This window comes from Pseudomonas sp. 21615526 (assembly GCF_013386245.1).
GTDB lineage: Bacteria > Pseudomonadota > Gammaproteobacteria > Pseudomonadales > Pseudomonadaceae > Aquipseudomonas.
In genome coordinates, this window is record NZ_JACAOM010000136.1 from 1 (window position 1) to 53,811 (window position 53,811).

At 62.0% G+C, this 53,811-nt stretch carries 45 protein-coding genes and 1 pseudogene; 25 read left to right on the forward strand and 21 right to left on the reverse strand.

All coding sequences use genetic code 11. The annotated features are described in order from the left end of the window. Positions 1 to 355: 355 nt before the first annotated feature. On the reverse strand, positions 356 to 1,216 hold the full coding sequence (locus tag HX786_RS28075) for a Dyp-type peroxidase (RefSeq protein ID WP_102369500.1): 861 nt from the start codon (positions 1,214 to 1,216) through the stop codon (positions 356 to 358). Positions 1,217 to 1,375: 159 nt separating this feature from the next. On the opposite strand from HX786_RS28075, the gene HX786_RS28080 reads away from it, so the two are divergent. Together HX786_RS28080 and HX786_RS28085 are read left to right on the forward strand one after the other, a co-directional pair. After that, a complete protein-coding gene (locus tag HX786_RS28080; protein WP_102369501.1) occupies positions 1,376 to 3,001 on the forward strand; it encodes an NADP-dependent glyceraldehyde-3-phosphate dehydrogenase in 1,626 nt (541 codons plus the stop codon). A gap of 154 nt (positions 3,002 to 3,155) precedes the next feature. Then, the gene (locus HX786_RS28085) at positions 3,156 to 4,217 is read left to right on the forward strand and encodes an FUSC family protein (RefSeq protein ID WP_003211716.1); all 1,062 of its coding nucleotides are present in this window, start codon (positions 3,156 to 3,158) and stop codon (positions 4,215 to 4,217) included. Here HX786_RS28085 and HX786_RS28090 read toward each other — a convergent pair whose 3' ends face one another. Both HX786_RS28090 and HX786_RS28095 read right to left on the reverse strand, forming a co-directional pair. After that, complete coding sequence (locus HX786_RS28090; RefSeq protein ID WP_256579503.1) at positions 4,218 to 4,817, reverse strand: LysR family transcriptional regulator substrate-binding protein; 600 nt, start codon at positions 4,815 to 4,817, stop codon at positions 4,218 to 4,220. A gap of 397 nt (positions 4,818 to 5,214) precedes the next feature. After that, positions 5,215 to 5,967 carry a TetR/AcrR family transcriptional regulator gene (locus HX786_RS28095; protein ID WP_003211721.1) on the reverse strand — a complete coding sequence of 251 codons (753 nt, stop codon included), beginning with the start codon at positions 5,965 to 5,967 and terminating at the stop codon, positions 5,215 to 5,217. 363 nt (positions 5,968 to 6,330) lie between these two features. Between HX786_RS28095 and HX786_RS28100 the strand changes: the two genes are divergently transcribed. The 4 genes from HX786_RS28100 to HX786_RS28115 are packed head-to-tail and all read left to right on the forward strand — an operon-like array spanning position 6,331 to position 10,963. Beyond that, positions 6,331 to 7,038, forward strand: a complete 708-nt coding sequence (locus HX786_RS28100) for an ABC transporter ATP-binding protein (protein ID WP_178912895.1) — start codon at positions 6,331 to 6,333, stop codon at positions 7,036 to 7,038. Beyond that, a complete protein-coding gene (locus tag HX786_RS28105; protein WP_178912896.1) occupies positions 7,035 to 8,234 on the forward strand; it encodes an ABC transporter permease in 1,200 nt (399 codons plus the stop codon). Before HX786_RS28100 ends, HX786_RS28105 begins: the two co-directional genes overlap by 4 nt. Beyond that, on the forward strand, positions 8,227 to 9,708 hold the full coding sequence (locus HX786_RS28110; RefSeq protein WP_178912897.1) for a TolC family protein: 1,482 nt from the start codon (positions 8,227 to 8,229) through the stop codon (positions 9,706 to 9,708). Before HX786_RS28105 ends, HX786_RS28110 begins: the two co-directional genes overlap by 8 nt. Next, positions 9,698 to 10,963 carry an efflux RND transporter periplasmic adaptor subunit gene (locus HX786_RS28115; RefSeq protein ID WP_178912898.1) on the forward strand — a complete coding sequence of 422 codons (1,266 nt, stop codon included), beginning with the start codon at positions 9,698 to 9,700 and terminating at the stop codon, positions 10,961 to 10,963. Before HX786_RS28110 ends, HX786_RS28115 begins: the two co-directional genes overlap by 11 nt. 103 nt (positions 10,964 to 11,066) lie before the next feature. Here HX786_RS28115 and HX786_RS28120 read toward each other — a convergent pair whose 3' ends face one another. The 6 genes and pseudogenes from HX786_RS28120 to HX786_RS28145 all read right to left on the reverse strand — a co-directional run bounded on the left by HX786_RS28120 (position 11,067) and on the right by HX786_RS28145 (position 16,967). After that, positions 11,067 to 12,485: an FAD/NAD(P)-binding protein gene (locus HX786_RS28120; RefSeq protein ID WP_102605522.1), complete on the reverse strand. Its 1,419-nt coding sequence runs from the start codon at positions 12,483 to 12,485 to the stop codon at positions 11,067 to 11,069. A 92-nt stretch (positions 12,486 to 12,577) separates the two neighbouring features. Beyond that, a pseudogene (locus tag HX786_RS28125) lies at positions 12,578 to 13,159 on the reverse strand (hypothetical protein); the annotation flags it as partial. A gap of 124 nt (positions 13,160 to 13,283) precedes the next feature. Further along, positions 13,284 to 14,699, reverse strand: a complete 1,416-nt coding sequence (locus HX786_RS28130) for an LLM class flavin-dependent oxidoreductase (RefSeq protein ID WP_003211735.1) — start codon at positions 14,697 to 14,699, stop codon at positions 13,284 to 13,286. Beyond that, a complete protein-coding gene (locus HX786_RS28135) occupies positions 14,699 to 15,040 on the reverse strand; it encodes a hypothetical protein (RefSeq protein ID WP_003211737.1) in 342 nt (113 codons plus the stop codon). The genes HX786_RS28130 and HX786_RS28135 overlap by 1 nt, the downstream gene beginning before the upstream one ends. A gap of 12 nt (positions 15,041 to 15,052) precedes the next feature. Continuing rightward, positions 15,053 to 16,249: an SfnB family sulfur acquisition oxidoreductase gene (locus HX786_RS28140; RefSeq protein ID WP_177045376.1), complete on the reverse strand. Its 1,197-nt coding sequence runs from the start codon at positions 16,247 to 16,249 to the stop codon at positions 15,053 to 15,055. Positions 16,250 to 16,403: 154 nt separating this feature from the next. Further along, complete coding sequence (locus tag HX786_RS28145) at positions 16,404 to 16,967, reverse strand: helix-turn-helix domain-containing protein (RefSeq protein ID WP_003211741.1); 564 nt, start codon at positions 16,965 to 16,967, stop codon at positions 16,404 to 16,406. Between the two features lie 92 nt (positions 16,968 to 17,059). Here HX786_RS28145 and HX786_RS28150 point away from each other — a divergent pair, with 92 nt between their 5' ends. Beyond that, a complete protein-coding gene (locus HX786_RS28150) occupies positions 17,060 to 17,980 on the forward strand; it encodes a DMT family transporter (protein ID WP_008432448.1) in 921 nt (306 codons plus the stop codon). Positions 17,981 to 17,986: 6 nt separating this feature from the next. On the opposite strand, the gene HX786_RS28155 is transcribed toward HX786_RS28150, so the two are convergent. Next, the gene (locus HX786_RS28155; RefSeq protein ID WP_178903322.1) at positions 17,987 to 19,564 is read right to left on the reverse strand and encodes an ABC-F family ATP-binding cassette domain-containing protein; all 1,578 of its coding nucleotides are present in this window, start codon (positions 19,562 to 19,564) and stop codon (positions 17,987 to 17,989) included. Between the two features lie 186 nt (positions 19,565 to 19,750). Between HX786_RS28155 and HX786_RS28160 the strand changes: the two genes are divergently transcribed. The 10 genes from HX786_RS28160 to HX786_RS28205 all read left to right on the forward strand — a co-directional run bounded on the left by HX786_RS28160 (position 19,751) and on the right by HX786_RS28205 (position 29,413). Further along, on the forward strand, positions 19,751 to 22,672 hold the full coding sequence (locus HX786_RS28160) for a monovalent cation/H+ antiporter subunit A (RefSeq protein WP_178912900.1): 2,922 nt from the start codon (positions 19,751 to 19,753) through the stop codon (positions 22,670 to 22,672). Then, the gene (locus tag HX786_RS28165) at positions 22,672 to 23,016 is read left to right on the forward strand and encodes a Na+/H+ antiporter subunit C (protein ID WP_003192163.1); all 345 of its coding nucleotides are present in this window, start codon (positions 22,672 to 22,674) and stop codon (positions 23,014 to 23,016) included. The genes HX786_RS28160 and HX786_RS28165 overlap by 1 nt, the downstream gene beginning before the upstream one ends. After that, positions 23,013 to 24,695, forward strand: a complete 1,683-nt coding sequence (locus HX786_RS28170) for a monovalent cation/H+ antiporter subunit D (protein ID WP_003211748.1) — start codon at positions 23,013 to 23,015, stop codon at positions 24,693 to 24,695. The genes HX786_RS28165 and HX786_RS28170 overlap by 4 nt, the downstream gene beginning before the upstream one ends. Next, positions 24,692 to 25,180: a Na+/H+ antiporter subunit E gene (locus HX786_RS28175; RefSeq protein WP_178912901.1), complete on the forward strand. Its 489-nt coding sequence runs from the start codon at positions 24,692 to 24,694 to the stop codon at positions 25,178 to 25,180. The genes HX786_RS28170 and HX786_RS28175 overlap by 4 nt, the downstream gene beginning before the upstream one ends. Next, a complete protein-coding gene (locus tag HX786_RS28180; protein ID WP_003211751.1) occupies positions 25,177 to 25,455 on the forward strand; it encodes a K+/H+ antiporter subunit F in 279 nt (92 codons plus the stop codon). The genes HX786_RS28175 and HX786_RS28180 overlap by 4 nt, the downstream gene beginning before the upstream one ends. Next, positions 25,452 to 25,820 (forward strand): Na+/H+ antiporter subunit G, encoded by a 369-nt coding sequence (locus HX786_RS28185; protein WP_003211753.1) that lies wholly within the window; start codon positions 25,452 to 25,454, stop codon positions 25,818 to 25,820. Before HX786_RS28180 ends, HX786_RS28185 begins: the two co-directional genes overlap by 4 nt. A gap of 106 nt (positions 25,821 to 25,926) precedes the next feature. Continuing rightward, positions 25,927 to 26,862: an alpha/beta hydrolase gene (locus tag HX786_RS28190; protein ID WP_134326985.1), complete on the forward strand. Its 936-nt coding sequence runs from the start codon at positions 25,927 to 25,929 to the stop codon at positions 26,860 to 26,862. A 115-nt stretch (positions 26,863 to 26,977) separates the two neighbouring features. After that, positions 26,978 to 27,907, forward strand: a complete 930-nt coding sequence (locus HX786_RS28195; protein WP_008432438.1) for a hypothetical protein — start codon at positions 26,978 to 26,980, stop codon at positions 27,905 to 27,907. 134 nt (positions 27,908 to 28,041) lie between these two features. Continuing rightward, entirely contained in the window at positions 28,042 to 28,794 is a 753-nt protein-coding gene (locus HX786_RS28200) for a 3-oxoacyl-ACP reductase family protein (RefSeq protein ID WP_003211759.1), read from the forward strand. A gap of 31 nt (positions 28,795 to 28,825) precedes the next feature. After that, positions 28,826 to 29,413 (forward strand): TetR/AcrR family transcriptional regulator, encoded by a 588-nt coding sequence (locus HX786_RS28205; protein WP_023658972.1) that lies wholly within the window; start codon positions 28,826 to 28,828, stop codon positions 29,411 to 29,413. A gap of 8 nt (positions 29,414 to 29,421) precedes the next feature. Here HX786_RS28205 and lepB read toward each other — a convergent pair whose 3' ends face one another. Further along, a complete protein-coding gene (lepB, locus tag HX786_RS28210) occupies positions 29,422 to 30,090 on the reverse strand; it encodes a signal peptidase I (RefSeq protein ID WP_177037194.1) in 669 nt (222 codons plus the stop codon). A 160-nt stretch (positions 30,091 to 30,250) separates the two neighbouring features. On the opposite strand from lepB, the gene HX786_RS28215 reads away from it, so the two are divergent. Beyond that, positions 30,251 to 30,802, forward strand: coding sequence for a dihydrofolate reductase family protein (locus tag HX786_RS28215; RefSeq protein WP_178912902.1), 552 nt, complete (start codon positions 30,251 to 30,253; stop codon positions 30,800 to 30,802). A gap of 256 nt (positions 30,803 to 31,058) precedes the next feature. On the opposite strand, the gene cysS is transcribed toward HX786_RS28215, so the two are convergent. Together cysS and HX786_RS28225 are read right to left on the reverse strand one after the other, a co-directional pair. Beyond that, a complete protein-coding gene (cysS, locus tag HX786_RS28220; protein WP_008432427.1) occupies positions 31,059 to 32,447 on the reverse strand; it encodes a cysteine--tRNA ligase in 1,389 nt (462 codons plus the stop codon). A gap of 20 nt (positions 32,448 to 32,467) precedes the next feature. Further along, complete coding sequence (locus HX786_RS28225; RefSeq protein ID WP_008432425.1) at positions 32,468 to 34,168, reverse strand: glutamine--tRNA ligase/YqeY domain fusion protein; 1,701 nt, start codon at positions 34,166 to 34,168, stop codon at positions 32,468 to 32,470. Positions 34,169 to 34,414: 246 nt separating this feature from the next. Here HX786_RS28225 and HX786_RS28230 point away from each other — a divergent pair, with 246 nt between their 5' ends. Further along, on the forward strand, positions 34,415 to 34,918 hold the full coding sequence (locus tag HX786_RS28230) for a peptidylprolyl isomerase (RefSeq protein WP_003211783.1): 504 nt from the start codon (positions 34,415 to 34,417) through the stop codon (positions 34,916 to 34,918). Next, entirely contained in the window at positions 34,915 to 35,664 is a 750-nt protein-coding gene (lpxH, locus tag HX786_RS28235; RefSeq protein ID WP_003211785.1) for a UDP-2,3-diacylglucosamine diphosphatase, read from the forward strand. Before HX786_RS28230 ends, lpxH begins: the two co-directional genes overlap by 4 nt. 133 nt (positions 35,665 to 35,797) lie before the next feature. Here lpxH and HX786_RS28240 read toward each other — a convergent pair whose 3' ends face one another. The 7 genes from HX786_RS28240 to HX786_RS28270 all read right to left on the reverse strand — a co-directional run bounded on the left by HX786_RS28240 (position 35,798) and on the right by HX786_RS28270 (position 46,832). After that, a complete protein-coding gene (locus HX786_RS28240; protein ID WP_003211786.1) occupies positions 35,798 to 37,330 on the reverse strand; it encodes a DHA2 family efflux MFS transporter permease subunit in 1,533 nt (510 codons plus the stop codon). Between the two features lie 64 nt (positions 37,331 to 37,394). After that, on the reverse strand, positions 37,395 to 38,612 hold the full coding sequence (locus HX786_RS28245) for an efflux RND transporter periplasmic adaptor subunit (RefSeq protein ID WP_178912903.1): 1,218 nt from the start codon (positions 38,610 to 38,612) through the stop codon (positions 37,395 to 37,397). 15 nt (positions 38,613 to 38,627) lie between these two features. Then, the gene (locus HX786_RS28250; RefSeq protein ID WP_102605511.1) at positions 38,628 to 40,091 is read right to left on the reverse strand and encodes an efflux transporter outer membrane subunit; all 1,464 of its coding nucleotides are present in this window, start codon (positions 40,089 to 40,091) and stop codon (positions 38,628 to 38,630) included. Further along, positions 40,088 to 40,561 (reverse strand): MarR family winged helix-turn-helix transcriptional regulator, encoded by a 474-nt coding sequence (locus tag HX786_RS28255; protein ID WP_003211792.1) that lies wholly within the window; start codon positions 40,559 to 40,561, stop codon positions 40,088 to 40,090. The genes HX786_RS28250 and HX786_RS28255 overlap by 4 nt, the downstream gene beginning before the upstream one ends. A gap of 145 nt (positions 40,562 to 40,706) precedes the next feature. Then, positions 40,707 to 44,390 (reverse strand): translocation/assembly module TamB domain-containing protein, encoded by a 3,684-nt coding sequence (locus tag HX786_RS28260; RefSeq protein WP_178912904.1) that lies wholly within the window; start codon positions 44,388 to 44,390, stop codon positions 40,707 to 40,709. Then, on the reverse strand, positions 44,390 to 46,117 hold the full coding sequence (locus HX786_RS28265) for an autotransporter assembly complex family protein (RefSeq protein ID WP_023658973.1): 1,728 nt from the start codon (positions 46,115 to 46,117) through the stop codon (positions 44,390 to 44,392). The genes HX786_RS28260 and HX786_RS28265 overlap by 1 nt, the downstream gene beginning before the upstream one ends. Positions 46,118 to 46,181: 64 nt before the next feature. Then, a complete protein-coding gene (locus HX786_RS28270) occupies positions 46,182 to 46,832 on the reverse strand; it encodes an N-acetyltransferase (RefSeq protein ID WP_003211798.1) in 651 nt (216 codons plus the stop codon). Positions 46,833 to 47,035: 203 nt separating this feature from the next. Here HX786_RS28270 and xthA point away from each other — a divergent pair, with 203 nt between their 5' ends. Both xthA and HX786_RS28280 read left to right on the forward strand, forming a co-directional pair. Then, positions 47,036 to 47,848, forward strand: a complete 813-nt coding sequence (xthA, locus tag HX786_RS28275) for an exodeoxyribonuclease III (RefSeq protein WP_003211800.1) — start codon at positions 47,036 to 47,038, stop codon at positions 47,846 to 47,848. A gap of 200 nt (positions 47,849 to 48,048) precedes the next feature. After that, on the forward strand, positions 48,049 to 49,389 hold the full coding sequence (locus tag HX786_RS28280) for a substrate-binding domain-containing protein (protein ID WP_003211801.1): 1,341 nt from the start codon (positions 48,049 to 48,051) through the stop codon (positions 49,387 to 49,389). A gap of 139 nt (positions 49,390 to 49,528) precedes the next feature. Here HX786_RS28280 and HX786_RS28285 read toward each other — a convergent pair whose 3' ends face one another. Beyond that, complete coding sequence (locus HX786_RS28285) at positions 49,529 to 50,758, reverse strand: acyl-CoA dehydrogenase (protein WP_178912905.1); 1,230 nt, start codon at positions 50,756 to 50,758, stop codon at positions 49,529 to 49,531. Between the two features lie 150 nt (positions 50,759 to 50,908). Between HX786_RS28285 and HX786_RS28290 the strand changes: the two genes are divergently transcribed. The 3 genes from HX786_RS28290 (at position 50,909) to HX786_RS28300 (ending at position 53,216) form a co-directional block, all read left to right on the forward strand. After that, entirely contained in the window at positions 50,909 to 51,838 is a 930-nt protein-coding gene (locus HX786_RS28290; RefSeq protein WP_003211805.1) for a LysR family transcriptional regulator, read from the forward strand. 67 nt (positions 51,839 to 51,905) lie between these two features. Continuing rightward, complete coding sequence (locus HX786_RS28295; protein WP_102369517.1) at positions 51,906 to 52,304, forward strand: MerR family DNA-binding transcriptional regulator; 399 nt, start codon at positions 51,906 to 51,908, stop codon at positions 52,302 to 52,304. Positions 52,305 to 52,316: 12 nt separating this feature from the next. Next, a complete protein-coding gene (locus HX786_RS28300; RefSeq protein ID WP_177009129.1) occupies positions 52,317 to 53,216 on the forward strand; it encodes a hydroxymethylglutaryl-CoA lyase in 900 nt (299 codons plus the stop codon). The last annotated feature ends 595 nt before the right edge of the window (positions 53,217 to 53,811 follow it).

Below are 53,811 nucleotides of genomic sequence, written 5' to 3' on the forward strand. Positions count from 1 at the left end.
GGTGGACGCGACAACTACCTTGAAAAACGCCGCCGCCGTGCTTTTGCTTTTGATTTTGATCTGCGGGCCCCGTCAACCACGATGGCCGCAAGTAGGCACGGTGGAGCGGGTAAACCGGCAAGGATGCCGGTTTAGCCGCGCCGGGCCATGGATGGCCCGTCGCGGCGGCCCGCGGAACCGGGCCGGAGTGCGGGCATGCCGAGCCTAAGCGAGGCACCGAGTGGTGGGGCAGAGACCTTTTGGTTACTTTTGGCTGGGCCGGCATTCCGGGCGTTTGCCAAAAGTGACTCGCTGTAAGAGCGAAACCATAGGCGGCCGTTACCTAAATAATGGATATGTACCCCGAACAAAAACCTCAGCGCACCAAGCTCAAATCCACCCGCCCATCACGCACCGGCGGACACCAGTAATACCCCCCAGTCAACGGCTTGCTAATGCGATACAACCCATCAACAATCCCATCCTCAAGCCCACTCATCCGCCGCAGTTGGGCTTCAAACGCATCAAACGAATGCCCAAACGCCAGGAACATCAACCCCGCCTGACCATTCTCGGCCCATGGCATCGACCGCCGCACCACAAACGCCTCCGGGGTAAAACTCTCCTGAGCCGTACGCTTGGTGTGCGCCGACTCCGGCGCATCCTCCAGCTCCTCGTTATCACCATGGCGCCGACCAATAATGTGGTCCCGCTCCAGAGCCGGCAACGCCGCAAACCCATCCAGATCATGCTGCCACTGCTGGATCGCCGCAAAACTCGCACCACCCTGCGCCACCGCAGCCTCCACCGCCGCATCATCATGCGGATTCTCAGTGCCGTCCTCATAGTCGGTCAGGTCAAACCCGGTCTTGTAGCGAAACCCCTCGGTCATCTGCACCAGACCAAACCCCGGCGCCAGGGCCTTCTCGAACGCCCGGCTGCGCAACAGCAACTCACCGCGATCCACACCGTGCAACCAGACCCACAGCGCCTGCTGGGTCGACGGATTCTCCGCCCCCGGCCCGCTCACATGAGGGAACGCCCGCAACCCGTCAATCCGGGCGCCAAGGGCATTGACCAGCGGCTCACCAAAACCGACCACCGCACTGGCGTCCACCAACTGCACCAGCGCATCCAGTGCGGCAGGCACGGCATCCAGCGACTCAATGGCAAAAAACAGATGGCGTGCCTGCAACGGCACCGGTGCGGCAAGAATGCCCGGCTGGTACTGACTCATGTGAACTCCTTCAAGAAAGCCGCGCAGTTTACCCGGCGAGCTCACGGTTGTGCTCAAGGTTTTCCAAGGTTCGCGGGTTAATGCGTCTAGCCCTTGCCACACGGGCCGTTGATGGGTGAATCTCTAGTCACGTTTTGCAACCATTCCAGGGGTAGCGACATGACCACCGACAACCTGCTCGCCCAGCTGTTTCCCACTGCCGCCGAGATTCCCGAGCAATTCCGGCTCGCGGCGCCCATCGAACAACGTGATTACCTGGTCGGCGGCCAGTTGCATGTGTGGAACGGCCCTTTGGCCGAAGTGCGCAGCCCGGTGCAGTTGCGCGGCACCGACGGTGACACGCCGGTGATCATCGGCAGCACCCCGCTGCTAGACGCCGACACCGCCTTGACCGCCCTCGACGCTGCCGTGGCCGCCTACGACCGTGGCCAGGGCGCGTGGCCGACCATGCGCGTGGTGGATCGCATCCAGCATGTCGAAGCGTTTTTGCGGCGTATGCGCGAACAGCGTGACGCAGTGGTCAAGCTGCTGATGTGGGAGATTGGCAAGAACCTCAAGGACTCGCAGAAAGAGTTCGACCGCACTTGCGACTACATCACCGACACCATCAACGCCCTCAAGGAACTCGACCGCCGCTCCAGCCGCTTCGAGCTGGAACAGGACACCCTGGGGCAGATCCGCCGGGTGCCGCTGGGCGTGGCGCTGTGCATGGGCCCCTACAACTACCCGCTGAACGAGACCTTCACCACGCTGATCCCGGCGCTGATCATGGGCAACACCGTGGTGTTCAAGCCCGCCAAGCTCGGCGTGCTGCTGATTCGCCCGTTGCTGGAGGCGTTCCGCGACAGCTTCCCGGCCGGCGTGATCAACGTGATCTACGGCAGCGGTCGCGAGACGGTCAGCGCGCTGATGGCCAGCGGCAAGATCGATATTTTTGCGTTTATCGGCACCAACAAGGCCGCCAGTGATTTGAAGAAACTGCACCCGAAACCGCACCGCCTACGCGCGGCGTTGGGCCTGGATGCAAAGAATCCCGGGATCGTGCTGCCGCAGGTCGACCTGGACAATGCGGTCAACGAAGCCGTCACCGGTTCGCTCTCGTTCAACGGCCAGCGTTGCACCGCGTTGAAGATCCTGTTTGTGCATGAGGATGTGGTCGACAGCTTTATCGAGAAATTCAACCGCAAGCTGGCGACCCTCAAGCCTGGCATGCCGTGGGAAGACGGTGTGTCGCTGACGCCACTGCCCGAGCAGGGCAAGGTGGATTACCTCGGCGGCCTGGTGACCGACGCACTGGCCCATGGCGCCAAGGTGGTGAACGAGAATGGCGGCGCCAGCCGTGGCTCGTTTTTCTACCCGGCGGTGCTGTACCCGGTGAACCCGCAGATGCGCGTGTACCACGAGGAGCAGTTCGGCCCGGTGGTGCCGATCGTGCCTTACCGCGACCTGGAGACGGTGATCGACTACGTGCTGGAGTCGGACTTCGGCCAGCAACTGAGTATCTTCGGCACCAGCCCGAGGGAAGTCGGGCGCCTGGTGGACGCGTTCGCCAACCAGGTGGGCCGGATCAACATCAATGCCCAGTGCCAGCGCGGGCCGGACAGTTTCCCGTTCAACGGGCGCAAGAACTCGGCCGAGGGCACGCTGTCGGTACATGATGCGTTGCGGGTGTTTTCGATCCGTACCCTGGTGGCGACCAAGTTCCAGGCGAGCAACAAGGAACTGGTCAGTGACATCCTGCAGGAACGCACGTCGAGCTTTCTGACCACTGACTATATTTTCTGAGCCCGACACCGATCTAAAAATGTGGGAGCGGGCTTGCTCGCGAAAGCGGTGGTTCAGTCACCGGATGTATTGACTGACACGCCGCCTTCGCGAGCAAGCCCGCTCCCACATTGGAACTGAGTGAAGCCTGAACAACGAGGTTACCCTGATACCAATGAATCTCCCTCTCTTCGCCCGCCGCTTGCTGCGTCCGTTGCTGGACCCGTATCGGCGCTACCGTCACGCCAAGTTGATCCACGCGGTGCGGGTTTCCATTGGGTTGCTCGCAACGATCCTGCTCACCACCGGCATCAACCTGCCCCATGGTGAGTGGGCCTCGGTGACGATGCTGATCGTGATCGGCGGTTTGCAGCACCACGGCAATATCGGCAAGAAAGCCGTCGAGCGCGCCTACGGCACGTTGATCGGCGCCAGCGTCGGTTTGCTGCTGGTGCTGCAACAGGCGTATCTGGGGCAACCGCTGTTGACGTATTTGCTGATGTCGGTGGTGTGCGGGTTCTTTTCCTATCACGCCATCGGCAAGGGCGGATACATCGCGTTGCTGTCGGCCATCACCGTATTTATCGTTGCGGGCCATGGCGATAATCCGATATCGGACGGGTTGTGGCGCACGGTCGACATCCTGATCGGCATCGTCCTGGCCCTGGCGTTTTCCTTCGCCCTGCCGCTGTATGCGGTGTATTCCTGGCGCTACAACCTGGCCAGTGCCTTGCGCGATTGCGCGGCGATTTATAGCCGGATCATCAGCGGCCAATCGGTCACCGATGATGAACACCTCAAGCTGCTGAATCGCCTGAACGCCGCGATGCTGCAACTACGCTCGCTGATGCCATCGGTGTCCAAGGAAGTGCGGATTTCCATGACCGAGCTGGACACCCTGCAGCGGCATTTGCGGATGTGCATCAGCACCCTGGAGATCCTCGGCAACACCCGCCCCGACCCACGGGACAAGGAAGCCCTGGCGCGCATGCAGGTGGCGTTGAAAGCCGAGCACCGGCAGATTCGGGTGCAGTTGATCGGGATGGCGCGGGCGTTGCAATCCGGGGCCACCGACCGGCTGGAACGTCCGAGCACCACGCCGACCCACGAACAGACCTTTGAAGTGCCGGTGGTCAACGCGTTGGACGGTTACCGGTTATTGACCCTGCAACTGGCAGCCAATATTGACGCCATGCGCCAGCGCCTGGCCAAGAGCGCCAGCCACTGGAAAATCTGATCAGCCCCGGTGCAGCGCCTGTATCAACAGCTGCTGCAACGCCTGTAACCGGGGCGCGGGGCTGTCCTCGGCAAAGCGCAACACGTTCGCCACTTCGGGCAGCGGCATCCGCTGGTCGAAGGGGCGATACACTTCCACGCGCTTGTCGAGATGGTCACTGCTGAGCAGGCCGATGCCCAACCCGGCGGCGATGGCCGATACCACACCCTCCACCGACCCACATTCCACCACCACCTGCCAGCGAATGCCCAAGGCGCTCAGGCGTTCCTGGGCCAGTTGCCGGTAAAAACAGCCGGGGCCGAAGGTGATCAGCCGCACGCATTCGTCAGGCGCAGGCTGCCAGCCGGGCCGGGCGCACCAGTGCACCTGTTCGGTCCACAGCAATTGGTCCCGCGCTTCGATACGCGGGATAAAATCCTGATGCAGCGCCAGGTCCAGCTCACGGTCCACCAGGGCCTGGCGAAGCACGTGGCTCTGCTCCACCACAATTCGCACATCCAGTTGGCGGTGTTGCCGGGAAAACTGGCCGAGCAAGTTCGACAACTCGGCCATCGGCACCTGTTCGGTGGCGCCCAGGCGGATGGAACCTTGTAACTGCACCGGATTGAAATGCGTCAGCGCCGCGTCGTGGGCGCCTGCGCAACGACATCCGTGGGGCCGTGCTGCAGGTGGTGCAAAACGCCGGGCACTTTCTGATGGAGGATGCGCCGGAACGGGTGAGTGAGTACCTTGTAGACTTTATCGGCCAGGTTCACAGTAAACGCTGACTGCCATTTGTCGGGATTACACAAGCCAATAGACTTCACACTTTCTCTTACATATTTTTCACGTTTTATTCACATCCAGAGACGTAGGGTAAAGCCTCATCCGTTACAAACGTTGTAGTTAAAAACCCGCCGCCCCAGCGGGTTTTTTTTGCCCGGGATTTGAGTGGCCACACGGTTTCTGGAGAGAGGAGTCGAAGCAAACCGGCTCATTGCGAGCCGGTCTTGATGGGTCAACGAGCCACCTTGTTGACAGGCGACGCCGCTTGCTCACGTATCGCGCGCTGGGTATCGAGCACCCGCGCCAGGGCCGTTTCGGCTTCAGGACTTTGCTGCGGCACACGAATCGCCGCCGACACCAGGGTAATTAGCTTGGCCATGACCTCGGCATCCGTGGCCGGGCGTCCCAGGCTCATGGAGTTCATCAGCAAACGCAGCTCGGTACCGGCCATCACCCCGGAGATCGCCTTGAGGGCAAATTGCAGGCGTACCCCCAGCTCGTTGCGCGGCAAGTCCGGAAGCGCCAGTGCGAAGGCTTCGAAGAAGCGCTGGAACACCGGCTGGTAATGCACCTTGAGGTATTCCTGGATAAACGGCGACGTGTCGCTGTACACCCGCCCCAGGAACCGGATGAATGAACGCCCTTCCCCGCTGGCCGGGTCGCTGCGTTCCAGGCCCATGGCCGGGGCGAACAGCACCCCGAGCAAGGTGTCGCAATCCAGCGGGCCGTCGGATTCGGCTTCGCACCGGGCGAGCAACTCCAGGCGCTGCTCGTTGAGCGGCTCCAGGCGCTGCATCAGCAGGGTTTTCATCAGGGAGTCCTTGTCCCCGAAATGGTAATTCACCGCAGCGAGATTGACCTGGGCCCTCTCGGTTATCTGCCGCAACAAAACAGCGTCATAGCCGTATTTGATGAAAAGAGCCTCTGTCGCATCCAGCAATCGGGTCTTGGTAACGTTTGGAGCGCTGAGTTTCTTCGCGACCATAGGGATTGGGGTTCCACTGCGGAAATATTGTTTTAAAAATTAATTTGATTTTTTATACCGGGGCCGCTGCCTGAAAGCAAGTAGTGACACAGCGCCATACTATTCAAAGCCAACAGCAACGGGCTCATTGAGGGTAGCTGATGGATTTTTGCAGCGCCGGAAACGTCCCTTTGAAGAATCGTTTCAAAGGGTAAAACCGCTCTATATCCATGGCTGGCGGAACGGCTGGATCGCGGTTAGTATTCAAACAATATTTTAAAAACAAGAAATAAAACCAGTCCGTGACGTGTACCAGGCAGCTCCTGAACTTGTTACAAGGATTTTCAGGGGAAGCACGGTACTGTCGAGACTGCAGGCGTAGTCATGATGACAGATACCCCCGCGCACCCAGGCTTTATCTACCTGCAAGGCATCGGCAAAAGCTATCAGCTGGCCGGTCAACACCTGTCGATTCTCAATGACGTATGCCTGTCCATCGACACCGGTGACAGCTGCGGCATCCTCGGCGCCTCCGGCTCCGGTAAAAGTACCCTGCTCAATATTCTCGGCCTGCTGGATTTGCCCGACTGCGGCCGGTACCGCTTTGCCGGCCATGACATTTTCAGCGCCAGCCCCGATCAATTGGCGGCGATCCGCAATCAGCAGATCGGTTTCGTCTTCCAGAGTTTCAACCTGCTGCCACGCCTCAGTGCCCTGGACAACGTCGCCCTGCCCCTGAGCTACCGCGGCGTGTCACGCCACGACTCGGTGGAACAGGCCCTGCGCATGCTCGACCAGGTGGGCCTGGCCGAGCGCGCCCACCATCGCCCGGCCGACCTTTCCGGCGGCCAGCGCCAACGGGTCGCCATCGCCCGGGCATTGGTCGGCAACCCGTCGGTGATCCTCGCCGACGAACCCACCGGCAACCTCGACAGCACCACCGCCCAGGAGATCATGGACCTGTTGCTGGCGCTCAACCGCGAGCAGCAGGTGACGCTGATCATCGTCACCCATGACCCGTACATTGCCGAACGCCTGAATCGCAAGATCCTGGTGCGCAATGGCGTGGTGCAAGAGGCCGGGCGCCTATGAGCCTGCGGGTCGAACAAAGCCTGAGCCAGTTGTTGCACGAGGCGTTTGTCAGCCTGCGCACCCTGGGCAAGCGCTCGATCCTGGCCTTGCTGGGCATCGTCATCGGCAGTTCCTCGGTGGTGGCACTGATCAATATCGGGCACAACGCCGCCGAAGACGCGGCGATGATTTTCAAGGACATGGGCACCGACACCCTGGTGGCGCAATTCCCGCCCAGGGGTGCCAGCACTGCGCAAATGCCCGCCAGCCTGGACCTGGAAGCCGTACGGCGCAGCGTTCCCGGCATTGCCCATATCGGTGCGGTCTCGCTGTTCAGCGGGCCGGTGGTGTTCAATGGCCGTACCTGGAACGCAAGCCTCGTCGGCAGTACGCCGGACCTCAAGGATGCCATGCGCCTGTCGGTGCGCGACGGGCGCTTCCTGTCGAGTTTCGATGCTGGGGAAACCTATGCGGTCGTCGGTGACCAGGTCGTCCAGGCCTTGAGCGTGCCCGGCGACCCGCTGCAACTGGGCGACCGGGTACGTATCAACGATTACCTGTTCCTGATCGTGGGCATTCTGCACAGCCAGCCCCGGGCAATGCTGATTCCCGTACAGGCCAACGAATCGCTGTTCGTCCCCGCCCCGGGCATCCGCCGGATCCACGCCAGCCCGCAAATCGGCAACGTGATCATCCGTGCCATCCCCGGCCAGGATATGGAACGCCTCGCCCAGGACTCAGCCGTGGCACTGCGAGCCCAGCTCACCGACCACGATGTCGACATTCAGGTGCCCCAGCAAATGATCGATGGCATGACCCGGCAAAGCCGGACCTTCGCCTACCTGCTGCTGGCCCTGGGCGCAATCTCCCTGGTGGGCGGCGGCGTCGGCGTGATGAACGTGATGCTGATGAACGTCTCGGAGCGGCGCCGGGAAATCGGGATTCGCATGGCCCTCGGCGCGCGCCAGCGCGACATTCGCAACCTGTTCCTGCTGGAAGCCGTGACCCTGACCGCCGTGGGTGCGGTATGCGGCGCGGTACTGGGCATGACCGCCGCGTACCTGTATGCCAGGCTGTCCGGCTGGCAGTTTTCCCTGGCGGTGGCCGCGCTGCCGCTCGGGGTCGGCAGCACGTTGCTGGTGGGGCTGTTTTTCGGGATCTATCCGGCCGTGTCGGCCTCACGGCTGCAGCCGGTGGAGGCCCTGCGCGATGAATAGACGGCTGTTGCTATTGATCGCCCTGGCGAGCCTGCACAGTGTGGCTGCCGACGTGGTGATTCGTCCCTCGGCGCCCAGCACCACCCGCAGTGGCTATGAACGCAGCGTGTCGCTGAATGCCCAGTCCACCACCCTGACCCTGGGGGATGCGGTGTACCTGGGCCTGCGCAACAACCCGGCGATTCGCAGCGCGTACCTGCAACGGGTGGCGCAGAAATTCGACCTGCGGGTGGCTGAAGACACGTTCAACCCCAAGTTGACCCTGAACAGCTACTACCGCGCCACCAAGGGCACCGACGACAGCGCCCGCAACGCCAACCTGGCGCCCAATGCCACCTTGCTCAGTGAGTACGGCACGCGCCTGAGCATGAACTGGACCCAGCAACTGAACAACGCCGATCGCGCCGGGCGCTACCGCAGCGACGGCCTCGACCTGTCAGTGATCCAGCCACTGATGCGCGGTGCCGGCTGGGACGCCACCACCGCCCCGCTGCGCCTGTCACGCCTGTCGGAACAGGCCAACCGCCTGAACCTCAAGGCCAACGTGGCGCAGACCATCAGCAACATCATCGCCACCTACCGCGAGTTGCTGCGGGCCCAGGAACAACTGAGCATCGTGCAGGACGCCCTCAAGCGCTCCGGCACCTTGCTTGAAGTGAACAAGGCGCTGATCAGCGCCGGGCGCATGGCCGAGTTCGAGATTGTGCAGACCGAAGCCGATATCGCCACCCAGCAACTGGGGGTGGAAGAAGCCCAGAACCAACTGGACACCAGCCGCCTGGCCCTGCTGCGCCTGCTGGCGCTCGACCTGTCGACACCGATACGCGCCACCGAGGCCCTTGAAGCCAAGCCCATGGACATCGACAAACGCCAGGCTTTCGTGCTGGCGCAGAACCAGCAGCCGGAATACCTCGCCACCCTGCTCGGCAGCCAGCAGGCCGACCTCAACCTGGTGATCGCCAAGGACTCCGGCCGCTGGCAAGTGGACCTGGTGGCCGGTGCCAACCAGATTCGGGCCGCCACCAATGACGATAACGGCTACAACAGCAATCGGCGCTGGGACAGCTACGCCGGCGTGCAGGTGCAGATTCCCATCGGCGACATCAGTACTCGCCAGGCCGAGGTGCACGCGCGGGTCGATGTGGAAAACCAGGAGATCATCATCGCCGACGCCCGCCAGCAACTGGAGCGCGACGTCAACGATGTGGTGCGCGACCTCGGTACCCGCTGGCGCCAGTATGAAATTTCCCAGCGGGCGGTGGAGTTGTCCAAGCGCAAGATCGAAATCGAACGGGAAAAACTCAGCGCCGGGCGCTCCACGAACTTCCAGGTATTGAGTTTCGAAACCGACCTGCGTAACGCCGAGAACTCACGGCTCAATGCGCTGATTGCCTATTTGAACGCCCAGACTCAGCTCGACCTGACCCTGGGCATGACGCTGGAAAGTTGGGAAATCGCCCTCAATGACTACTAATAAGAAGCGCCTGTTGGGCGCCGTGTTGATTGTGCTGGTGGCCGGCGTCGGCATCACGCTGCTCAGCCGTCAAAGCCCGGCCGCCAACCAGCCCGGCAACGCCGAGCAGTGGCTGGCGGTGAAGGTCGACCCGCTGGTGCATCAGATCGGCCTGGTGGGCAAGATCGAGCCTGACACCACCATCACCCTCACCGCGCCGTTCGACGGTAATGTGCAGGCCAACCTGGTGGAACAGGGCCAGCGGGTCGAGGCCGGCCAGGTGCTGCTGCGCATGGACCCGGCCACCCTCGAAGTGCAACTGCGCGACGCCCTCTCCGCCCAGCTCAAGGCCCGGCGCACGGTGCAGGAAATGCAGGACTGGGACAGTGGCCAGCAAGTCGGGCGCGCCCGCCGCACCCTGCGCACTGCCGAAATGACCGCCAGCAACACCCAGCGCAAACTGACCGAAAGCGAGAACCTGTTCAAGCGCGGCATCATCCCGCGCAACGAACTCGACGACCTGAAACAGCAGGCCACCCAGCAACAACTCGACCTGACGGCCGCCCGCGCTGAGCTGCAACAGGCAGTTGAACAAGGCCAGGGCGAATACCGGCAGATCGCCGATATGGAGCTGACCAATGCCACCGTGAAATATGACGCCCTGCATACCCTGCTCGACGGCAAGGAAGTCAAGGCCCCGTTCTCCGGCATTGTGGTGCCGGCGCCGGGCAGTAACTCATCGACCCAGGGCAGCGGGAGCACTAACGCGCCGGTGCAGGCCGGGAGCAAGGTCAACCAGGGCCAGGTGCTGTTTGGACTGGCGAACATCGAGAAACTGAAAATCGTCGCCAAGGTCTCGGAACTGGACATCAACCAGTTGCACCAGGGGCAGGCGGTGGAGGTGATGGGCGACGGGTTTGATGGGGAACGGCTGACGGGGTCGGTCAGCGTGGTCAGTGGCCTGGCGATTGCCAGCGACAGCCAGGGTAGCGCGCAGTTTCCGGTGACCCTGTCGATTCCCAAGCTGACCCCGCGACAGTTGCAGCGGGTAAGGTTGGGGATGAGTGCGCGGTTGACCATTGTGACCTACAACAATGACCAGGCGATTGTCGTACCGGCCCAGGCGATCAGTCGCGGGGACGGTGCGATGACGGTGGAATATCGGGCCGCGATGGATAAGCCGGTGGAGCGGGTGACGGTGACCACCGGGCAGTCGACGGCCCAGGGGGTTGAAGTGTTTGGGTTGAAGCCTGGGTTTGTGAAGGTCGGTCCATGAACCCGACCTGTAGGAGCTGGCTTGCCTGCGATAGCAATCTCTCAGTTGATAAAGATGCAGCTGACCCACCGCTATCGCAGTCAAGCCAGCTCCCACATTAGATTCAGAGGTGTGCCAACCTCGCGGCCAGCGCCTTGGCCTGAATCGCGACATCCGTCACTGCGGTACTTTCCCACCACATCCCGCGCAACGGCGGGCCCATGGCAAACAGCCGCCGGCTGACATTCCCGTGGGCATCCAGCACCGCCCCCGACACATCCGCCGCAATCCCCAACGCCAACGGCCCGGGCTGAATCAGCCCGCGCTTGAGCAACTGCCTGGGCAACGGCCGGGCCACGCGCCGCCAGTCATATTCAATCCCGCTGGAGTTGATCAGCGCTGCCCCCGACACCTGCACCACATCCTGCTCTCCACGATGACGCAGGCGGATCGTCACCTCACCTTGCGAAGGTACCAGCCCCTTGTACGAAGCCGCCCGGATCCGCAGCCGCCCTTCCCCATGCAACCGCGCCACCAACTCGGCACTCAACGGCGGCGAACGGTGGTGGTGGCTTTCCCACCAGGGCCGCACATGCCGCACGAACTGACGTTTCTCGCCCTCGCTGGCCTGGCTCCACAACCGCCCGATGTTGGCACGCACGGTGTCCAGCGGCGCTTGCCAGTCAATCCCCTGCTCCAGCGCGAGCCGGCATTGGCGCCGCACCTCCCGCAGCAATTGCCGGGGGCTGCGCAGGCTGTGGTCTTCTCCCAGGAAGTCGACCCAGGCCGGCGGCTGCCGACGGACATGGGGCAACAGGCCGTGGCGCGAAAAAATCTCGATGGGCCCGCGATGGCCGGCCTGTTCCAGGGACACCACGGCGTCCACCATGGTCAGCCCGGAACCGATGATCAGTACGGTGGATTGCGGGTCCAGTTGGGTCATGGCCGATACATCCCACGGGTCGACGGCAGCGGCATTCAAGCCGCTGGATTCGGTCTGTGGCGTGCGTGCCGCCGGGAACATGCCGGTGGCCAATACCGCACAGGCACCGCGCAGTTGCTGGCCGTCGCTCAAGGTCAGCCGTGTGGCGTGTTCATCCACCTCAAGGTCTGTCACCTCGGCGCGAATGTGCTCGACGGTCGACGCGGAAATCGCCTTGGCCTCGGCCAGCCGCTGCTGCGCGTACAGGCCAAAAATCCCGCGGGGCGGAAACAGTTCGCTGATGGGCACGTGCTGCTGGTCCGACTCGGGCCAGCCGCCGCCGGCGATGTAGGCGGTCAGCCACTGGGTCAGGTCATCGGCGTTGTCCGGGTCGACGCTCATGCGCGCGGCGTTGCCGTTCAAGGTGTGCCCAAGCTCTACCGCACTGTAGGCCTCGCCGCGCCCCAGTTCCTGGCGCGGCTCGATCACCAGGATCTGCCGCGTGCCCGGCAGGCGCAGCAACTGCACCGCCAGCATCGTCCCGCTCAGGCCGCCGCCGACAATCAGCACATCGGCGTTGCGAATGGCGCTCGTCGCCTGTCCGCGTTCGGTTTCACTCATGAAATTGCGCCCTTACTGTCTGCCTGAATGGTTGTGGTAAAAATCGCCCCGTGCAGTATCCAGCACATCGACCCGGGACGCCTAGTTCAGCCCGACTGCGGGAAGCCCAGGCTCTGGCCGCTAATCAGCCATTGCTCCAGCACCGTCGCCAGGCCGCCTTGCCAATGGGTGCTTTCCCCGCTCCACAATTCGGTCTTGCCCGAAGGCTGCCACCAGCGACAGAGCCGTTGTGAGGTGTCCACAGGGTCGATCCGTCGCACCATCGCCAACGTCTGGAGCCCAGGGGCATACGCGTGGGTAGGCCGGATGCGCCACACTTGTTGCTGCAGGGCAGCGGGCTCGAGGTCATCCGCCAGGGTCAGGATCTGGCCACCGATCACCTGGGCGGCCAGGGCCAGCAGCAATAGGCCGGGTTCGAAGGCACCGCTGAGGGCCAGCCGCGACTGCTCGGTAAAGCCCTGCTGACGCAAGCCATCAGCCAGGCGCTCGACATCCCGCAACGCATCGATCCAGCGCCAGGCATACCACTGGCCGTCACGCTTGTGGCGCAGGGCGCTGTGCAACGGGGTCACCTGTGCCCAATGGCGCAACTGCGCCAACGCCTCGGGCAACACCGTAACCCGTTCGGCGGGCCATTCCACATCCAGCGCAAGTTCAAGTTCATGCACGCTCATAGGGTGATGCTCCTATTGGTGAAACAAGCATGCGGTGGTCCGCTGGCCGGATTTATGTGGGCGGCGGTGGGACGGCTCGACTCGCTCGCGAAAACGGTGCGTCAGGCAACATCAATGCTGAATGTCAGTCCGCATTCGCGAGCAAGCCCGCTCCCACATTTGTTTTATGTACACCCGACAAATCACGATAGCTGGCCCCCGGATGGTTGTCCGCCAACCGCGCGCCGTCCCCAAACAATTTCTCCCGCAGGGTGCCCTGGGCATATTCGGTCTTGTACACGCCGCGCTTCTGCAACTCGGGCACCAGCAACTCGACCGCGTCGATAAAGGTCTCGTGGGTCAGTGCATAGGCCAGGTTGAAGCCGTCCACATCGGTCTCTTCAACCCATTCCTGCAACAGATCGGCCACGGTTTCAGGGCCGCCGACGAACAACGGGCCGAAGCCGCCGATGCCCACCCAGTCTGCCAGTTCATTCGGGGTCCAGACCTTGTTCGGGTCGGCAGTGGAGAAGGCTTCCACCGCCGATTGAATGGCGTTGGTATGCACATGCTTGAGGGGTTCATCGGGCTTGAACTGGCTGAAGTCGATGCCGGTCCAGCCGGAGATCAGGGCCATCGCGCCTTCGTAGCTGACATAGGATTTGTATTCGTCGAATTTGGCCTTGGCCTTGGCATCGGTCTCGCCAACGATCACCGTCTGCAAGTTGAAGATCAGGATTTTCTTCGGGTCACGCCCCGCCTCGGCCGCACGGCGGCGGATATCGGCAACGGTTTTCTTCAGCAGCACTTTCGACGGCGCGGCGACGAACACGCATTCGGCCTGCTCGGCGGCGAACTGTTTGCCCCGGCTGGAAGCGCCGGCCTGGTAAAGCACCGGCGTGCGTTGTGGCGAAGGCTCGCACAGGTGAATGCCGGGCACCTGGAAGTGTTTGCCGACGTGGCGGATCTCGTGGATCTTGCTCGGGTCGCTGAAGATCCGCCGTTCGCGGTCGCGTAACACCGCGCCCTCTTCCCAGCTGCCTTCCCAGAGCTTGTAGCAAACCTCCAGGTATTCCTCGGCGTAGTCGTAGCGCGCATCGTGTTCGGTCTGGGCTTTCTGGCCGAGGTTCTTCGCGCCGCTTTCCAGGTACGAGGTGACGATGTTCCAGCCGACGCGGCCCTTGGTCAGGTGGTCGAGGGTGGAAAGGCGCCGGGCGAACGGGTACGGGTGTTCGAAGGACAGTGAAGCGGTGAGGCCAAAACCCAGGTGTTCGGTGACCAGCGCCATGGGTGCGATCAGCGACAGCGGGTCGTTGACCGGCACCTGGGTCGCCTGGCGAATCGCTGCGTCACCGTTGCCGTTATAGACGTCGTAGATGCCCAGCACGTCGGCGATGAACAGGCCGTCGAACTTGCCGCGCTCGAGAATTTTTGCCAGGTCGGTCCAATATTCCAGGTCCTTGTACTGCCATGAGCGGTCACGCGGGTGGGCCCACAGGCCCGGCGACTGGTGGCCGACACAGTTCATGTCGAAGGCATTCAAACGGATTTCACGAGGCATTAAACGTTACTCCGGGGGGCGACACCGTTGAGGTGGTAGTTGCCGACAATCTGGTATTTCCAGCGCAGGGGATCATCAAGGGTCGGCGGCAGCGCAGTACGCTGGCCGGTGAGTTCGAATTCGGCGTTGCTGACAGCGATGAGGGCCTCGGCAGCCGCTATCTGGGCTTCTGTGAGGGCCACCGGGCCTGGGTGGGTTTCGGCACGCTCAAACAAAGCAGCCGCTACCTCCACGCGAATCTGCAAATCGCCAAAGCGGCTGATCACGTAGGGGTCATCACTTTTCTCGACAAAGCGCCGGGTGCTTTCCAGCAGTTGGCGCGCCTGATTCAGTGCGGTCATGGATGCAGCTCCTCAGTTCCAGGCATGGCGTGCGGGCTTGACGCCGTTGAGCACGAAGTTGCCGATCAGGTGGTATTTCCAGCGGGCCGGGTCGTGCAGGGTGTGGGTACGTGCGTTGCGCCAGAAGCGGTCGAGGTTGTGCTTGCCGGACACCGAGCGGGTGCCGGCCAGCTCGAAGAGTTTGCTGCTGGCGAGCAAGGCGGTTTCCGCCGACAGCACTTTGGCCTGGGCGACGACCAACGAGGCATTGGCCACGGTGTCTTCGTTGGGGTTGGCCAGGGCCTGGTCGACGGCAATGCCGGCCTTGGCGAGGATCGCTTCGGTGCCGTGGACCCGCCATTCCAGGTCGCCGATGGCGGCGATGGTGAACGGGTCTTGCCAGCCGTGATCCTGCTGGCTGTCGATCCAGGGCCGGGCCTGGCGTGCATGAATCTTGGCTTGTTCCAGGGCCCCGAGGGCGATGCCGGTGTCGACGGCCGCCTGGATGATCTGCGAAATCGGGCCGTTGGCGGTGGGTTGGTCGAAGGCCTGGTGCGCGGGGATCACCGCACTCAGCGGCACCTTCACACCGTCGAGGGTCACGCCGCCGCTGGCGGTGGTGCGCTGGCCGAAGCCGTCCCAGCTGTCGATCACTTGCAGGCCCGGCGCGTCCCGTTCGACAAAGGCGATGAACGCCTGGTCCTTTTCGTTGACGCCCACCGTCGGCACGATATGGGCGAACAGTGCGCCGGTGCAGTAGAACTTCTCGCCGTTGATGTACGCACTGTCGCCGTCAAAGCGCACTTGTGTGTCAAACGTGCCGGCGTTCTTGCTCTTGGCTTCGGAGAAGGCATTGCCAAACCGATAGCCCTGCAGGACCTTGGCGAAGTAGTGCTGCTTTTGCTCCTCGCTGGCGGTTTGCAGGAGGATGTCGACGACGCCCAGGTGGTTCTGCGGAATCTGCCCCAGGGACGGGTCGGCAGCGGAGATCAGCTTGATCACCTCGGCCACCGTCACATAGGACACTCCCGCGCCGCCGTAGGCCTTGGGAATGGTGATGCCCCACAGGCCACTGGCAGAGAATTCGTCCAGCTCGGCCACCGGCAGGCGTCGCTCGCGGTCGCGCACGCCGGCGTCCACGGCAAAACGCTTGGCCAACTCGGTGGCAACCGCAATGGCCTCGGCGTCCGAACGGATGATGTGGGCAGGTTGTAGGGGTTGGGCTGACATGGGCCGACTCCAGGCTCCAGAGAGATACTGGAGTGATTGCAGGAGTCGTGCCCGAATGCAATGTGCAATGAAATCAGCGGGTTGCCGGTATATCAGGGAAGTCGTTGGCGGTTCAAAACAGCAAAGTGTCCAACCACTGTTGCGCTGCCAACAGTTAAATCACCACGTTGCGCACAAACCGCACCGCCACGTCGCCGTCATTGCGATAGGCGTGAAGGTAGCGGCTGGCGAACATCAGGAACTCACCGGTGGCGACGTTTTTTTCCTCATCCCCCAGCACCAGCGTCAGGGTGCCTTCGAACACAAACAACTGCACGCTCCAACCCTCGGGGTCCGGTTCAGGCATGTAGCGATCGCCGGGCTCCAGGCGCATCTCCCATAGTTCCACCTCGCGACGCGCGGTGGCCTTGGCCAGCAGCACGGCTTTGCTGCCGGGGATGTCACCGGCCCAGGCCAGTTCGTTGATACGGCTGTGATCAGCGGCATCCGGGGCCTGGATCAAGTCGCTGAAGGCCACGTCCAGGGCTTCGGCCACCCGGTCGAGCGTCGACAGGCTGACGTTTTTCTCCCCCGCCTCGATTGCCACCAGCATGCGCCGGCTGACGCCGGATTTTTCGGACAGCGCCGTCTGGCTCAACTCAGCCGCATGGCGCAGGCGCCGAACGTTCTGGCTGACGTGTTGCAGGACCGAGGCCCGTTGCGGATTTTCTTTGTGCACTATATTGCTCACAGGGTGGGGTTGCGCAGTATACTGCCCAGCTTGCGGCGCATTGTGCGGTCCGCGCCCTTCCTGTGCAAGACCGAGCCGCCATGACCACCTCCCCGTTGTTTTCCCGTTTCAGCAAAGCCGAATGTGTATTGGTGGTGATCACCATGTTTTGGGGCGGCACCTTTTTGCTGGTGCAGCACGCCATGGCGGTCAGCGGCCCGATGTTTTTCGTCGGCCTGCGTTTTGCTGCGGCGGCGCTCATCGTCGGGGCGTTCTCATTCCGCAGCCTGCGGAACCTGACGCTGTTTGAATTGAAGGCTGGCTGCTTTATCGGTGTGGCGATCATGTTCGGCTACGGTTTGCAGACCATTGGCTTGCAGACGATCCTGAGCAGCCAGTCGGCATTTATTACTGCGCTGTATGTGCCATTCGTGCCGCTGCTGCAATGGCTGGTACTGGGACGGCGGCCGGGGTTGATGCCGAGCATCGGCATCATGCTCGCGTTTACCGGGCTGATGCTGCTGACCGGCCCGGCCGGGGCATCATTGAATTTCAGCCCCGGTGAAATCGCCACGTTGATCGGTGCGGTAGCAATTGCCGCCGAGATCATCCTGATCAGCGCCTTTGCCGGGCAGGTGGATGTACGCCGGGTAACGGTGGTGCAACTGGCCACGGCGTCGGTGCTGTCGTTCCTGATGGTGGTGCCGATGGGCGAGGCACTGCCGGGGTTTTCCTGGTTGCTGCTGTTCAGCGCGGTGGGCCTGGGGCTGACCAGCGCGGTGATTCAGGTGGCGATGAACTGGGCGCAGAAAAGCGTCTCGCCGACTCGCGCCACGCTGATTTATGCCGGGGAGCCGGTGTGGGCCGGCGTAGTCGGGCGGATTGCCGGGGAGCGCTTCCCGCCGATTGCCATGGTGGGCGCGGCGTTGATCGTGGCGGCGGTGATTGTCAGTGAGATGAAAACCCGCCGGCAGCGGCTCGCCGAGCCCCAGGCCGAACTGGAACATGAAAACCAGGGTTAAGCGGCCTCAGAGGCGCAACTCACCGTCCAGGTTGATGGCCTGCAGGAACGCCTCGTCATGGGACACCACGATCAGCGCGCCCTGGTACTGATTGAGCATTTGCTCCAGGGCAATCCGGCTGGGCAAGTCCAGATGGTTGTCGGGTTCGTCCAGCAACAACAATTGCGGCGGATGCTCGGCGTAGAGCTGTGCGGCCAGGGCAATTTTCAGACGCTCGCCGCCGCTCAGTTGGCGCGTATCGAGGACCGCCCGGTCGGCATCGATGCCCATTTGCGCCAGCCGGGTACGCGCTTCGCTTTCCGCCAGTAGCGGATTACTTTCGTAAAGCCATTGCACCGCCGTGCGCTCGGGGTGCTCCAGCCCGGCGTGTTGGTCCAGCCAGCCGATATGGCAACTGCGCGCCAACTCACCGGCAGCCACCGGCAACTGGCCGGCAATCACCCGCAGCAGGGTCGACTTGCCACTGCCATTGGCTCCCAGGATCGCCATGCGCGTCGGGCCGGTCAGGGTGAGATTGATCGGCGCCGGGCTGCCAAACGGCAACACCACGTCGTTCAACTGCAGCACCAGCTTGCCCTGGGGCACCACGCTTTCCGGCGACAGCATCATGCGCTGGATCTCGGGCGCACACCGCGCACGCGCCTCGGCGATCCGTTGCTGTTGCTGCTCACGCGCCAGCTGCTGGTTGAGGCGCAACTTGCCCTGGCTGTTTTCACTGCGCTCTTTCTGGGCGTTGGTGATCAGTTTGGTCTGGTTGCCATCCCGGGCCTGGCGGTCGCCCCGGGCATTGCGGCGTTGCTGACGCTCCATTTGGATGACCGCTTCACGTTGTTCACGTTTGGCGTGCGCGCGCTCCCCCTGCAACGCCGACTGGAACGCCTGCTGCTCCTGCTCCCGTGTCGCCGCATAGTGGCTGTAATTACCGCCGTACACCGCCAAGCCCTTGGGCGACAGTTCGACAATCTCGTCCATGTGCTCCAGCAACCCGCGATCATGGCTGATCAGCACCAGGCCGCCGGGCCACCGATCAATCTGCTGGGCAAGCTTGTGCTGCTGATCGATGTCCAGGTGGTTGCTGGGCTCATCGAGGATCAACCAGTCTGCCCTCGACAACCAGGCGCCCAGCAAAGCGACGCGCTGGCGTTCGCCGCCACTGAGGGCCGCGGTTGGCGAGTCGGCAGTCAAGTGCCCCAGGCCGATTTGCTCCAGGGCCGCCGCCAGTCGAGGCGCGCAATCCCATTGATCAACGGCCAGTGCATGGTCCTGTTCGTCCACGCTGCCCTCGGCGATGCGCGCCAACGCCGCCAGCACTTGGTCGACACCTGCCAGCGCCGCCACGCTGGAATAGCGTTCGGGCTCCAATAGTTGCGTCACCGCGTACACACTGCCCTCGCGGCGCACATGCCCGCGGGTGGGCTGCAGGGTGCCCGCGAGCATTGCGCCCAGCAAGGACTTGCCCGTCCCGTTGGCCCCCACGAGGCCGGTCGCCCGGGCGCTGAAGGCATGGTTCAGATTGTCGAACAGGCTGCGTCCATCCGGCAGGCTGCAGGCGACATGGTCAAGGTGGAGCAATCGCTGGGTCATCACACGTCCTTATGCAACAGGCTGAAAAAAACCTCTGAACAGCATACCTGCCCTGGATACGGGCATTGAAACAATGCCAAACAGCCTTTTTCAGCCTACCTTGTAGGATCCTGCCACATCTTGCCGTTTGGTGATCAAGATTCCGGCACGTATGATGCATCCCAAACTCCCGCAGATTAGAAGCCTATGTCCCTGATAGTTCTACTGCTTCTGCCTTTTATCGGCAGCTGTCTGGCGGCCTTGCTGCCGCACAACGCACGCAACACAGAGTCCCTGCTGGCCGGCCTTGTGGCCCTGGTCGGGACGGTTCAAGTCGCCCTGCTGTACCCCCAGATCGCCCATGGTGGCGTGATACGTGAAGAATTCATGTGGTTGCCCAGCCTCGGGCTGAACTTCGTATTGCGCATGGACGGTTTTGCCTGGTTGTTCTCGATGCTGGTGCTGGGCATCGGGACCCTGGTGTCGCTGTACGCCCGGTATTACATGTCGCCGGAAGACCCGGTGCCGCGCTTCTTCGCGTTTTTCCTGGCCTTCATGGGTGCGATGCTCGGCCTGGTGATCTCCGGCAACCTGATCCAGATCGTGTTTTTCTGGGAGCTCACCAGCCTGTTCTCGTTCCTGCTGATCGGCTACTGGCACCACCGCGCCGATGCCCGGCGTGGCGCCTATATGGCGCTGATGGTCACCGGCGCGGGCGGCTTGTGCCTGCTGGCGGGGGTGATGCTGCTCGGGCATATCGTCGGCAGCTACGACCTGGACCAGGTCCTGGCTGCCGGTGATCAGATCCGTGCCCATTCGTTGTACCCGATCATGCTCGCCCTGGTGCTGATCGGCGCCCTGAGCAAAAGCGCGCAATTCCCCTTCCACTTCTGGCTGCCCCACGCCATGGCTGCACCGACGCCGGTGTCGGCCTACCTGCACTCGGCAACGATGGTGAAGGCCGGCGTGTTCCTGCTGGCCCGCCTGTGGCCGTCGCTGTCCGGCAGCGAAGAGTGGTTCTGGATTGTCGGCGGTGCCGGTGCCATTACCCTGCTGCTCGGCGCTTATTGCGCCATGTTCCAGAACGATCTCAAAGGCCTGCTGGCCTACTCCACCATCAGCCACCTCGGGCTGATCACCTTGCTGCTGGGCCTCAACAGCCCGCTGGCCGCTGTCGCCGCCGTATTCCATATCCTTAACCACGCCACTTTCAAGGCGTCGCTGTTCATGGCGGCGGGGATCATCGACCACGAAAGCGGCACCCGTGACATCCGCAAGCTCAGCGGCCTGTTCAAGCTGATTCCGTTTACCGCCACCCTGGCGATGGTCGCCAGTGCGTCCATGGCCGGCGTGCCGCTGCTCAACGGTTTCCTGTCCAAGGAAATGTTCTTCGCCGAGACCGTGTTCATCTCCGCCACCGCCTGGGTGGAAATCGCCCTGCCGGTCATCGCGACTATCGCCGGTACCTTCAGCGTGGCCTATGCCCTGCGCTTTACCGTGGATGTGTTCTTCGGCCCTAAAGCCACCAACTTGCCTCACACCCCGCACGAGCCACCACGCTGGATGCGTGCGCCGGTGGAGTTGCTGGTGTTTACCTGCCTGCTGGTGGGGATTTTCCCGGCCCAGGTGGTCGGTTCGATCCTCGCCGCAGCGGCCCTGCCGGTGGTCGGCGGCGAACTGCCGGAATACAGCCTCGCCATCTGGCACGGCTGGAACGCGCCGATGATCATGAGCCTGGTGGCGATGTCCGGCGGCGTGGTGCTCTATCTGCTGCTGCGCAAGCAACTCAAGTTGGGCCGCTTCAAATACCCGCCGATCATCAGCTACTTCAACGGCAAGCGCGGCTTCGAGCGCTGCCTGGTGGTGATGATGCGCGGGGTGCGCAAGATCGAAAAACGCATCAGCACCAAACGCCTGCAAACCCAGCTGTTCCTGCTGGTGCTGGCGGCGGTGATCGCCGGGTTGATCCCGATGCTCTACAGCGGCATCAGTTGGGGCGACCGGCCGAAGATCCCGGGCTCCATCGTGTTCGTCACCCTGTGGCTGCTGGCAATCGCCTGCGCCCTGGGCGCCGCCTGGCAAGCCAAGTACCACCGGCTGGCAGCCCTGACCATGGTCAGCGTGTGCGGGATGGTGACCTGCGTGACCTTCGTCTGGTTCTCGGCGCCAGACCTGGCGCTGACGCAACTGGTGGTGGAAGTGGTCACCACCGTGCTGATCCTGCTGGGCCTGCGCTGGCTGCCACGGCGGATCGAAGAAGTTTCCCCACTGCCCAGCTCGCTGCGCAACGCACGCATCCGCCGCCTGCGGGACTTCCTGCTGTCCACCGTGGTCGGTGGCGGCATGGCGCTGCTCTCCTACGCGATGCTGACCCGCCAGACGCCCAACGACATCTCCTCCTTCTACCTCAGCCGTGCCCTGCCAGAAGGCGGTGGCAGCAATGTGGTGAACGTGATGCTGGTGGACTTCCGGGGCTTCGACACCCTGGGAGAAATCACCGTGCTCGGCGCCGTGGCGCTGACCGTCTACGCCCTGCTGCGCCGCTTCCGCCCGTCGAAGGAAAGCATGGAATTGCCCGCGCAACAGCGCCAACTGGCACCCGACGTGGCCACCGACCTGATCAACCCGCGCCAGGCCAGCGACACCGCCCTGGGCTTCATGATGGTGCCGGCGGTGCTGGTGCGCCTGCTGCTGCCGATTGCGCTGGTTGTCTCGTTCTACCTGTTCATGCGTGGGCACAACCAACCGGGCGGCGGGTTTGTCGCCGGTCTGGTGATGTCCGTCGCGTTCATCCTGCAATACATGGTCGCCGGTACCCAGTGGGTCGAGGCCCAGATGAGCCTGCGGCCGATGCGCTGGATGGGCTTTGGCTTGCTGTCGGCAACGTTGACCGGGCTTGGCGCACTGTTTGCCGGCTACCCGTTCCTCACCACGCACACCTGGCACTTCAGCCTGCCGGTGCTGGGGGACATCCACGTCGCCAGCGCGCTGTTCTTTGACGTCGGCGTATACGCCATGGTGGTCGGCTCGACCTTGCTGATGCTCACCGCCCTCGGCCACCAATCGGTGCGCGCCCATAAACCCAGTAACCAGGCGAAAGCCGTTGCCAGCCCAGGAGGAGCCGCCTGATGGAAGAAGTCATCGCAATTGCCATTGGGGTCCTGGCGGCCTCCGGCGTCTGGCTGATCCTGCGGCCACGGACGTTCCAGGTGGTGATGGGCCTGTGCCTGCTCTCCTACGGGGTCAACCTGTTCATCTTCAGCATGGGCAGCCTGTTCATCGGCAAGGAGCCGATCATCAAGGATGGCGTGCCGCAAGACTTGCTCAACTACACCGATCCGCTGCCCCAGGCCCTGGTGCTGACGGCAATCGTGATCAGCTTCGCCATGACCGCACTGTTCCTGGTGGTGCTGCTGGCATCCCGGGGCCTGACCGGCACTGACCATGTGGACGGCCGGGAGCCCAAGGAATGACCTGGATGAATCAACTGATCATCGCGCCGATCCTGCTGCCGTTGCTGACCGCCGCGCTGATGCTGATGCTCGGAGAGAAGCACCGCCCGCTCAAGGCGCGGATCAACCTGTTCTCCAGCATGGTGGGCCTGGGCATCGCTGTGCTGTTGCTGTACTGGACCCAGAAAGGCGGCCCCGGCTCCATCGGTGTGTACCTGCCGGGCAACTGGCAGGTGCCGTTCGGCATCGTGCTGGTGGTGGACCAACTCTCGGCGATGATGCTGGTGCTCACCGGGATCATTGGCGTCAGCGCCCTGCTGTTCGCCATGGCCCGTTGGGATCGGGCCGGCACCAGTTTCCATGCGCTGTTCCAGATTCAGCTGATGGGCCTGTATGGCGCCTTTCTGACCGCCGACCTGTTCAACCTGTTCGTATTTTTCGAAGTGCTGCTGGCGGCCTCCTACGGCCTGATGCTCCACGGTTCCGGCCGGGCACGGGTGTCGGCGGGGCTGCATTACATCTCGATCAACCTGCTGGCCTCGACCTTGTTCCTGATTGGCGCGGCGCTGATCTATGGCGTCACCGGTACCCTGAACTTTGCCGACCTGGCACTGAAAATCCCCCTGGTGCCGGAAGCCGATCGCGGCCTGCTGCATGCCGGTGCGGGCATCCTCGCCGTCGCCTTCCTGGCCAAGGCCGGGATGTGGCCGCTGAACTTCTGGCTGGCGCCTGCCTACTCCTCGGCCAGTGCGCCAGTGGCGGCGATGTTTGCGATCATGACCAAGGTCGGCGTGTACACCGTGCTGCGTCTGTGGAACCTGCTGTTCTCCGGCCAGGCGGGTGCCTCGGCACTGTTTGGCGGCGACTGGCTGATCTACGGCGGCATGGCAACCATCGTCTGCGCGGCGCTGGCGATGATCGCGGCGCAACGCCTGGAACGCATGGCCAGCCTGAGCATCCTGGTGTCCGCCGGGATCCTGCTGTCGGCGGTGGGTTTTGCCCAGCCAAGCCTGACCGCCGGGGCGCTGTTTTATCTGGTCAGCTCCACCCTGGCGCTGAGTGCGCTGTTCCTGCTGGCCGAATTGATCGAGCGTTCGCGCTCGGCCAACGACATGCCCCTGGACGACGAAATCGAAGCCCTGCCCAAGGCCATGGAATCCCTGCATCCACCGCCCGGCACCAACCTCGACGATGAACAGAAAGCCGTGGTCGGCCAGGTGATTCCCTGGACGGTGGCGTTCCTCGGCCTGAGTTTTATCGCCTGCGCCCTGCTGATCATCGGCATGCCGCCGCTGTCCGGGTTTATCGGCAAGCTCAGCCTGCTCAGCGCCTTGATCAACCCGATGGGCCTGGGCAATGCCATCGACGAACCGGTGCGTCCGGCCGCCTGGGGCCTGGTGGCACTGCTGATCTTCTCCGGCCTGGCGTCGCTGATCGCCTTCGCCCGCCTCGGCATCCAGCGCTTCTGGACCCCGGAAGAACGTCCATCGCCGCTGCTGCGCCGCTTCGAATGCGTGCCGATTTTCTTCCTGCTGGGCCTGAGCATCGCCCTGACCTTCAAGGCCGAGCCGCTGATGCGCTATACCCAGGCGGCCGCCGAGAGCCTGAACAACCCGGAACACTATGTGATGGCGGTCATGGCGACGCGTCCGGTGCCGAGCCCTGAAGCCAAGGCCGCCGCCCTGGAGGTGCAGCCATGAAGCGCCTGTTCCCTGCCCCGTGGCTGTCACTGGCATTGTGGTTGTTGTGGCTGGTGCTGAACCTGTCCGTCAGCCCCGGCAACCTGCTGCTGGGGGCAATCCTCGGCTTTGCCGCACCGCTGATGATGGCGCCGTTGCGCCCGCTGCCGATCCGCATCCGCCGCCCGGGGGTGATCATCCGGTTGTTCTTCCTGGTGGGGCGTGACGTGATCATCTCCAACCTCGCCGTGGCCTGGGGCATCCTGACCTGCGGCTCGCGCCCACCGCATTCGCGCTTTATCAAGATCCCCCTGGACCTGCGGGATGCCAACGGCCTGGCCGTGCTGGCGATGATCACCAGCGTGACGCCGGGCACCGTATGGTCGGAACTGGCCCTGGACCGCAGCGTCCTGCTGATCCACGTGTTCGACCTGGATGACGAAGCGCAGTTTATCGAGCACTTCAAACACGCCTACGAACGGCCCCTGATGGAGATCTTCGAATGAGCGCCCTGCTCTCCAATGCGATCCTGTTCAGCCTGTTCCTGTTCTCCCTGGCCATGGTGCTTACCCTGGTGCGCCTGTTCAAAGGCCCGTCGGCCCAGGACCGGGTGCTGGCGCTGGATTACCTGTACATCCTGGCCATGCTGATGATGCTGGTGCTGGGTATTCGGTATGCCAGTGACACGTATTTTGAAGCGGCGCTGTTGATTGCGCTGTTTGGCTTTGTGGGGTCATTTGCCCTGGCGAAATTCCTGCTGCGTGGGGAGGTGATCGAATGATCAATGTCGACGTGTTGCCGCTGTGGGTTGAAGTGATCGTCGCGGTATTGTTGGTGCTTAGCAGCCTGTTTGCGCTGATTGGGGCGATTGGGTTGTTGCGGATGAAAGACTTCTTCCAGCGCATGCACCCGCCGGCGTTGGCTTCGACCTTGGGCGCCTGGTGTGTGGCGCTGGCCTCGATCATCTACTTTTCGGTGCTCAAGTCCGGGCCGGTGTTGCACGGTTGGTTGATCCCGATCCTGCTGTCGATCACAGTGCCGGTGACGACGTTGCTGCTGGCACGCACCGCGTTGTTCCGCAAGCGCATGGCCGGGGATGATGTGCCGGCTGAAGTCAGCAGCCGTCGCACTGACAGCGGCAGCTGATCCCCACAGGCGCCGCAGTGGTGAAATTCGTTCTCCAATAGAATCCATAAAATAGAACCTCAATCGCTAATCCCGGTATCGGGATCACTTTATGAGGTTCTCCCCCATGGCATTCACTCCCCTTGTCCAGGCCCATCTCGACGCGTGGGTTGCCTGCGCCGCTGACTTCGGCCCATTTCTCACGGGCCAGGAAACCACCCTCACCCTCAATGAGCAGCGCAAGGCTTATGAGCAGGTGCTTTGTTCCCATCCGATTCCCGTCGGTGTCAGCTTTTGTGACGTCGATATGGGTGGCGTACCGGGCATGATGGTCGTGCCTGATGGGTTTGAGGGTGACCGGGTGCTGCTTTACATCCACGGCGGTGGTTATGTCGGCGGCAGCCCGCGGGGCTACCTGGGCCTTGCCGGCCACTTCGCAAAACTGCTGGGTGCAAAAGTCTACCTGCCCGACTACCGCCTGGCGCCCGAGCATCCGTTCCCCGTACCTATTGATGACACGTTGCAGGCTTATCGCTGGCTGCTCGACCAAGGCAATGACCCCAGGTCCATCGTGTTCTCGGGCGATTCGGCCGGCGGCGCAATGGTGGTGTCGGTGATGGTCAAGGCCCGCAACGCAGGCCTGCCACTGCCCGCCGGGGGCGCCGCCTTGTCGCCGTGGGCCAACCTGGAACACACCGGCGCCTCCATCGACAACCGTGACGGCCTCGACCCGCAAGCCTCCCGACTGGGGCTGACGCTGCTTGCAAAAGCGTTTCTCAATGGCGCGCTGCCGAATGATCCCGATGCGTCGCCGGTGTTCGCGGACGTCCGGGGATTACCGCCCATTCTGGTGCAGATCGGCGAAAACGAAGTCATGCTCAGCGACGCCATGCGCCTGGCCACCCACCTGGGGGAAAACCGGGTACGCGTGTCGCTGGAGGTTTGGCCCGGGATGTTTCATGTCTGGCATTTGTTTGCGGCAATCTTGCCCGAAGGCATGCAGGCCGTGGCGAATGCGGCGTTGTTTCTGGACCAGGCAATACGTGGCAGCCGTAGCGCTTGAGGGGTTGCCCATAGCGCGGGAAAGGCAGCGCTCCTGCCGATAACTATCTGTCACCTGGGGCCCCACCGCCCCACCTACCTTTATCGGACAACGTATCCCGATACAGGTAATGATCATGTATACCCATTCCGATGCACTGACCACGCTGTTTGATTTGCTCAACTCGCTGAATGCGCTGATTTCACATTTGACGAGCCAGCAACAGGCAGCCAAGCAGCGGGGTCTCGAGTTGTATCAACTCGGTGAATTCGAAGAGTGCGAAATCCACCTGACCATCTCCGCCTCGGCCGGCGATGCGCCGTCCCAATACGCCCTGGGCGAAGCCATCCGGCGCCGGGTCGGCAGTGTCGACCCCGAGGCCCAGGCGTGGTACCGCCTGGCCGCTGCCCAGGATCATGTGTACGCCCTGATGCGCCTGGGTGGCGAAACCAACCTGGCCAAGGCCAAGGCCCTCGCCCAGGCAGGTGCCGATGCTGGCGACGGCGCAGCGATGCTGCAGCTGTATGAACTGACCAAAGATCGCTCGTGGCTGAGAAAGGCAGGTGATGCCGGCTGCGCCGAGGCCTATTACATTGCGGCGCTGTTGTACGACAAAAACCCGGAGGCCAGTGACAACCGCGACTCCATGCTCAGGTATGCGGCCTTCAAGGGCTTCCCGCCAGCGATGAAGTGGCTGGCCAACATGCAGACCTACTACCGCAACCTCTCCTACCAGCGCATACACCTGGAAAAACGGCTGGCGCTGAATGACCTTGATGGCGTCATGACCTATGCCGGTGCGCTCGGCGGGTTCGATATCGATGAAAGTGGCACCAACCGCTATCACTACCCCGAGAACAAAATCCACGCCTATGGGCTCTACTGGCTGGTCATGGACAGTACCCGGCAAAACCCACGGCACGCCGATGCCGCAGGCTACCTGCAACAACTGGCCAGCGCGCTGACTGCCGAAGAAATGGAAACAGCCAAGGCGTATGGCCGCCAGTGGAAAACCGAGCACCCGGCGCTGTCGGAGTTCAGGTTGACCTACAGCGACCTGAAATGACCGGCGTCTGATGAAGGATTCGAGAGCACATCCGGCAGTTAAAGATTAATTAATCCAAAAACAGCTTGGCTAAGTATTTCCAGGCTGGTACGGTTTAGTGGATTATTTAATCCACTAAACCTCAGGCCTCCCCCATGACAGCTCACACCCCTCGCTTCAACCACAAAGTCGCCCTGGTCACCGGCGGTTCCCGCGGTATCGGCGAAGCGATTGTCCGCCGGCTTGCAGCTGAAGGTGCAGCGGTCGCGTTTACCTATTCCTCCTCTGCCGACAAGGCGCAAGCGCTGGTTGGCCTGATCGAAAGCAAGGGCGGAAAAGCCTTGGCGATTCAGGCCGACAGCGCCGATGTGGCGGCAATAGAACGGGCGGTCGCGGCCACTGTCGAGCATTTCGGCGCCTTGAATATCCTGGTCAACAACGCCGGGATCCTGCTGATGGGCACCGTCGACACCTTCAGCCTGGAAGACTTCGACCGAATGTTTGCGGTCAATGTGCGGGCCACGTTTGCGGCGGCCAAGGCCAGCTCGGCGGTGATGCACACGGGTGACCGAATAATCACCGTCGGCAGCGTGGTCGCCCAACGTTCGGGCTTCCCGGGCTCCAGCGTCTATAGCATGACGAAGTCGGCGATCGCCGGTATGATCCGCGGCCTGGCGATTGATTTCGCGCCGCGCGGCATCACCGTCAACAACGTGCAGCCGGGCCCGACCAGCACCGACATGAACCCGGCAGACGGGCCCCATGCGGACATGATCAAAAGCCTGATTCCCTTGGGCCGCGTGGGCACCGCCGACGATGTTGCCGGCATGGTTGCTTATCTCGCGTCCGAAGAAGCGGCATTTGTCACCGGCGCAAGCATGACCATCGATGGCGGCTACCTGGCCTGAGCCTTCACCTGCAATTTCCCCCGAGGTAACCATGGCAAGACCCAGAGCATTCGACCGCGACCAGGTGCTGCGCGAGGCCATCCGGGTTTTCTGCGACAAGGGTTTTGCCGCGGCCTCGACTGAAGAACTGATGCAGGCCATGGGACTGAGCCGCCAGAGCATGTACAACACCTTTGGCGACAAACGTCAGTTGTACCTGCTGGCGATGGCCGAGTATCAGCGCACCGGCGTCGACGACTTGATCGAGCGCCTGAACCAGGGCCCGACCCCGCTGCAGGCACTGCACGACACCCTGCAATCCTTCGCCACCCGCGCCCTGCGGGAAGGAACGGCGGGTTGCATGGGCGTCAATGCCATCTGCGAGTTCGGCCTGGAAGATGATGAGATCAATCAACTCACCGCCCACAGCGCCGAACGCTTGCGCAATGCATTCGAACAGACGCTGGAGCGTGCGCAGGAACAAGGCGAATTGACCGTCGGCACCGATCGCTCGGGCGCGTGTGATTTTCTGATGGCCACCCTCAGCGGCATGAAAGTCGCCAGCAAGGGCGGCGCCACCACTGAGCAGCTGGAGCGCATTGCGGGTTTTGCACTGCGGGCGCTCAGCGCAAACGCGTGATCAGCCCACTACAGGATCGGCGCGCCAAATCGACCCAATCGTGGCATCCAGTGGTCCAGGATCTGCGCTGACGCCAGGATATGGTGCGCATGCCCGATCAACAGCCGACGCGGCACGAACCCGATATAACGGGAGTCATCGCTGTTATCGCGATTGTCGCCCAGCATGAAGTAACTGTCGGCAGGCACCACCACCGGGCCGAAATTGCGCAGCGCCCGTACTGTCGGCATGAACTGTACCGTGCGCTGGCTGCTGTTCGCACGCTCCGTCACCTTGATACCCGGAACTGTTTGGCCAGGCGCGATAGGCTCGCTGATGTCCTGCCCATTACTGTAGGTGGCCGGCGTACCGTTGACCCACAACACCTCGTCGCGCATTTCCAGGGTATCGCCGGGGATACCGACAATGCGTTTGATCAAGCGCGTGCCGTCCTTGGGCGAAGAGAACGTGACGACATCTCCGCGCTGGGGGTTATCCAGTCTCGCCAGGGAAATATCGGTGAGGGGCAATTTGAGGTCGTACGCAACGCGATTGACCAGCACCACATCGCCCTCAAGCAACGTCGGGCGCATGGAACCGGACGGGATGGGATTCCAGTCAGCCAGGGAGGTGCGGAAAACCCCGAAGCACAGCCAGAAAATGATCGCGTAACGGTAGCGGATTAACCAACGGCGCATAGAGCCTCGCAATACGAAAAGGGACACCGGCCTGCGCCGGGTACCCACGGTGATTTTTGGCAATGCTCGCTTATTGCATCGCAAGATTAAATTAACATTAGCGTTGCCGACCCATGACAGTCGATATTTTCAAGCACACAGAAAAGGAGTTTCACGCCCCATGGATAGCAAATGTTCGGTCTTTATCGCAGCCAGCGTCGACGGCTTTATTGCCAGGCCAGATGGTGATATCGAGTGGCTTCATCGCCCTGAGTACGAAGGCGCCGAATTGAACGGCGTGACCTATGAACACTTCATCGCCAGCGTGGATGCGCTGGTGATGGGCCGCAAGACCCTGGAAAAAGTGTTGTCCTTTCCGGAGTGGCCCTATGAGGGCACGCCGGTCATAGCACTCTCTCACCAATCGGTTGAGCTACCTGCAGCTTTGAAGGGCAAGGTTGAGGTGGTGAGCCAGGATGTCACCAGCCTCGTGGCAGCGTTGGCCGAGCGCGGGATGAAACACCTGTATATCGACGGAGGCCAGACGATTCAGGCGTTTCTTGAGGCGGGTTTGATCGACGAGATGATCATCACGCGTATTCCGATTGTGCTGGGCCAGGGGATCCCCTTGTTCAGCCAGTTGGGTGGCGAGCATGAGCTTCGGCATATCGGCACGTATGCGTCGGATAACGGGTTTGTTCAAAGCCGGTATGAGGTCGGTGGCAAGCGCTGATGCTCATTGAGCGATTGGGTTGAATCGAGGTGTCTGTATCGCAGGCAAGCCAGCTCCCACATTAAGCAGCTATGCGCTTGATCCTGAACCGGCCTAATCTGTCCTTGAATGTGTCAACTATGTCCCCGCACAGGCGTCCGGCCCGTGGTCCGCTGCAAGCGCGGTCGCCATAGCAGCCAATACCCGAATAACGGATAGACAGGCCAAAAAAAACGCCCCGAACCAGTCGGGGCGTTTTTCATTCAGCAATCACCGATCAAGCCTGATCAGCCAACCGCCACGTCGTCCCGCCCTTCCCGTCTTCCAACACCACACCCATCGCGGTCAGTTGGTCACGGATACGGTCAGACTCCGCCCAGTCCTTGTTGGCCCGGGCAGTCAAACGTGCCTGGATCAGCGCATCAACTTCAGCGGCATCCACACGCCCTTCAGCGCCCGCCTGCAGGAAGTCATCGGCTTCCATCTGCAATACGCCCAGCACGCTCGCCAGCTCTTTCAAACGTGCGGCAAGCCCCGCCGCTGCGTCGAGATCGCTCTCGCGCAGGCGGTTGATCTCGCGCACCATTTCAAACAGCACCGCGCAGGCTTCAGGCGTACCGAAGTCGTCGTTCATCACTTCGGTGAACCGCGCGACAAACGCTTCGCCGCCCGCAGGCGCCACGGAGGGCAGGCCTTTCAACGCGTGGTAGAAACGCTCCAGGGCGCCCTTGGCGTCCTTGAGGTTGTCTTCCGAATAGTTGATCGCGCTGCGGTAATGGCTCGACACCAACAGGTAGCGCACCACTTCCGGGTGATACTTTTCCAGCACGTCGCGAATGGTGAAGAAGTTGTTCAAGGACTTGGACATCTTCTCGCCATTGATGCGAATCATGCCGCAGTGCATCCACGCGTTGGCGTAGGTCTTGCCGGTGGCCGCTTCGCTCTGGGCGATTTCGTTTTCGTGGTGCGGGAACTCAAGGTCGCTGCCGCCGCCATGAATGTCGAAGGTCTCGCCCAGGCAGCAGGTGGACATCACCGAGCATTCGATGTGCCAGCCCGGGCGCCCGGCGCCCCATGGCGACTCCCAGCTCGGCTCGCCGGGCTTGGTGCCTTTCCACAGCACGAAGTCCAGCGGGTCTTGCTTGGCTTCGTCGACTTCGATCCGCGCACCGATGCGCAGGTCTTCGATTTTCTTGCGCGACAGCTTGCCGTAGCCCATGAACTTGGCGACGCGGTAGTACACGTCGCCATTGCCCGGGGCGTAGGCGTAACCCTTGTCGATCAGGGTCTGGATCATCGCGTGCATGCCCGGGATATGGTCCGTGGCGCGCGGTTCCATGTCCGGCTTGAGGATGTTGAGGCGTGCCTCGTCCTCGTGCATCGCAGCAATCATGCGCTCGGTCAGCGCGTCGAACGACTCGCCGTTTTCGTTGGCGCGATTGATGATCTTGTCGTCGATGTCGGTGATGTTGCGCACATACGTCAGGTCATAACCGCTGAAACGCAACCAGCGGGTCACCAGGTCGAAGGCAACCATGCTGCGGCCGTGGCCGATGTGGCAGTAGTCGTACACGGTCATGCCGCACACGTACATGCGCACCTTGTTGCCATCCAGCGGCTTGAAGACTTCTTTGGTCTTGCTGAGTGTGTTGTAGATCGTTAGCACGACAGTTCCTTAAAACAGAATCACTGGCCCCACGAATCACGCAAGGTCACGGTACGGTTGAATACCGGAGCACCGGGTTTCGAGTCCTTGATATCCGCGCAGAAGTAACCTTCGCGCTCGAACTGGAAACGGTCTTCCGGCTGTGCGTCGCCAAGCGATGGCTCGGCACGACAACCCGTGAGAACTTGCAGCGAGTCAGGGTTGATGTTGTCCAGGAAACTGGCACTGTCTTCGGCCTTCTCGGGATTCGGCGAGCGGAACAGGCGATCGTACAGGCGCACTTCGCACTCGACGCTGGCCGCCGCCGGCACCCAGTGCACCACACCTTTGACCTTGCGGCCTTCCGGGTTCTTGCCCAGGGTGTCCGGGTCGTAGGAGCAACGCAGTTCGACGATGTTGCCATCGGCGTCCTTGATCGCTTCGTCGGCACGGATCACGTAGCTGCCGCGCAGGCGCACTTCGCCGTTCGGCTCCAGGCGCTTGTAGCCTTTTGGCGGCTCTTCCATGAAGTCATCGCGGTCGATGTAGATTTCACGGGCGAACGGCAGCTTGCGCACGCCGAGTTCTTCTTTCTGCGGATGACGTGGCAGTTCGAGGTTTTCGACCTGGCCTTCCGGGTAGTTGGTGATCACCACCTTCAACGGACGCAGCACGCACATGGCGCGCGGGGCGTTCGCGTCGAGGTCCTGACGGATGCTGAATTCGAGCATGCCGTAGTCGACCACGCCGTCGGAGCGGTTGGTGCCGACCATCTCGCAGAAATTGCGGATCGATGCCGGGGTGTAGCCACGGCGGCGGAAGCCCGACAGCGTCGACATGCGCGGGTCGTCCCAGCCAAACACGTGCTTTTCATCGACCAGTTGCTTGAGCTTGCGCTTGCTGGTGATGGTGTAGTTCAGGTTCAGGCGGCTGAACTCGTACTGACGCGGGTGCGCCGGTACCGGCAGGCTGTCGAGGAACCATTCGTACAGCGGACGGTGGCTTTCGAACTCCAGGGTGCAGATGGAGTGGGTGATGCCTTCGATGGCGTCCGACTGACCGTGGGTGAAGTCGTAGTTCGGGTAGATGCACCACTTGTCACCGGTCTGGTGGTGATGGGCGTGGCGGATGCGGTACATGATCGGGTCGCGCAGGTTCATGTTCGGCGAGGCCATGTCGATCTTGGCACGCAGTACGCGGGCGCCGTCCGGGAACTCGCCGGCGCGCATGCGGTTGAACCAGTCCAGGTTCTCTTCAACCGAACGGTCGCGGAACGGGCTGTTCTTGCCCGGCTCGGTCAGGGTGCCACGGTATTCCTTGGCTTGCTCCGGGGTCAGGTCGTCTACGTAGGCCTTGCCGGCCTTGATCAACTCGACGGCCCAGTCGAACAACTGGTCGAAATACTTGGAGGCATAGCGCACTTCACCGGACCATTCGAAGCCCAGCCACTTGATGTCGCTTTCGATGGCGTCGATGTATTCCTGGTCTTCCTTGGCCGGGTTGGTGTCGTCGAAACGCAGGTGCGTGACGCCACCGAACTCCTGGGCCAGGCCGAAGTTCACACAGATCGACTTGGCGTGGCCGATGTGCAGGTAACCGTTGGGCTCAGGCGGGAAGCGGGTGACGATCTGCGTGTGCTTGCCCGAATCCAGGTCCGCCTGGATGATCGGGCGCAGGAAATTGACCGGGACGGCAGGTCCGGCCTTGGAATTCGAGGTAGGGTCGACAGTGGGCTTGCTCATAGGATCCTTGAACAGACGAAGTACTTGGCCGGGTGAGGCCGACAAACAAAGGGCTTATCATAGCCGATGCTGTCAAGGCCCTGACAGAGCGTGGCCAAAAACTGCTGCATTTATTGCATGGGCGGTAAAAAACCACCTCGAAATTCCCGCAGGTCACGCTAAACTGCGCGCCTTGGCTGCCGTTTTTGCCAAGCAGGTAAGGCGCAAAACGCCCAAACCCACGAATTCCTTGAAAGAGTAGTGAACATGACTCAAGTCAAACTGACCACCAACCACGGTGACATCGTCATCGAGCTGAACGCCGAGAAAGCGCCGATCACCGTCGCCAACTTCATCGAGTACGTTAAAGCCGGCCACTACGAAAACACTGTTTTCCACCGTGTCATCGGCAACTTCATGGTCCAGGGCGGCGGTTTCGAGCCTGGCATGAAAGAAAAGAAAGACAAGCGTCCAAGCATCCAAAACGAAGCGGACAACGGCCTTTCCAACGACAAGTACACCGTCGCCATGGCCCGTACCATGGAGCCGCATTCGGCCTCCGCGCAGTTCTTCATCAACGTCGCCGACAACACCTTCCTGAACCACAGCGGCAAGAACGTGCAGGGCTGGGGCTACGCGGTATTCGGTAAAGTCACCGAAGGCCAGGACGTTGTCGACAAGATCAAGGGTGTGCAAACCACCGGCAAGGCAGGTCACCAGGACGTACCGGTAGAAGACGTTATCGTCGAGAAAGCCGAGATCGTTGAGTGATATTGCTGATTTCAGATTTGCATCTGGAAGAGGAGCGCCCGGACATAACCCGGGCGTTTCTGGATTTACTGCACGGCCGCGCCCGTTCTGCCCAGGCGTTGTACATTCTGGGGGACTTCTTTGAAGCCTGGATTGGCGACGATGGGATGACGCCCTTCCAGCGTTCGATTTGCCAGGCTCTGCGCGAGCTGAGCGACAGCGGAACCCAGATTTTCATCATGCATGGCAACCGGGATTTCCTGATCGGCAAGGCGTTCTGCAAAGCCGCAGGCGCAACCTTGCTCAAGGACCCGAGTGTGGTGCAACTCGCAGGCGAGCCCGTGCTGTTGATGCACGGCGACAGCCTGTGTACCCGCGACCTTGGCTATATGAAGCTGCGGCGCATCCTGCGTAACCCCATCACGCTGTTCATCCTGCGCCACCTGCCCTTGCGCACGCGGCACAAGCTGGCGCGCAAGCTGCGCAGTGAAAGCCGCGCGCAGACGCGGATGAAGACCAACGACATTGTCGATGTAACGCCTGAGGAAGTGCCGAGGGTGATGCAGCAGTTCGGCGTGCGTACGTTGGTGCATGGCCACACCCACCGCCCGGCGATTCACAAGTTGCAGATTGGCGAGCAAGCGGCCAAGCGCATTGTGCTGGGGGATTGGGACAAGCAAGGGTGGGCATTGCAGGTGGATGAGCAAGGGTTTCAACTGGCGGCGTTTGACTTCGTCAACCCGCAACTGGCCTTGCCTGGCGCCTGATCCTCAGACACAACACCCATCAAATGTGGGAGCTGGCTTGCCTGCGATAGCATCACCTCGATGCATCTGATGTACCGAGGTGCCTGCATCGCAGGCAAGCCAGCTCCCACATTGACCGAGTTCGGTCTTTCGATCAGTGGCCAGAAGCCTCCGGCCCCGCCTTCGCTGCAAACGGCGGTTTCGCCAGCCATACAATCACGATCAACGCCATGAACATCCACCCCAGCAACGTGAAGTAATCCACGGTGGACATCATGTACGCCTGGCTCGTCAGTATCTGGTCCAACTGCGCATACGCCTTGTGCCCTGCCCCGCCGAGCGCCTGCAAGGCGTCCCGGGTGGCCGAGTCGTAGGTGGTCATGTTTTCGCTCATGTAGGCATGGTGCTGGTCCGCCCGGCGAATCCAGATCCAGGTAGTCAACGATGCCGCAAAGCTGCCGCCCAGGGTCCGCAGGAAGGTCGCCAGGCCAGCGCCGTCAGCGATTTGCGCCGGCGGCAGGTCGGACATCAGGATGCTCAAGGTCGGCATGAAGAACAGCGCTACGCCGATCCCCATGAACAACTGCACCAGGGCGATGTGCGTGAAGTCGACTTCATTGGTAAACCCGGCGCGCATGAAGCAACTCAAGCCAATCGCCAGGAACGCCAGCCCCGCCAGCAGCCGCAGGTCGAACTTGTGCGCATATTTGCCCACGAACGGCGACATCAACACCGGCAGGATCCCGATCGGCGCCACCGCCAGGCCCGCCCAGGTGGCGGTGTAGCCCATCTGGGTTTGCAGCCATTGCGGCAGGATCAGGTTGATCCCGAAGAAACCCGCGTACCCGAGTACCAACACAATCGTGCCGATGCGAAAGTTGCGATAGGCGAACAGCCGCAGGTTGACCACCGGGTGCTCGTCGGTCATTTCCCAGATCACGAACACCGCCAGGGCGACAGCCGAGATCACCGCGCCGATGATGATGAAATTCGACTCGAACCAGTCCAGGTCGTTGCCCTTGTCGAGGATGATCTGCAAGGCGCCGACGCCGACGATCAGGCTGAGCAAGCCGACGTAGTCCATCGGTTGGTAGCTGGTGACCACCGGGCGTTTCTTCAGTTGCGAGCGCACCACCATCACGGCAAAGATGCCGATGGGTACGTTGATAAAGAAGATCCACGGCCAGCTGTAGCTGTCGGTAATCCAGCCGCCGAGGATCGGCCCGGCAATCGGCGCCACCACCGTGACCATCGCCAGCAACGCCAGGGCCATGCCACGCCTGGCGGGGGGATAGACCGCGATGAGCAGCGTCTGGGTCATCGGGTACAACGGGCCGGCAACCAGGCCTTGCAATACCCGAAAGCCGATCAGCTCAGGCATCGAGGTGGAAATACCGCAGAGAAACGAGGCCAGCACAAACAGGATGGTGGCCCACAGAAACAGCTTCACCTCGCCGAAGCGACGGCTCAGCCAGCCGGTGAGCGGCAGCGCGATGGCGTTGCTCACGGCAAACGAGGTGATGACCCAGGTGCCCTGCTCCGAACTCACGCCGAGGTTGCCGGAAATCGTCGGCAACGCCACGTTGGCGATGGTGGTGTCGAGCACCTGCATGAAGGTCGCCAGGGACAGGCCGATGGTGGCCATCAGCAAGCTGGGCGGCGTGAAGGAGGCGTTAGCGTTACTCATCGCGAATCCTGTGCAACATGATTGGCGCTACGGCCGCCGGGGCCGCAGCTGATGGATTGGCGAATCAGCGCTGGGCAGCCTTGGGAGCGGCGACGCTGTTGTCATGGATCAATTGGGTGATCATCGCATCGGCTTCGGCCAACTGGCGGTCGTAAACGTTGGTGGTGAACGAAGCCTTCTGCGGCGCCTGCTGGGCCAGTACCGGGCCGCTCTTGTCGTGCAGGTCGACGTCGACCACGGTGGACAAGCCCACCCGCAGCGGGTGCTTGGCCAACTCTTCGGCGTTCACATGGATACGCACCGGCACCCGTTGCACGATCTTGATCCAGTTACCGGTAGCGTTCTGCGCCGGCAGCAAGGCAAACGCGCTGCCCGTGCCCGCGCCGAGGCTGTCGACGGTGCCGCTGAATTTCACGTCGCTGCCGTAGATGTCGGATTCGATATCCACCGGCTGGCCGATACGCATATTGCGCAGCTGGGTTTCCTTGAAGTTGGCGTCGATCCACAGTTGATCCAGCGGGATCACCGCCATCAGTGCAGTACCCGGCTGGACCCGCTGGCCCAATTGCACGGTACGCTTGGCCACATAGCCGGTCACCGGTGCGATCAGGGTGCTGCGGGCGTTGGTCAGGTAAGCCTGGCGCAACTGTGCGGCGGCAGCCTGCACGTCCGGGTGGGACGAAATCACCGTGTCATCCACCAGGGCGCTGCTGGTCTTGAACTGTTGCTGCACGTTGGCCAGGGCGTTTTGCGCCGAGGTCAGGTCGTCACGGGCGTGGGACAGTTCTTCCTGGGAAATCGCCCCGCCGGCAGCGAGGTTCTTGCGTCGGTTGTAGTTGTCCTGGGCCTTTTGCACGTTGGCTTGTTGCGCCAGCACCTGGGCTTTCATGCCATCGACGTTGCTGTACAAGCCACGCACCTGGCGCACGGTGCGGGCCAGGTTGGCCTGGGCACTTTGCAGGCCGACGGCCGCGTCGTTGGGGTCGAAGTTGATCAGCACCTGGCCTTCATGCACCAGGTCGCCGTCGTCAGCGCCGATGCTCACCACGGTGCCGGTCACCAGCGGGGTGATTTCCACCACGTTGCCGTTGACGTAGGCGTCGTCGGTGCTTTCGCTGAAGCGACCATACAATTCGTACCAACCCCACACGCCCAAGGCGCCGAGGATGACGATCAGCGCCAGCACAAACAGCATGACTTTGCGTTTGCGCGGATTGCTGGTGTTGGGTTGTTCAGCCTTGTTTGTTTCAGGAGCGTTGTTGCTGGTTTCGGCAGTGGCCATGACAAGTACCTTGAATTATTCAGTGCGCGTGGCTGGGGTGGTCGAGGCCACGTTATCGGCGTGGAAACCGCCGCCCAGGGCCTGCATCAGTTGAATCGAAAGATCGATTTGCTCGGCATTCAGGGTGGCCAACTGACGCTGGGCCTGGAGCAGTTGCTGTTCGATGCTGAGCACGTCCAGGTAATTGCCGATACCTGAGCTGTAACGCTGGACGCCAGTGTCGTAGGACTGCTGGGCAATGTCAGCGGCGTGTTGCTGGGCCTGGATCTGGCGGCCGGTCTCGCGCAATTGCGAGAGTGTGTTGCCGATATCGCCCAAGGCTTGCACCAGGGTTTTGTTGTACTGGGCCACGGCCAGGTCGTAGTCGGCGTCGCGAGCGTCAAGGTCGGCGCGCAGGCGGCCGCCGTCGAAGATCGGCAGCGAGACGGTCGGCGCAATGCTGAAGAAGCGGCTGGCCGAACCAAACATCGCATCCCCCAGCAACGACTCGGCCCCGGCGCTCGCGCTCAGGTTGAGGTTGGGGTAGAAACGGGTCTTGCTGGCCGCGATGTTCTTGCTCGCCGCCTCCACCCGCCAGCGTGCGGCGATCAGGTCCGGGCGACGGCCCACCAGCTCGGCAGGCAACACCGAAGGCACCGCAACCGCGCTCGGCTTGAGCACGTTGGGGCGTACCAGTTCGCTGCCACGGTCCGGGCCTTTGCCGAGCAACACCGCGAGGGCGATCTTGGCGCTCTGCAGTTGTTTTTCCGCATCGATCAGTTGCGACTGGGAGCTGGCTTCCAGGCTTTCGGTTTGCTGGTACTGGTACTGGCTGTCGATCCCGGAGTTCAGGCGACGCTGGCCCAGGTCGAGCATCTGCCGGGTGCGCTTGAGGTCATCATTGGCCAGGTCACGCACGATATGGGCCTGGCCCAGGTCGCTGTAGGCCTTGGCGACGTTGGCTGCCAGGGTCAGGCGCGCGGCCTGTTGATCGACTTCGGCGGCGCGGGCCTGGCCCAGTGCGGCTTCCCAGGCGGCGCGCTGGCCGCCCCACAGGTCGAAGTTGTAATTGAAGCTGGCACCGATGTTGCGCACGGTGGCGTAGGCATCGCCCTGGCCCAACGGGTCCTGGTCCTTGGCCAGGCGCGAACGGCTGACACCGGCGCTGGCATCCAGGGTCGGCATGCGCTCGGCATCGGCGGCATAGGCAGCGGCTTCGGCCTGGTGGGCACGGGCGCTGGCCACTTGCATGTCGGGGCTGTTCTGCAGGGCTTCCTGGATCAGGCCGTCGAGCTGTGGATCGCCAAGGCCTTTCCACCAGTCGGCGGTGGGCCAGGCGGCGGTGGACAGGGTCACGCCGCTGAGGGATTTGCCGGTTTGCAGGTTATTGGCTTCGAGGCGTTTGCCTTCTGTGTTCAAGCCGCTGAAATTGGCACAACCGGCCATAGTCATGGCCACCAGCACAAGGCTGAGGCCGGCACGCAAGGAGCGATTGTTCATGCACTACCTACCCGCTGGATGGTGATGGGGTCACCCGCAGCTATCAGAATTTTCTTCAGGATTTTTTCCAGGGTTTGCAATTCACCCGGCTCCAGGGCGCCCGCCAACTGGTTCAGGGCCTGGGCACCGATGTGCGGCAGCATGTCGGCCACGCGCTGGCCTTCGGCGGTCAGCACCAACTGCACCTGGCGCCGGTCCTGCTCGGAACGCTTGCGCGCCAGCAGGTCCTTCTGTTCCAGGCGGTCGAGCATGCGGGTCATGGAGCCGCTGTCCAACGACAGGTTGCGGCACAGCTCGGCCGGGGTGTCGACGCCGTACTGGGCCATGATGATCAACACCTTGAACTGCGCGGCCGTGATGCCGTGGGGTTCCATGTGGGTGTCGATGATCTTGTCTTTGAGCAGCGCAGCCCGGCCCAGCAGCAGGCCGAGGTGGCAGTTGTGGAAGTTTTCGGGGGTGAAGTGCTTCATCGTGACCAGCCTATTAACTGCCTAAGCAGTGAATGTGTGACACGATGTTACTGCCTAGGCAGCGAATGTCAAACGAATAGTTAGGTTGCTTGCTAATTAGCGGATAAATGGTGGGAGCCAGGCTCCCACCATTACCGTGGACGGATCAGAAATCGCGCTTGTAGAAAATATCCAGGGAGCTGGCCACGCCGCTGGCCACTTCCAGGTACACCTTCTTGCTCAGCAAATAGCGCAAGGCGATGGTGTTGGCCGGCTCGAACACCCCCACGCCATAACGCAGGCTGAGCTTCTCGGAGATCTTGCCGCTGGCCACCACGGCGGTGTTGTTGCCACTGCCCTGGGTGTCCAGTTCAAAGTCCTGGATGCCCAGGTTCTTGGCGATGTCCGACGTGACCCCGGCACTGCCCATCAACCCAAGACCCAGCGCCGCTTCGGCCAGCATGTTGTTGTCCTCACCGTTGGTGGTGCGCGAACGCCCCAACACCAGGTACGACAATGCATCCTCTTGGGCCATGGCCGGCTCCGAGAAAATTTGCGTAGTCGGCTGCTCGGCACTGCCGCTCAGACGAATACCGGCGGTGACGGTCCGGGACGGCTCGGTGGTGATCCGCACCGCTTCGATATCCAGGAACGGCTGGTCAATCGGCCCGGCAAACAACAATCGCGCGCGGCGCACAGTCAGGCGTTGGCCGTAGGCCCGGTAGCGGCCGTCGTTGAGCCACAGTTCACCACGGGTGTCCATGTTGTCGCCGATGTGCACATGGCCTTGCAGGTTGGCGGTAAGGCCAAACCCGGCGAAGCTCAGCTTGTCCTTGCCTACCTCCACATCGATGTCCATCGCCATGGCCATCGGCGGCTTGCCCTCTTCGGTCTGGCTGCCGACGATCACCGTGTCATCCGAGACCTTGACCGTCGATGGCGGCAATTCCCGCACGGTGATCTCGCCCTTGGGAATCTGCACCTTGCCGGAGATCGCCAGCTTGTCGTTCTTCATGCTGATCTTCAGGTCAGGCGCCACCTCCAGGGCCGCGTACGGTTCCACGGTGACCGGCAGTTGCGTGCCTTGCAGCGCGATATCCACCGCCAGGGCCTGGCCCCAGTCGATCTGCCCCTTGATAGTGCCCTGCCCGGCCTTGCCGCTGCGCCAGCCGCCATTGAGCTGCACGCTTTCGCCGGCAATCAACGCCTGGATATTCAGGCCTTCAATGCTGGTGGGCAGTTCCGGGCCGGAGATTTCACCCCCCACCAGGTTGATGCTGCCGTTGACCTGAGGCGCCAGCAGGCTGCCGCCAATTCGCCCGTTACCGTTGAGCTTGCCGTTGAGCTTCTCGACCATGGGTACAAAGGGGCGGGCCACCGCGAGGTCGAGGCCGGTCAGGGTGAAGTTGCCGGTGATCGGCTTGTTCTTTGCCAGCGGATTGAGCTGCGCCTGCAACAGCAACTCGCCGAGCTTGCCGCCACGGAAATTGAGCTGGGTGTCGATGCGCGTGGGGTTGAGGGTGGTTTCCAGCTTCAGCGTGTCGTAGGGGAAATCCAGCCACTGGTCCTTGTCCTTGACCCGCAGGGTACCGCCGCTGGCGTCCACCGAGACCACGCCTTTGGGGCCGCTGGCCGGCAGGTCGAGCTGCACGTCGGCATTGAGCTTGCCCTGCCAGGCGAAATCCTTGGGCAACCACTGCGCCAGGCTGTCGATTGGGAACTGCTTGAGGTGATAACGCAGCTTCGGCACGGGCATCAGGCGCTGGTCTTCGCCGCACAGGCTCGCCGGGCCGGAGACCCAGCAGTGCGCCGCAAAGGTCAGCTTGCCATCGGCCAGGCGCTCGATCTTCGCCGGCGCTTGCAGCTTCCAGTCCTGGCCACCGGCTTGCACATCGCCGCTGGCCAGGCGCCCGCGCCAGTTGCCTTTGTCGAGGTTGCCGTCCAGGGCCAGGGCCAGCTTGAGCAACGGGCCGGCCAGGTCGAGCTGGACTTTCTGGCTTTTGATATCGCCCTGGGCGCTGGCAGTGAAGGTGCCGAGCTGGGTTTCACCGGCCTGGATGCCACTGCCTTTCAGGTCGACTTTGGCGCGCTGGGCATTATCCAGGTTCGCGTCCAGGGTCAGGTTTTGCAGGCGGTTATCTTCAAACGCCAGTTGCTGGCCAACCAGGTTGAGCTTGCCTTGCGGCGCTTTCAGGGTGCCGGCGACGTCGAGGCGACCATTCATCTGCCCGCGCAGTTGCGGCCAGAGCTGGGCGAGGCGCGTCAGCTTGATGTCGATCTGCCCGGCAAGGCGCTGTTGCAGGCTGCCGCTGCCATAGATGCGGTTGTCGCCGAGGCGGATGTCCAGGGTGCCGAGGGTCCATTGCTCGCCAGCGCCTTCGGCCTTGGCCTGGAGCACGGCAGGTTGGCCACGCAGACGGCCCTTGAGGTCGAGGTCGGCATTGAGCTTGAGTTGCTCGTTCTTCATTTCGCCCTTGCTGCGCAACGGGCCCGCGAGGGTGCCGGGCAACTCCGCGACCCAATACGCCGGGTTGATGGCCGACAAGTCCAGCGCCGTGTCCCAGGCGATGCCATCGGCAAATTGCAGGTTCAGGTGGCCTTCGGCCTTGCCCTGACCAGCCGCGAGTTTCAACTCGGGGAGGAACACTTGCTTGGGGTCGCCACTGAACGGGCTGGCCAGGCTGAACTTGCCCGCAGGGCCGTCGAGGTCGGCCTTGAAGTTGCCCAGATAGTTGCCGTCCTTGTAGGAAACTTCACCATTGAAGGTACGCAAGGCCACCTGGGGTTCGTCGATCACCGGGTACAGGCGATGCCACGGGAAATCCAGCCAGTCGATTTTCGCGTCGGCGCTGAAGCCTTGCTGCCAGTCCAGGTTGGCACTGAGCTTGAGGCTTTGCTCGTCACCGGCATTCAAATCCAGCCCGGCGATCTGCGCGCCCTTGGCGTCGACCTTGCCTTGCAGCAGCAGGTCCACCGGGCCTTTTTCCGCGGGCAGTACGGCTTTGCCCAGCAACTGGTAACCGTTGCTCAGGTCGCCCTTGGCGGTCAGGTCCAGCTGATTGAGTTGCAGGGTATCGGGCAAATCGGCGCTGGGTTTGAAGCCGTCGGCGGTGATGTGCAACTGCGCCGGCAGGTTTTCCACCAGCGGTTGCAATTCGCCGCTGAGCTTGGCCGGCAGGTAGCCGCTGCTGTCGGCGTCGAGCTTGAGGGTCTTGAGCAAATCGCCATCGACCTTCAGCGCCAGCGTCCAGGGCGCACCGCCCGGCGCGTAAGGCAGGCTCAGGTTGCCGCTGGCGGCCAGCGGCCAATTGCCGGTGGGTTGCAGCAGGCCGGACAGGTCAAGGACCAAACCGTCCCGTTGCAGGTGCACCGAATCGATCTGCATCCCGGCGGCAGTCCAGTGCGCCGCCAGCTGCAGGCCCTGGAGCTCTTCGCTGCCATTGAACAGCAGGCTGCCAACGCGGATGTCACCCAACTGAAGGGCGACCGGCAGTTTCAGGTCCGGCAGGGTAATCGGGCCGCTGCTTTCTTCGGTGCCGGGTGGAAATTGCAGGCTCACCTGCTCCACATCCAGTTGGTTGATGCACAAGGTCATGCGCATCAAACACGCGGGCGACCAGTCGAACTTCGGCGCCTGAAGCTCCACGCGGCTGCTGTCCTGCTGCCATAACAGATGGTCGGCACTCCACTGCCCGCCCAGGCGACCCTGGAAATTTTCCACGGTCAAACCCGGCACCTGGCCCAGCACCCACCGGCTGCCGACCTGGGTACCCAGCACCGTCCACAGTGCCAGCACTATCACCGCGAGGACCGCCAGAATGGCCAGCCCCGCTATTTTCAAACCACGCATCACAGCTCAGGCCCCATGGAAAAGTGCAAACGAATGCCGCCCGGATCTTCGAGGGCATGGGCCAGGTCGAGGCGGATCGGGCCAACCGGCGACACCCAGCGCACACCCACACCCACGCCGGTTTTCAGGCTTGGCATTTCCAGGGTGTTGAACGAATTGCCTTGGTCGATAAAGGTCGCGATCCGCCATTTTTCGGCGATGGAATATTGGTACTCGGCGCTCAGGGCCACCATGTAGCGGCCGCCGATGCGGTCGCCACGATCGTTTTCCGGGGACAGGGTCTGGTACTCGTAACCCCGTACGCTCTGGTCGCCACCGGCAAAAAAGCGCAACGACGGCGGCACGGATTTGTAGCCGTTGGTGGCACTGCCGCCAAACTGCGCCCGCGCCAGGAAACGATGGTTATCCCACAGGGTGGTCAGGCCCTTGATCGTCGCCGTGCCGTAAAGCAGATTGGTGTCGGAACCCAGGCCTTCCTTGGCGACCTTGGCGTCGAACAGCAGGCGATAGCCGTTGTGCGGGTCGATGCGGTTGTCGCTGCGCAAGTAGGAATAACTGATGCCGGGCATCAGCAGCGTACTCAGGCCCGAGTCGTTGCCCAGGCGATATTCTTCACGCTGCCATTTGAGCGAGATCACCCGCGTCCAGCCGCTGGGCAACTTGCTGTGCCACTCGGGGCCGAGGGTGAGCAGTTTACTCAGGGTGTCGGTGTTGGCGATTTCTTCATTCTGGTAGCCGCCGGCAAAGCGCAATTTGTCGGTCAGTGGCGGGTCCATGGGAATGTCGTACCACAACCCGACGTTCTGCCGAGGCGCGGAAAGCTCGGCTTCCCAGCCATAACTGTGGCCCTGGGGGTTGACCCAGTGGCGCGTCCAGTTGGCCTTGCCCCGCGGGCCGACGTCGGTCGAGTAACCGAGGCCCAGGCCCATGGTGCGCGGCTTGCGGGTTTCAAGTTGCACGGCCACCGGGATCACGTCATTGGTCGAGGCCGCCGGAGCGGCGTCCACGCGCACGCCTTCGAAAAAGCCGCTGGATTGCAGGTTCTGGTTGAGTTCGGCGATCAGTTCGGAGTCGTAAGGCGCGCCGCTCTTGAACGGCACCATGCGTTGCAGCAGGTCTTCATCAAACGGCGTATCGCCGGCAAAGCTGACCTTGCCCAAGGTGTAGCGTGGGCCACTGTCATAAATCAGTTCGATATCGGCCACACCCGCCTTGGGGTCGACCGAGAGTTTCTGACTGGTAAAGCGCCCGCTGAAAAAGCCGTAGCGTGACGCCTGGTTCTGGATGACGCGCTTGGCGTCTTCGTAGTTGCCGTGGTTGAGCACGGCGCCGGATTTGAGTTGGTCGCTGGCGGGCACGCGAAAGGCCTTGAGGTCGGCGGCCTGGCCGTCGACCCGAATGGTCACATTGCGCAAATGCACCGGTTCGCCGGGGTCGATGGTGAGGATCAGGCGCGGGTTCTTGCCGCCCTTCACATCGCTGGCAATCTGCGGTTGGTAGTAGCCCAGCGCCTGGGCGGCCTTGCGGGCCTGCTCCTCGGCGCCACGGCTGAACCGCAGCAGGGCTTCTTCGTCACGATCGCCGACCCCGCCGATATAGCCTTCGATGTTGGCTTTCAACGCGTCGTTTGAAGGCTTGATACGCACATCCAATTCGCTTTGCGCCAAGGCGCCGCAGCTCGTGAACAGCAGAATCAAGCCGCTGGTAAATCTTCCTGGAAACTTCATAGGCCGGGATGCTACACGAGCTTGGGAGCGAGTTAGAACCCGGATTTGTCTGAATAATTCTGTCTTAAACCGTTGCAGCCTGTAACACCTGCGGATTTGCGTGAAAGAACACGTGTTCCAGTACCGGTCCTACAGCGACCTCGCCGATCTCTTCATAGCCCTGGCGCTTATAGAATTCCAGATAGCGAGAATTCCCCGTGTCCAGCACCACGCCTGAGGAATGCGGGTCTTCGGCGCACCAGTTGTGCACCGCTTCCAGCAGTTGCTCACCGTAGTGCTTGCCCTGGAATTGCGGGTGAATCCCCAGCAACGGCAGCACATGCACCGAATCCGAGGGCAGGCACGCCAGCACTGCCTGATGGTATTCCAGGTAACGCCGGGTACCGCGCACACCGGTACTCAGCCACATGCGCAACTGCCAGGCCCAGCTTTCGGTGATGCCCAGGCGGCGGGTCGGTGGCGCGATCAGGGCGATGCCGATCAGCCGGTCGTTGACCAACAGGCCAATCGCCGGGAGTTTCTGGAAGAAGTGCTGTTTGACCAGTTCACGCACCGTGGCGCGCACCCGCTGTTCGTAGCCGGGACGTTCGGCTTCGAAGATGTAGGCGAACGTCGGCTCATGGCGATAGGCCTGGTACAACAGCGAACGGGCTTCGCGGGAGTAGCCGCTGTCGAGCATGTGGATCTGGGCGATGGCAGTCGAGGTGTCAGGCATAACAGTGAATCTCCCCTGGGCGCTGACTCAAAAGGTCGCGCTCTTGTTATTACGAACGTCTGCGGCACTGTTTCGTTCAGTGTAGCCACCGGACGCCGCTTCGTAGCCCAACGCAGCCTTGTGCCTCGGCAGCTGCTACAAGGCTGGCTCCCGTCCTACATTGTCGGCTAGCATCGCCCTTTTGCCAGACTGGACCGCCGACCATGAAAATCGTGTCTTTCAATATCAACGGGCTGCGCGCCCGCCCTCATCAGCTGGCGGCACTGATCGAGAAACACCAGCCGGACGTGATCGGCCTGCAGGAAACCAAGGTCCACGACGACCAGTTCCCGCTGGATGAGATCAAGGCCCTCGGCTATCACGTGTATTACCACGGGCAGAAAGGCCACTACGGTGTTGCCCTGCTCTCGCGCCAGGAACCGCTGGCGCTGCACAAAGGCTTTGCCAGTGACGAAGAAGACGCCCAGCGCCGGTTTATCTGGGGCACCTTCGCCGACGCCAACGGCAACCCGATTACCATCATGAACGGCTATTTCCCACAAGGCGAAAGCCGCGACCACCCCACCAAGTTCCCGGCCAAGCAGCGCTTCTACGAGGACCTGCAAACCCTCCTGGAGTCGCAGTTCAGCAATGACCAGGCCGTGGTGGTGATGGGTGATGTGAATATTTCCCCGGAAGACTGCGACATCGGCATCGGTGCCGACAACGCCAAGCGCTGGCTGAAGACCGGCAAGTGCAGCTTCCTGCCGGAAGAACGCGAGTGGATGGCCCGCCTGAAGAACTGGGGCCTGGTGGACAGCTTCCGCCACCTCAACCCGGATGTGGCAGACCGCTTCAGCTGGTTCGATTACCGCAGCCGTGGTTTTGAAGACGAGCCAAAGCGCGGGCTGCGAATCGACGTGATCCTGGCTTCCCAAGGCTTGTTGCCCCGGGTGAAGGATGCCGGTGTGGACTACGACCTGCGCGGCATGGAAAAACCCTCCGATCATGCACCGATATGGCTGGAATTGAGCTGATTTCTAACAGCAGCGCCGTTAAATGTGGGAGCGGGCTTGCTCGCGAATACGGAGTGTCAGTCACCGGATACGTCGACTGACACACCGTATTCGCGAGCAAGCCCGCTCCCACACTTTTTGACGGCGTGATGCCGGTCATATTGCTGAAACCTCTCTGACTTAATCTCGCGGCACTCCCTTTGGCTTGAGAAGGTGCCGGCATGATGCTGCGCGTTCTATCCCTGCTGGCCCTGCTCAGCGCATTTCCCCTCGCCGCTTTTTCCACCCCTCTGCCCTTCCCCGAACATGGCCCGGCCTTGCGCATCCAGGGTTCCAACACCATCGGCGCGGCGCTTGGCCCGGCGCTGGTCAAGGGGCTGATGGAGCAACAGGGGTTGCAAGCGGTGCACAGCGAGCCATCTGACCAGGCCAACGAACAGCACATCGTCGGCAAGACTCGCCAGGGCCAGAAGGTGACGGTGGAAGTGGCGGCCCATGGTTCCAGCACCGGGTTCGCAGCCCTGAAAAACGCCAGCGCCGACCTCGCGGCGTCTTCCCGGCCGATCAAGGACAGCGAACTGGTGGACCTCGAAGCCCTCGGCGACCTGAAAAGCCCCGACGCCGAACAGGTCATCGCCATTGACGGGCTGGCGATCATCCTCAACCCACGCAACCCGTTGGGGACGCTGAACACCGCGCAACTGGCGCAGATCTTCAGCGGCGAAGTCTCGACCTGGGAACAACTGGGCGGCATCGGTGGCCAGATTCACCTGTACGCGCGGGATGATCAATCCGGCACCTATGACACCTTCAAGGAACTGGTGCTCAGCCGGCGCGGCAAGTCGTTGGATGGCAGCGCCAAGCGCTTCGAATCCAGCGAGCAGTTGTCGGATGCTGTCAGCCATGACCCCCAGGGCATCGGTTTTATCGGATTGCCCTATGTACGCCAGGCCAAGGCGGTGGCCATCGTCGATGGCGACTCGCAGCCGATGCTGCCGCTGAACAGTTTGATCGCCACCGAGGACTACCCACTGTCACGCCGGTTGTTCTTCTACCTGCCACCTGTTGCACAAAACCCCTGGGCCAAGGCCCTGGTGGACTTTGCACAAAGCAGCAAGGGCCAGGCGATCGTCGCCGCCAACGGATTTATCGCACAGCAGGTGCAGGCCATGGCGGTGGAGCCACGGGCGCCGATGCCCGGGGATTACCAGGCGATTGCCCGACAAGCGCAGCGCCTGACGGTGAACTTCCGGTTTGAGGAAGGCAGTGCCAGCCTCGACAACAAGGCGCGCCAGGACCTGATGCGGGTAGTGGCTTATATAAAGAGCCACGGCAAGCTGGACAAGCAGGTGACGCTGGTGGGGTTTGGGGATGCCAAGAGTGATGCGCAGCGGGCGGCGCTATTGTCGAAGTTGCGGGCGATGGCGGTGCGCCGGGAATTGGTTAAAAGCGGCGTGGTGCTGAGGGACATTCAGGGGTTCGGTGCCGAGATGCCGGTGGCGGCAAATACGGCGGATGAGGGACGGATCAAGAATCGGCGGGTGGAGGTTTGGGTGTATTGAGGACGCGGAGCGTCCGGGGCAGCATTCCCACGCAGAGCGTGGGAACGATCAACTGGCCTCATCGCGGCAAGCCCGGCTCCCACAGTTGACTGCATTCCCCTGTGGGAGCTGGCTTGCCTGCGATGAAGACACCTCGGTTTTACTGCCCGCTGCGCATCATTTCCCGCGGCACATACTTGCCGATCTCGAACTTGCCGATTGCTGCGCGGTGCACTTCGTCCGGGCCATCGGCCAGGCGCAGGGTGCGCTGCATGGCGTACATGTAGGCCAGCGGGAAGTCATTGGATACGCCGGCGCCACCGTGGATCTGGATGGCGCGGTCGATCACCCTCAACGCCACGTTCGGCGCCACCACCTTGATCTGGGCGATTTCGCTTTTCGCGACCTTGTTGCCCACGGTGTCCATCATGTAGGCAGCTTTCAGGGTCAGCAGGCGCGCCATGTCGATTTCCATCCGCGAGTCGGCGATCTTGTCGATATTGCCACCCAGGCGGGCCAGCGGCTTGCCGAAGGCGGTACGGCTGACGGAACGCTTGCACATCAGTTCCAGCGCGCGCTCGGCCATGCCGATGGAACGCATGCAGTGGTGAATACGGCCCGGGCCAAGGCGCCCCTGGGCAATTTCAAAGCCCCGGCCTTCGCCCAGCAGGACGTTTTCGTACGGCACGCGGACGTTTTCAAACAGCACTTCGGCGTGGCCATGGGGTGCGTCGTCGTAGCCGAACACCGGCAGCGGGCGCACGATCTTCACACCGGGCGCATCCACCGGTACCAGGATCATCGAGTGCTGCTGGTGACGCGGCGCATCCGGGTTGCTCAGGCCCATGAAGATCAGGATCTTGCAGCGCGGGTCACAGGCGCCGGAGGTCCACCATTTTTTACCGTTGATCACCCACTCGTCGCCGTCGCGTTCTGCACGGGCGGCCATGTTGGTGGCGTCGGAGGAAGCCACGTCCGGCTCGGTCATGGCAAATGCCGAGCGGATTTCGCCGCGCAGCAGCGGTTCGAGCCAGCGCTGTTTTTGCTCTTCGTTGGCGTAGCGCACCAGCACTTCCATGTTGCCGGTATCCGGTGCAGAGCAATTGAACGGCTCCGGCCCCAGCAAGGAGCGGCCCATGATTTCGGCCAGGGGCGCGTATTCCAGGTTGGTGAGGCCGGCGCCCAATTCGGATTCCGGCAGGAACAGGTTCCACAGGCCTTCGGCTTTAGCCTTGAGCTTCAACTCTTCCATGATGGCGGTGGGCTGCCAGCGGTTACCTTCGGCAACCTGGCGTTCGAACACAGGCTCGGCCGGGTAGACGTAGGCATCCATGAACGCGGTGACGCGTTCACGCAGTTCCTGAACCTTGGGCGAATAGGCGAAATCCATGGGCAGCACCTTCTCAATGGAGGTTGTTGAGGTCATGAATCGATGCTAGAACAGCGTTGATAATTTACCTAGCCTATTCTCGGCGTGTATTAACATTCATCACCGATATATGATCGGCGTATGGACACCTAACAATAAGAGCGCAGCGAAATGAATCTGAGCAAGGTCGACCTCAACCTCTTCATCGTCTTTGACGCGATCTACACCGAAGCCAACCTGACCCGCGCCGGGCAGATTGTCGGGATTACTCAACCTGCGGTGTCGAACGCTCTGGCCCGCCTGCGGGAGACCTTCAACGACCCGCTGTTCGTGCGCACAGCCCAAGGCATGGTGCCCACACCCATGGCCCAGAACATCATTGGCCCGGTGCGTAACGCGCTGTCGCTGCTGCGGGTGTCGGTACAGGAAAGCCGGATCTTCAACCCGCAACAGGCGGCCAAGACCTACCGCATCAGCATGACCGACCTCACCGAAGCGGTGATTCTGCCGCCGCTGTTCCAGCGCCTGCGCCGCCTGGCACCGACGGTGGTAATCGAGAGCTTCCTGTCCAAGCGCCGGGAAACCACCAAGGAACTGGCGGCCGGTCGCCTGGACTTTGCCGTGGATGCGCCGCTCAACACCGACCCGCAAGTGCGCCACGTCAAGCTGATGGAAGACCGCTACGTGTGCGCCATGCGCAAGGGCCATCCGATGGCGGGCAAGGACAAACTGACGCTGGATGACTACCTGTCGCTGACCCACATTCATATCTCCAGCCGGCGCAACGGCCTGGGCCATGTCGACCTGGCGCTGGGCAAGATGGGCCTGCAACGCAAGATCGCCCTGCGCTCCCAGCACTACCTGATGGCCTCGCAGGTGCTGCAACAGACCGACATGGTAATGACCGTGCCGGAGCGCTTTGCACGGCGCCATGAACTGCACTGGTTCAACCTGCCGGTGAATGATGTGCCGATGGTGGAAACCCATCTGTACTGGCATGAAAGCACCGACCAGGATCCGGCCAACCGCTGGATGCGCGAGCAGATGATCGAGTTGTGCCAGCAGGTGACGGCCCATGAGAAGAAGCTGGACAAACTGTAGGAGCGAGCTTGACGTTAACGTCAACCAGCCATTAGCTTAACGCTCAAGACACTCCTTGAGCGCCCTCATGAGCACGACCTACAGCATCTCCGACCTCGCCCGCGAGCTCGACATCACCACCCGCGCCATTCGCTTCTATGAAGAACAAGGCCTGCTGTCCCCGGAACGCCGGGGCCAGGAGCGCATTTATTCGCCCCGCGACAAGGTCAGCCTGAAGCTGATCCTGCGGGGCAAGCGCATCGGTTTTTCCCTGGCCGAGTGCCGGGAACTGATCGAACTCTACGACCCTACCAGCGGCAACCAGAAACAGCTGCACAGCATGCTGGCGAAAATCGCCGAGCGCCGCGAGCAGCTGGAACAACAGTTGCTCGACATCGAACAGATGAAGCTCGAACTGGACACCGCCGAAGAGCGTTGCATCCAGGCGCTGGAACAGACCATTCAGGGCCAGGTTGGCCATTCATAAAAGGTAGCTGCCATGTCCCTCCCCTCTCATGTGCGCCTGGTGGAAGTGGGCCCCCGCGACGGCCTGCAGAATGAAGCGCAACCCATCAGCGTCGCCGACAAGGTGCAATTGGTGGACGCCCTGAGTGCCGCCGGCCTGGGTTACATCGAAGTCGGCAGTTTTGTGTCGCCCAAATGGGTACCGCAGATGGCCGGGTCGGCCGAGGTGTTTGCGCAGATCCAGCGCAAGCCGGGCGTGACCTATGGCGCGCTGGCGCCAAACCTGCGGGGTTTTGAAGATGCACTGGCGGCGGGCGTGAAAGAAGTGGCCGTATTTGCGGCGGCTTCCGAGGCGTTTTCCCAGCGCAATATCAACTGCTCCGTCAGCGAAAGCCTGGAACGCTTCGTGCCGATCATGGCCGCGGCCAGGCAGCATGGTGTGAGTGTGCGGGGTTATGTGTCGTGTGTGTTGGGTTGCCCTTATGAAGGTCAGGTCGCGCCGGAACAGGTCGCGGCAGTCGCTCGCGAGCTGTTCGCCATGGGCTGCTATGAGGTGTCCCTGGGCGACACGATTGGCACCGGCACTGCAGGCGCAACACGCCGGATGTTCGAGGTGGTCGGCGCGCAGGTGCCACGGGACAAGCTGGCCGGGCACTTCCATGACACCTATGGCCAGGCCATCGCCAATATCTACGCCAGCCTTGAGGAAGGTATCCAGGTGTTCGACAGCTCTATTGCGGGCCTCGGCGGGTGCCCCTATGCCAAGGGGGCCAGCGGTAACGTTGCCACTGAAGATGTGTTGTACCTGCTCAATGGCTTGGGCATCGAGACGGGTATCGACATGGACAAGCTGATTCTGGCGGGTCAGCAGATTTGTACGGTACTCGGCCGCCCCACCGGTTCGCGCGTGGCGAAGGCTCGCAGCGCCGGTTGAGTAGTGCGCTTGTGACGATGTGTTACCTCGCGGCTACACATCGGGTAACACGGGAACATATTTTGTCGCATTTCCTGAAGGAAATTTCTCGTCAAAAAATCAAGGCATTGATTTTAAAGGACTTTATAAAGTTGGCACGGCTTCTGCTATCTCTATTGCATAACAAGAATAAAAAGCACCAAACCTAATAAAAATAAGACGTAACGACTCTGACATAACAAAAACAACACGGCAGAGACGCAGCTAACAGATTTTTTTGGAGAAGATGTGCTTCGCAGGGTACGGCTTGCCGAAACCCGCAACCGGATAGAGAAGAACAAAAAACTACCTCAAGGTAGCTACCCACTGGTTGGATCGCGTGCGAAGAAGCAGATCAGCGCTCAAAAAAATACGTTTGCTCTTGACCCCGGATGGGGGTCGCCAAAAACAGCGGTAAAGGGCCACGGTTGCCAAAAACAACAATAGACCGCCCCTCAATAATAAAAAAAGAGCACGCAACGACAAATTAAAGGGGACCTTCGGGTCCCCTTTGTGCTTTCTCGGGGAAGGTGGTTTGCGTGTATATCCGTTTTTTGGGTGATGGCTGAGATTGGTT

What these genes read in the sequence shown, in the direction of transcription:
- HX786_RS28075 (WP_102369500.1), bottom strand. Translation starts at nt 1,216, where the DNA reads ATGAGTCAGTACCAGCCGGGCATTCTTGCCGCACCGGTGCCGTTGCAG.
- HX786_RS28080 (WP_102369501.1), top strand. Translation starts at nt 1,376, where the DNA reads ATGACCACCGACAACCTGCTCGCCCAGCTGTTTCCCACTGCCGCCGAG.
- HX786_RS28085 (WP_003211716.1), top strand. Translation starts at nt 3,156, where the DNA reads ATGAATCTCCCTCTCTTCGCCCGCCGCTTGCTGCGTCCGTTGCTGGAC.
- HX786_RS28095 (WP_003211721.1), bottom strand. Translation starts at nt 5,967, where the DNA reads ATGGTCGCGAAGAAACTCAGCGCTCCAAACGTTACCAAGACCCGATTG.
- HX786_RS28100 (WP_178912895.1), top strand. Translation starts at nt 6,331, where the DNA reads ATGATGACAGATACCCCCGCGCACCCAGGCTTTATCTACCTGCAAGGC.
- HX786_RS28105 (WP_178912896.1), top strand. Translation starts at nt 7,035, where the DNA reads ATGAGCCTGCGGGTCGAACAAAGCCTGAGCCAGTTGTTGCACGAGGCG.
- HX786_RS28110 (WP_178912897.1), top strand. Translation starts at nt 8,227, where the DNA reads ATGAATAGACGGCTGTTGCTATTGATCGCCCTGGCGAGCCTGCACAGT.
- HX786_RS28115 (WP_178912898.1), top strand. Translation starts at nt 9,698, where the DNA reads ATGACTACTAATAAGAAGCGCCTGTTGGGCGCCGTGTTGATTGTGCTG.
- HX786_RS28120 (WP_102605522.1), bottom strand. Translation starts at nt 12,485, where the DNA reads ATGAGTGAAACCGAACGCGGACAGGCGACGAGCGCCATTCGCAACGCC.
- HX786_RS28130 (WP_003211735.1), bottom strand. Translation starts at nt 14,699, where the DNA reads ATGCCTCGTGAAATCCGTTTGAATGCCTTCGACATGAACTGTGTCGGC.
- HX786_RS28135 (WP_003211737.1), bottom strand. Translation starts at nt 15,040, where the DNA reads ATGACCGCACTGAATCAGGCGCGCCAACTGCTGGAAAGCACCCGGCGC.
- HX786_RS28140 (WP_177045376.1), bottom strand. Translation starts at nt 16,249, where the DNA reads ATGTCAGCCCAACCCCTACAACCTGCCCACATCATCCGTTCGGACGCC.
- HX786_RS28150 (WP_008432448.1), top strand. Translation starts at nt 17,060, where the DNA reads ATGACCACCTCCCCGTTGTTTTCCCGTTTCAGCAAAGCCGAATGTGTA.
- HX786_RS28155 (WP_178903322.1), bottom strand. Translation starts at nt 19,564, where the DNA reads ATGACCCAGCGATTGCTCCACCTTGACCATGTCGCCTGCAGCCTGCCG.
- HX786_RS28160 (WP_178912900.1), top strand. Translation starts at nt 19,751, where the DNA reads ATGTCCCTGATAGTTCTACTGCTTCTGCCTTTTATCGGCAGCTGTCTG.
- HX786_RS28165 (WP_003192163.1), top strand. Translation starts at nt 22,672, where the DNA reads ATGGAAGAAGTCATCGCAATTGCCATTGGGGTCCTGGCGGCCTCCGGC.
- HX786_RS28170 (WP_003211748.1), top strand. Translation starts at nt 23,013, where the DNA reads ATGACCTGGATGAATCAACTGATCATCGCGCCGATCCTGCTGCCGTTG.
- HX786_RS28175 (WP_178912901.1), top strand. Translation starts at nt 24,692, where the DNA reads ATGAAGCGCCTGTTCCCTGCCCCGTGGCTGTCACTGGCATTGTGGTTG.
- HX786_RS28180 (WP_003211751.1), top strand. Translation starts at nt 25,177, where the DNA reads ATGAGCGCCCTGCTCTCCAATGCGATCCTGTTCAGCCTGTTCCTGTTC.
- HX786_RS28185 (WP_003211753.1), top strand. Translation starts at nt 25,452, where the DNA reads ATGATCAATGTCGACGTGTTGCCGCTGTGGGTTGAAGTGATCGTCGCG.
- HX786_RS28190 (WP_134326985.1), top strand. Translation starts at nt 25,927, where the DNA reads ATGGCATTCACTCCCCTTGTCCAGGCCCATCTCGACGCGTGGGTTGCC.
- HX786_RS28195 (WP_008432438.1), top strand. Translation starts at nt 26,978, where the DNA reads ATGTATACCCATTCCGATGCACTGACCACGCTGTTTGATTTGCTCAAC.
- HX786_RS28200 (WP_003211759.1), top strand. Translation starts at nt 28,042, where the DNA reads ATGACAGCTCACACCCCTCGCTTCAACCACAAAGTCGCCCTGGTCACC.
- HX786_RS28205 (WP_023658972.1), top strand. Translation starts at nt 28,826, where the DNA reads ATGGCAAGACCCAGAGCATTCGACCGCGACCAGGTGCTGCGCGAGGCC.
- lepB (WP_177037194.1), bottom strand. Translation starts at nt 30,090, where the DNA reads ATGCGCCGTTGGTTAATCCGCTACCGTTACGCGATCATTTTCTGGCTG.
- HX786_RS28215 (WP_178912902.1), top strand. Translation starts at nt 30,251, where the DNA reads ATGGATAGCAAATGTTCGGTCTTTATCGCAGCCAGCGTCGACGGCTTT.
- HX786_RS28225 (WP_008432425.1), bottom strand. Translation starts at nt 34,168, where the DNA reads ATGAGCAAGCCCACTGTCGACCCTACCTCGAATTCCAAGGCCGGACCT.
- HX786_RS28230 (WP_003211783.1), top strand. Translation starts at nt 34,415, where the DNA reads ATGACTCAAGTCAAACTGACCACCAACCACGGTGACATCGTCATCGAG.
- HX786_RS28240 (WP_003211786.1), bottom strand. Translation starts at nt 37,330, where the DNA reads ATGAGTAACGCTAACGCCTCCTTCACGCCGCCCAGCTTGCTGATGGCC.
- HX786_RS28245 (WP_178912903.1), bottom strand. Translation starts at nt 38,612, where the DNA reads ATGGCCACTGCCGAAACCAGCAACAACGCTCCTGAAACAAACAAGGCT.
- HX786_RS28250 (WP_102605511.1), bottom strand. Translation starts at nt 40,091, where the DNA reads ATGAACAATCGCTCCTTGCGTGCCGGCCTCAGCCTTGTGCTGGTGGCC.
- HX786_RS28255 (WP_003211792.1), bottom strand. Translation starts at nt 40,561, where the DNA reads ATGAAGCACTTCACCCCCGAAAACTTCCACAACTGCCACCTCGGCCTG.
- HX786_RS28260 (WP_178912904.1), bottom strand. Translation starts at nt 44,390, where the DNA reads ATGCGTGGTTTGAAAATAGCGGGGCTGGCCATTCTGGCGGTCCTCGCG.
- HX786_RS28265 (WP_023658973.1), bottom strand. Translation starts at nt 46,117, where the DNA reads ATGAAGTTTCCAGGAAGATTTACCAGCGGCTTGATTCTGCTGTTCACG.
- HX786_RS28270 (WP_003211798.1), bottom strand. Translation starts at nt 46,832, where the DNA reads ATGCCTGACACCTCGACTGCCATCGCCCAGATCCACATGCTCGACAGC.
- xthA (WP_003211800.1), top strand. Translation starts at nt 47,036, where the DNA reads ATGAAAATCGTGTCTTTCAATATCAACGGGCTGCGCGCCCGCCCTCAT.
- HX786_RS28280 (WP_003211801.1), top strand. Translation starts at nt 48,049, where the DNA reads ATGATGCTGCGCGTTCTATCCCTGCTGGCCCTGCTCAGCGCATTTCCC.
- HX786_RS28285 (WP_178912905.1), bottom strand. Translation starts at nt 50,758, where the DNA reads ATGGATTTCGCCTATTCGCCCAAGGTTCAGGAACTGCGTGAACGCGTC.
- HX786_RS28290 (WP_003211805.1), top strand. Translation starts at nt 50,909, where the DNA reads ATGAATCTGAGCAAGGTCGACCTCAACCTCTTCATCGTCTTTGACGCG.
- HX786_RS28295 (WP_102369517.1), top strand. Translation starts at nt 51,906, where the DNA reads ATGAGCACGACCTACAGCATCTCCGACCTCGCCCGCGAGCTCGACATC.
- HX786_RS28300 (WP_177009129.1), top strand. Translation starts at nt 52,317, where the DNA reads ATGTCCCTCCCCTCTCATGTGCGCCTGGTGGAAGTGGGCCCCCGCGAC.